The organism is uncultured Butyricimonas sp., from assembly GCF_959596855.1.
GTDB classification, from domain to species: domain Bacteria; phylum Bacteroidota; class Bacteroidia; order Bacteroidales; family Marinifilaceae; genus Butyricimonas; species Butyricimonas muris.
The window spans coordinates 1-57,671 of the sequence record NZ_CAUFYA010000032.1; the positions used below are offsets into that span (position 1 = coordinate 1).

Here is a 57,671-nt window from a genome sequence, read left to right on the forward strand (position 1 = left end):
TGGCTACCGGTTGTTGCTCCGCCGTCAATATATAGGCGAGAACCAGTCCGTCAACCCGTCCTGCAAACTCGAAATCACCGTTCACCATCACCGCCTCGTCCAATTTAACCAACCCTTCCGATCCACTTGCCGCCAAAACGAGGTTTCCCTCGAGAGTTCCTCCCAAGCGTCCCGTGATTTTAAAACCTTCTTGTGCCACGCTCGCCATGAACGTGCAAACTACCAGCAATATAGATAATCCTATTCTTTTCATGATCTTCATTAATGTTATTCGTTTATATTCTTAATTACCCCAGTTCCCAACCACGGGAAAGCAAAAGAATCTTTAGGTTTTCTTTCGTATTGCTCTTTATAATATTCTTTTTCCTCTCTGAAACGACCTGTAATCAAGTCTGTAACCGAAAATGTTATTTGACCAATTCTTTCAGGACGTGAACTAAAATCAAAAAAATCTGAAGCCTTAACTTTTTCTTTCATCAATCGACTGAATGTTTCCTTCAACCATTTTTCAGGCAATAACTCATAAATAGGTTTTGAGATAGTGAAACCTACTGTAAACACCTTCCCTTCTTTATCAAAACTAACTTCTATAAAAAAATCTTTTGATAACAAAACTGAATCTTTCAATCTTCTTTCGATCTCTTTCGTAGATATTTTATCTTTTACTTTTTCAATCCATTTTTTCCGATTCTCTGAAAAGTTTGAAGTTTTATCTGATTCATGCAAAGATCGAATATAACGCAACAATTGTTCCGGTTCATTTTTTATCTTCAAGTCCCAAATATAAACAAGGACATTATCAGGAGTAAGATAATACCCTCCCTGCGTAATCCAAAACTCTTGAGCATGTAATACAGAAATAAAACAATAAAAACTGAAAAATAAAATCACCTTTTTCATAGTTAAATACCTAAAAATAAATATCATTCCTGCGGTTTATTTTCACGCATTAAACCAAATCCTCCCCCACCACTATTGTGACATTCAAATTCGCCTCGTATATGACCATTAACCAAATCGTTAACTGGAATCGTTATCATCGCTGACCTTTCTCGATAGCTACCAAAATCATAAAAATCCGAAACATTGATTTTCTCCTTCATCAATCGGTTAAAAATATCTTTCAACCAATTTTCAGGCAAAAGCTCATAAATGACTTTATCAATCACGAAAGACACCGTCAACATATTTCCTTCATGATCAAAATGGACTCCAATTAAAAATATTTTTGCCCAAATAACCGAATCCTGTAAGATTCTTTCAAGTTCTTCCGAGAGTATCTTACCCTTGATATCAATTATCCATTCCTCCCTGTTTTTTTTAAAATCAGGAACTCTATCCATTGGTCCACAGATCCGAGTGAAACGATTAAAAAGATTGGTATCTTTGTTAATTTTCGAATCTGTAATGACAAACATCATACTATCCGCATTACGGTAATGTACATATTTACATAGATCAAACTCTTGGGCTTGTACGTAAAAAAAAGAAACTAAAAAAACAACGAATAAAATTATCCTTTTCATAACTCGAATATTTAAAATCAGAAACTAAACAATGGTATCAATTGAGGATAAAACAAAAGATCAAAACTCGTATACAGATATTCTGAATTATCCCACCCTTGAACCCACTCATTAAATGATTCTAGAGCTTTATTTTGTAAATTCCTCATACTAAGACAAAATAACCATGCATTATATGAATCTAAATGACTGGCACGTGGACGAAATTTATACATTTCATGGTTCTGCTCACAAGCTCTATATTCCAAAATATCCCGAAAAACCCGAACCTCGAACTCCACGTTTTTACGTGCTTTTTGCATAGCGGAATAACCGTAAAGTATATCTTGAGCGGCATGCAAGATTTCCTCCAGAAGCCTTTCCGGTTCGATACAATATTCATACTTGAAAGAAATCGTATAAGAATCATATGATGCATCGCCAACAATACTCGAGTCCATTTTAAACATGATGGGACCCCGCATCCCCATGATATACTCGATAACTTTTTCCAACTCGGGGTATCTCGCTTCCAAGTAGTACAAACTTTGTAATAAAAGGAAACGTTGTCCATCATTTAGCGAGGAACCAGAAGCAATAATTCGGGCTATTCTGCCATCTGCCTCGTGAAGTGCAGCAATCTCCTCACCTTCAATATCCATAAAGGGCTCTTCTAATAGAGATTCTTGACAACCAAGAAAAAAAATGACAGGCAAACTTATTCCTAATAGCAGAGGCTTTTTCATCGTTCATTAGTATTAAATTGCCATTCAGTAAAACACAGACACCCTAGCTATACTCATGGGAACTAATGTTACCAAAGTGTCTGTCATATACCTTCTGTCAATTATCCATATTCGTTTTTTTGAATATTTATCAAGAAATTCTTTCTCGTCTTCTTGTCGCATACGAGGAAACTTTTCGTCTAAATCAATAGGCTTAATTTGAGATAAGAATTTTCTCGATAACGTTACTATTTTCATGTCATCACGGAATATTATCTTCATTTGTTCGTCTGCATGACCTTGTTTTAATTGATAATGAGAAAAGCAAAAACTTATTCCTTTAGATTTTGACTCTACCTCATAGAGTATAAGAGATGAAATTACACCTGTCGTGTCAACCGTGTTCTCATATCGATAGATTCCCTCTGATGTTGCTATAGAGTCAGATGTTAAAATGACAAATACATCATTCTCCACATCAGGCATTTTCACGCTATCTTGCTGCTCGTTAATGAATGAATGAAAGTTTTCTTTATTCATATCCGTATTCTCTGCTTTTGCTGTAATAATGCCAACGACACAAAAACAAATGCCCAGCAGTAAAATAAACTTTTTCATGACTCTATAATTTAATTATTACAATTCAATTCCAATCATTCAAACAGCATATTTATCATACACATAACCAAACGAGGCATTAACGAAGCTTGATAATCACAATCTCTATACCCACCCCACTCATTAATCCAAGCATGAAACTGGAAAGTATCAGAATTCACCATCAATCGCCCTTCTATGGATGATTTAACTATTTCTTTCATAAACTTATCATAATTTTCACCAGCTTCTCCGGCAGGTCTACCGAAATATTCTCTCGGATCATCCAGCGTACTTTTTCTACTAAACACGTTCAATATATCCAAAACAATAGCAACCTCATACTCGTGATTCCGCATTCCAACTTCTGAATCCATATCATACCCCAACACAAACTGCTGCACGACATGTAACAATTCATGTTGAAAATAAAATAATTCTCTCTTTATATAATCTTCGTTGAAAAAAATCGTACCTTGCCGATAGTATGCTCCAGAATTTTTATCTAATGTTTTATCGATTCCAATCATGACCTTTACTTGTCTTAGTCTAAATTCATCCCAGATTTTATACCATACCGGAGAAGAAGCTGGTAGATAAATATTAAAAGAATGTGCTAAATGATTCATTTCTTCTGTTGTAAGGGCTCGTTTGTTTTCCCACGGGAATATAGATCCACTATAAGGGATATAGAATTGACTAAACACGTAATCTCCGGGAGCCCTCGATCCGATAAATTCCGATTCCTCGTGCAAAAATAATTCGTGTTCTTTCTGACATCCCCACAATACCACAATTCCTATACACAACATCAATATTTTTTTCATGGTTCAAAATTCAAATTAATCCTTTTTGAATTAAATCACAAATATTAAATTCAATAGAAACAGTCGTATCCGGTTTTTCTAAAGGGAAATATTCCGTCAAGAACGGTATTTTCTCTTTCTTCACGTTCTGATAAAGGTTCTTCACCTGCCGAACCGTCAATTGCTCGTATATTTCAGTCGTAATCATAAAACGAACACTCACAATATCACCTTCTGCATTTGCGTGACAGGTAACAAAAAATGAATCGTAGTATTCCGCATGCTTTTTTTGCATGAATTTTTTAACCATATTCACTACCTCATTCGGAACAAATTGCTTTACCCATTGGGCCGCCCATGTTTCTGTCTTTTGCTCAAATTCTTGGCTTTGTTCTTCTGCTGTTTTCCCTTGAGTAGCGTACATTCTGAAAATATCTTCACCACTACGACACGTATCACAAATCACAACAAAACCTCCACAAGATTCTTTATAAAGCTCCGGCTTACAATCCTTAAATTCAAACATCCCATCAATATATACTTCTAAAGGATACAAGGTAACAGTATCTTGATACTTGGAATGAATCGATTTTCGATAAAGGTTTTTCATCTCTATCACGCATTTCTTATCTTGTTCCGATTCTTGCGCATAAGCTCCAACGACACAAAAACAAAAGCTTAATAATAAGGTGAGTTTTCTCATAGTTTCATCGTTTAAATATCAAACATTAGGTAGAAGAGAAGATTCTGTCAAAAGCCCAAAAGGCTTTTGACATATCTTCATGAATTCAAAACGTGGAATTAACTCTAATACAAACCGATTTCAGCGACTCTCGAGGCGAAATACTGACCGAAAGTACCGGCGTTGATACGCACTTGCACGTACCGGTATGAACCATTTTTTACTTCATCCGTGAAATCAACATCATTGATTTCACCTTTCGTCTTACCGATCGTGGACTCCTCCAGATAAGTAGCAATCTTCCAGCTCATCTGGTCATTTGACACGTAAATTTTAATCATCTCCGGTGCTAGAGAAATCGCATCTTCATTATCGCTATAATTCGCCTGCACGAAACGAAGACCATTGATCCGCTTGCTCTCTTTCAAATCAAAAGTCAATTCATAAGTAAGATAACTTGACGTGTACATAGGATTCCAATTCGTGTTATAATTCCCGTCGATCAGGTTTTCCAAACGAGAGGGAATATTTTCATCATCTGCAGGATACATGTCGACTTTTGCATCACTTAAATCAATCATATTTCTTACTGGAATTTCAGTCACTCCTTTCTCCACCAGTAAGTTATCATCAAGTCCTTGGAAATGCTTGTTATACCGTTCTACGGTCAACCCGTTCAATTCCTTCAACACTTTTAAAGCAAAATTAGAAGCAGCTTTTTCGCTAATAGCACTTTGCCCGTAAACGGTATCGACAGCGGCCTCCGCGGAACTGAAATACCGCCTTTCGCCCAAGACAACCTTATTGAGGTTGGGGAAATTCAATAGATCGATAAATGAAGTCAAACTCCAATCCAAGTACAACGTTTCCCGTTGCTCTATCCATTCAACGGGGATCTCTTCGAAACCGAATTGACGTTTTAATTCTCGTTTAAAATCAGCCTCAAATGTCTTCACCGTAGAGAAAACGTAAGGCTCAAAATCAATCACATCCTGACAGCCGATCAGTTCTCCATTACGATACAATGTCAAGGGTTCATTAGCATCGATCTCGTCCGGGAGCAAATGGAAAAGCTTATCAACCAATTCTTTATTCAATACCAGATTTCCGGCCGAACCGTCTTTCTTCGTGTATTTCAACGAGGCTGACCGCATATTGTCTTGCCAGCCTAAGAAAGAAAGAACTAAACGATCGCGAATAATATAGATCTTGGAAATAATCCTGTTAAAAGATCTAATATCTTCATGATCGTACGTGTAAGGACGCCCATAGACAATAACAGGAATAGAAGTTTTACCATCGGCAGCCACGCTGCTAATGGCAATTTCGTAGTTCCCATCCTCCAATTCTTCGCCATTCAATTGCTTGATATTATACTCCGCTACTCCACGCTCCAAAAAAACGGAATCTTTCACCTCGTCCAATGCCCATTTCACCTTAACTTTTTCAATACAAGGATCCGTATTATTTTGCCAAGTCACAATGATGCGTTTCCACCCCGGGGTAACCAACGGATCGGTACATTTCCCCAGATAACGGATCTCTCCTTCGCCCGCGTATTCCTTATAGGTATCTTCCAAACTTTCGTTATCGCATGCTACAGCAAATGCCGACACGCAGAGCAATATCTTGATATATTTATTCATTCTCATAACTATTATTCTTTTTCCGTGTAAATTTCCAACTCATGAAATTGCACATAATTATAAGGATTGTGATTATTTATATTCCCCCCGGAATACGGATATTTAAACACCTCATCAATCACCATTTTCACGTATCTATATCCATCCCCCTGTTCTATGGCAGGAATGATCACTTCCATAAATACCTCGGGTGAAGCTTGTACCTGCTGTATCGTACGAGGTGGATAAATATCTCTAGCGGGATAAGTCCATCTCTCTTTCTCCGGAAGATTCTTGTCCTCTTTGAACGAGCCTAATTTTACCCAACCCTCTTTACAATCTATTGTCTCGAATGTGGATGCAACTTGTCCATCATCTTTCAATCCGTAGATAGTTACCTCGCATGGCAATTCATTGCCATTGTCTCCATAACAAAGATTCATTCCCCCCTCTGTACTAGAATCCTCCCAATAACCACGTCTCCCCAAGTATTCGCTATGATATACAGCATATAATCGCACACTACTTAATACGCGATTTTGCTTCAAATCCATATACATGGGTACCGCATCTTCTCCCGCAGAATTAGGACCGGCTATGAACGAACAGGCTTTGCCTCGGTTCTCCTCCAAAGCGAGAATTTCCCCCTTCTTATCTCCATCAAACAAATATTCTGACCCCAGCTTGTGCTTTTCGTGTACAATCACTCGATCACAGAAAAACGTGAAATTATCCGGATTCAGTTTGCCCGACACAAGGGATTTCACGTTCGGCCATACTTTTTCATCCACGATATAACCCCTGAAATCCTCCGCACGGACAACGATGGTAGGATCCTTGATGTCTTGTTGCATCTTGTAATTAATGATCTCATTTCCATCCGTTTCTTCCAACAAGAAGCTGCTAACTAATATAGTATCCGGCAATTGACTTTGCGGATCGATCCCAAGGTAAAATACATGAGCCATACCCGTTGCATTTGCCGGGTTATTAAACCGTAAAGAAAAACCTTCCCAATTTGCAAAAATTTCAGCACTTTTCAAAAAAGTCACGGGAGCAGAATCTTCCGTGGAAAAAGTCACGTCAAAAGATTGAGATTTTCGATCATTATAAAAGCACAGGTTGACTTGTGCCGAAACGTTCTCCTTTTTCTCGTTGAAACCGACCAACTGCAACGAATCGCAAGTTGTCCCGCCAACCCGGAGCATCTCCTGTCCCCAAGCATCGTTGTAGCGTACTTCTAAACCGACGATTTCAGGATCAGCCGGAAGTTTATAGCGCATCACGGCACCTCCCGGCACGGGTGTGAACGAAAATGCCTCTGACGGCTGCAAATCGACATGCACTATTCCGGACTCATCGTCATTACAGCCCAAAAGTCCCAATATTAGTAACGAAATGAATAATAAATTCTTCATAGTCAATTAATTTTACATCATTAATCTACAATTTAAAATTGTAAATTCACAATTATTTTATCACCACCCGGGATTTTGTACAATACCGGATACCAAAATCTCTTCTGCCCGTATAGGGGTAAAATAATCTTTCGGAACTTCAAACTTGCGTTTCTTCCACACGACGATAGGTTGCCCCCCCTGAGTTTGACAATAAAAACCTTCTCGGGTAGGGGAAAGTACATTCCATCCGTACTGCGGAACATTCAATTCCTTCTCTGCTGTCATCCAACGGCGCACGTTCCAATAACGACGACCTTCAAAAGCGAATTCGATATTCCATTCTTGTTGGATGATATCGCGTAATCCCGCTTGCGTGCCCACTTTGTCCGGGTTTTTCGCATAAGTATTCCAAGCATCGCGTACCTTGGGTATACCAGCCCGTTCGCGCACTTCATCCAAATAATTATATACCTTTTCGCTCGGTCCGTCGCATTCGTTCCATGCTTCTGCGGCGGCCAAATAAAGTTCTGCCAAACGAAATATATATGCAGGAGCCACAACACTAGACATATTATTTATATATGTACTGGTTTGAATCTCGGAACTAATCCATTTTTTTATCCAGTAACCGGTAACATTTTGTGCGCTTGTCTCATCCAAACGCTTAAACCTAGAACCGGTTTCTTCCCCTTGTCGATTTTTCATGGGTAAAGCTTTATATTGAGCTGAACCGTATGAAGCGACTTTCCGGTACCATAACATACGATCACCCGCAATCATAGCATAGAATCGCGGTTCACGATGACGGTGCAAACTTAAAACCTCTTCATCTAGAGGAAGAACATTCCGATATTTTTCATCCACCTCTTTCGTGAAAGCATATTGAGAGGCCAACCATTGGCTATCCTCGTCGATGGGTAGTCCATGATCCGTGTAAAACATCTCGACCATTTTCATCGGTGCTCCCAAACATCCGTAACTATTCCAACAGTAGTATTCGGTATATTGGGCATCTGAAGCAAAATAACCATAAAAAGGATATTGCATATCAGAATTCTGTGTATTTACCATATATATCGCTTCCTTACAATCATATCCATCCCCGATCCACGTACGTTCAATATTTTTCATCGTGTTTAATAACGGGGATGGACGATCTCCGCTTCCGGATACTAAATTTTTACCAGCCATATCGCAAAACATAATCGCCGAATCACAAGCTAGAGCCGCTCTTCGCCATTTTTCCTTGTCATAATCGGGGAATAACTGTTCATCGGCTTTATTCTTGAAGTTTTTCATCGACACGTTACCATTGAACAAAGGAGAAGCGGCATACAACAATGTCAAAGCTTTCAAGGTCGCCGCGGCTTCCCGATTGAAAAACAGAACATGTTCGTCCTCTTTCTGGTTCATTTGCGGTAAAACCGGTATAACTTCATCACACAATTTCACGATAGCTTCCACGCATTCATCTATCGGACGCCGTGTCTTTTTCATCGTTTCGATACTTGCATTCGGAAGAATATTCTCATCAATAAGGATAATCGGACCGTAACGACGCAATAAATCGAAATAATAGAAAGCTTTCACCGCTTTCACTTCTGCCGACCAAATCTTCTTTTCTTCATCTGTCATATTATAAACATGATCGATGTTTTCCAAAAAGATATTACAATAACGAATGGCCGCGTAATGTCCCGATCTGTGCCAAACGTTACCGTAAGGAGATTGTGCCATCTGCAAACCGTCACCTATTTTCAACATATCCGCATAGCCATAAGTAAATGTTGCGTTGCGGGCATTATCACCGCCACAAAATTCATCCGCACCGAAAAAAGCCGGATTATTACGTCTGCTTGCCACATCAGCCTCCAATGCGGCATAACATGTCTTGAGCCATTCTAAAGCATCTTCTCTTTTCTCGAAATTGGTCTCAATCGTTTCAATGTCATTTTCCGGAACGACATCTAGATATCCCTCACACCCAGCAAGAAAAACCGATGTAACGAATAATAAGCCATGTAATAAATATTTCTTTATCATACTTGTTTTAGATTTAGAAACTAACATTCAATCCCACGGAATAAGTCCTTTGAATAGGATAATTAAACCCGTTTTCACCCAATTCCACGTCCCAAACCTTGAAATCGGTAATACAGAAGGGGTTATTCGTGCTAAACGTCAGTTTTGCCGTATGTAATTTTAACGCGTCCAACCATTTCCGGGGTAAATTGTAAGCCAAAGATATCGCCGTGCAACGCAGAAAACGACATTCACGCATGAAATAAGTGCTCTTTCGTACTTCGGCATTCTCTTGGTCATACCAATTTTCCATGGGATTGTGCTCCGCTATTGAATTAGGAGAAAGTCTCGGCCAGAATGTTTTTTTACGCATGTTGTCCTCCGACCAGTGATCGTCGGCAATGGCCTTTAACATGGCATGGTTATTGACAAAGGGACTCAGTGCCACGGGATCCATGAAAAACGTACGTTTCCCCGAGCCTTGGAATGAAAAACTGAATTCCACGTTTTTATAATTCAAGAAACCGCTGAAACCGTATACCAACCGGGGATTTTCGGGATAACCGATAAACACGGCATCGTTCACGTCAATCACGTTATCCCCGTTAATATCGCGGTATTTGATATCCCCCGGCATCACATCGCCATCCTGCCGCGGGGAATTATTGATCTCGGCTTGATCCCTGAAAAGTCCCTCGGCAATGTATCCCATTGCCTGACTGATATCCTTACCGGGTTTACGTTGCCATTCCGGTTTGTCTCCGGCCTCCTCAATCGCCTTATAAGTAACTTTATTGTAAGTCAACGTACCGTTCAAGATAAACCAAAGATCGTTGTTGAATGAATGTTGAATCTTCCCGGAAAGATCTACTCCGCGGGAACGAGTTTTACCAACATTGTCCAAAGGAGGGACCTCGATACCCATATGTGCGGGGATAATCGTACGTTGCGATATGATGTTGTGCCGTATTTCCTGATATATATCTGCCTGCAATTCCACGATACCATTGAAAAACTGTGTTTCGATACCAAAATTGGTCGTTTCGGCTATTTCCCATTTGATATTCTCGTTAGGATAAGCTTCTACTATTTTACGATAAAAAGCTTGCTGTGGATTTCGTATCCAATCTCCGGATGTTTGTAATTGCGTTTTTCCTATTTTAGGTATATACACATAACGGGGAGTAGATATGACTCCATCGTTACCGACCCTACCATACGAAAGGCGAAATTTCAGGTAAGGTAATATTTTAGAAAGAGGGCGCATCCAATCTTCACTGGAAACCACCCAAGCTCCCCCGAAAGAAGGGAAGAAGCCCATGCGATTGTTCTCCGCAAAACGTTCCGATCCATTGTACGCCCCGCTGGCTTCGATAAAATAACGGTCTTTATATCCATAAGAAGCACGGAATGAATAATTCAAGTTACGCTGGGGTTGCCCTTCCAACACGGCCTCTATCGGATTGAACGTACGTTCGTACATTTGAAATACCCCGGTCAATGAAGTTTGGTGGTCTCCCCATGCAGCACTATGATAAAGGCGTCCCTCGTAAGTTATCCGCGTATCAGTTGTAGAGTTTTTGGACCCCACATCTAGGGTTCTCTTGCTTCGCATATTTCCATCGTTGGGATTGGGTACCAAAACGTGCTTGCCGGTCTCTTGATTATAATCACTCATGTAATAGTAATAAGGTCTTGTTGAAAAACCTTGATCATACAATCCACTTTGTACCAGAGATGCGCTCAGCCTCAACTCCAACCCCTTGAGCAATGCGGATAAATTTTGAATATACTCCACTTTATTAATCGTAGAATAACGGGTTCGTTCAACGTATCCTTGTTGCACCAAAGCATAGGGGTTTAAATTCGTCTGATAACCATCAGTACCAGCCGATGTTGTACCGAATCGGATGTGAGGCCAATTATATTTATCGTCTGCCGGATAAGTTGGGGCAAAATCCACCGGCGAAGCGTTAAAGGCAAGAGAATAGGCCGTTTTTGTATCTACCATGGGTCCATGATACCGATCTAATGTAGCCGAGGCATTAACCAGAAGTTTGATCCCGGCATGCAAATTTATATTCAAATTCGTGCGGAACGTGAATTGATTGTTCGTGATGTTGCAGTCAAACTGGTTCAAACGATCCGTCTTCAACAAACCTTGGTCGCGATTGTAGTTAACGGAAGAGTAATATTGGACAACTTTCGAACCGCCGCGAATAGTAAGTCCCGCATGATGATTGATATTCCTGTTCTTGAACAACACATCGTACCAATCATTTGCAGGATATACCCACGAGGGATACTTCCCAGAAGCCGTCCGGTTGATACGCTCCACGCTATATTTAGGAGTCCCGGAATTGGAACGATTCATGATAGCCTGATTGTAATACTTCATGTAATCAATAGGATTTACCACATCGATCTCTTTTGTAGGTTCACTAACTACCATCTCGTAACGGGCTGTCGTGTACACGTCCCCCTCTTCACCTTTCTTAGTTGTTACCAAAATAACCCCATTCGCCCCGCGAGCACCATACATGGCTGTAGCTGAAGCATCTTTCATCACACTAAAACTTTCGATATCTTCTGGGGCAATGCGAGCCAAATCCAATTTGGAACTTTCCACTCCGTCCAACAAAATCAATGGATCCGTATTTGCGTTAGAATTAAAAGAGGTGATACCGCGGATGTAAAATTTTGTATTCATCTCATCCTCCGTCAATGCCGCTGGTAGCCCACTTGTTTTCCAGCCGATAATACCCGCAATCTTTCCTACCATTCCAGCGGTAAGGTCACTACTGGATGTCTTCAAATCCATGGGACGAACCGTCGTGATAGAACCTACCACGCTCTCTTTCTTCTGCGTACCGAAAGCCACAACTGTTACCTCTTCCAAGTTTTCTTCCGTGGGATTCAAGGATATATTAACTCGCGTTTTTCCCTTGATTTCAATGGTTTCCGTTTTATACCCGATAAAAGAAACTTGCAAAATATCTCTGGGCCCGGCTGCTATCGTGAAACGTCCGTCAGCATCAGAAACCACACCATGCGTTGACCCGTGAAGAACAATAGTTGCCCCGGGGAGAGGGTTACCTTTCTCGTCAAATACCCTACCATTTACGGAAAGCACTGCTGCCTGCTTAACTTCTTTCTTTTTAATAATAACAGTTTCTTTCTCGATAACGTATTCCAACCCTCTCGGAGACAATAAAGAATCCAAAGCCTGTCTAAGCTGAACATTCTTTAGCTGAATGGTCACGGAATTAAAATTACGCAACTCATCGGAGTTAAAAAGAAAATTGTACTTCGTCTGTACCCGCAGTTCTTCAATTGCTTTAACCAATGAAACATTCACGAGCTCCAAGTTCACCCGGGGTTCCGTTTGAGCCTGCGACACGTAAACAGAGGAGCAACATATCAATAGGCAAAGCCCCCATTTCAATATCTTCTCCTCCCAACGGGGAACAAGTCCCCAAATTTTTCGTCGATTTTCTCTCATAAAAATTAATATTAATGTGACATTTATAAAATGCGATATCCCAAGCGAAAAAAACGGACCAACGTCTCCTTCGCCACAATCGCTGTTAATCATTGTAATTGAATTGTTTTTTATACTAAAAACTTTTTTCTAAGGATCCCGAATTACTTTTTGTCGATTTTTTTTCATAGTTTTGTGTTATTAATGTGACTGTTGAAATATACAGAGACTTTTACACGAGAGGTGGACCAACATCTCTCGTTGTCTTTTACTGCTTTTTAATGATTACTTTTCCCCCAACTATTTCATAAGTTACCTCCCCCATTCTGGAAATTACTTGTAAAGCTTCTTCCAAAGTTTTAGCCCGATCCATATAAATATGAAATTTCATATCCTGCAATTCCAAAGCATCGTACTCGATCTCAGTATCGTACCAGCGGGATAATGCTCTCACGATTTGCTCTAGGGAAGCATCCTTGAAAACAAACTCCCCGTTTTTCCATGCCAACACGGACATCATATCCGCCTCACGCACGGAAAGCATGCGATCCACGGAAGAAATCTCGCATAGTTCACCGGGATGCAAAACCACAGAATCCCGACCGGAAGAAATCTCCACTTTCCCCGAAACCAAGGTAGCAAAAGTATTTTGTCCCAAGTACGCTTGCACGTTAAACCGAGTTCCCAACACCTTCACTTTTCCCCCTTGAAATTCCACGAGGAAAGGGCGGTTTTCATCCCGGGCAACATCGAAATAGGCCTCTCCGCTTAAAAATATTTTTCGTTCCGTTCCCACAAACGTGTTCGGGAATCGCATGCGAGTTTCCGAATTCAAGATCACGGTTGTCCCATCGACAAGAGTCAAGGTGTATTCCCCACCACGGGGCACAATAATTTCATTGTATTCCACCACGGGCTCCGATAAAGTGTCAACAAATTGTTTCTGTCCCTGCACTGAACTTGTCGCTTTCACCTCGAAGCCGGGAACATCTGCTTGTATAGTTTCAGATGAAGACAACTCGTGAGAACTGCCGTCCGGTAAAATTAACTTCACCCCCTTGGCATGAGCAACCTCCAAAGGTTGTACCCGCTTCAACACATTCTCCTCTTTTAGCGTTTCCCACCACAATATCAATCCTGCAACAGCTGTCACACATGCAGCCACAGAAATCCAACGTCGCAAAACAACCATCCGACGCTTCTTCCGGGACTGAGACACTCGTTGCCACATTCGCGCCACTCGTCGGGATTCCTCCCCGATTCCTAACACCTTACCCCTGTAATACTCTTCCGCATCCTTCAGAAACCGTTTCCTTTCCTCCGCTCCTTCCATCCAGACTCTCACGTCTTCCCGCTCTTCCTCGGAAGCCTTACCCGAAACTACCCGTCTGATTTTATCTATTTCCATGATTTTTCATTGTCTTTATTATTAAGACAACGTTAGGGAAAAATGGGGGACAAAAAATAATTGAAAATTGAAAGTTGAAAATTGAAAATTACTTTACACGATTGATAACAAACAAGTTAATTAGATAATATTTTTTCTATTATTAAAAAACGGATTAATAGATATTCCCTATTTCTTTTCGGAGTACTTGTATAATCTCGTCTGGAATTTCGTTTTCACGAGCTATTGACGGGAAATCAGCTATCACGGCACGTACTCTCTCTATCAACTCTTTGGGGTTTCGGATATCATTTCGGGCAGCTACTTCCAACAAGTCCGCAATAGTTATCTTGTCATCCTTTCCATTAACAAATAATGAATGCCTATTCACATACGCCGGAGCCGATGTATCAACCGCAAAGGTAAGATCGTAAGCCGGGGATAATCGCCACGTTCCGGTATTATCCATACAAAACGAGAAATTTTTGGAGTGATCATCGACATTTCGGGCTAGAACATTAAAAACCAAACGCAAGAATTGCTGTTCACTATCTTTATAAGGCAACCGTAATCGACGAATCACCTCGAACAAATCATCATAATCATCAGCCCCCGGGGCCATTGCCGCCAACGTTTGGGTATGAATACGTTCATTCCCCACACGATCGAAACGTTGCGTGAGAAAATGCGTTACTCCCTCGTATTGTCGAAGCATAGAAGGCATCATCTCTATTCCCGCTATCACAGCCATCCTGTAATAAACATATTCCATTCGAGCAAATGGAAACGAAGAGCCGTCATCATATTTAAGAATATAATGGATAAAACCTTCCGGCACTTCAGTTTGTCCTGATTTTACCTCGGCTGTCCGTGGGTTAACCGCCACGATTGCTTTAGGACGTTTTCCCCCGGGAGAGGTTCCAAGTTTTACCAACTCCTGCCACAATACAGAACATTCTGATGTCAAAGTAATCTTTTCCCTTGACGATAGTACTTCTCGTGCAAAATCATAAAGTTTTTGCACATCTACATCAAAAGCTTTATCACTTCCCAAATCCTGCGCCGGTTCAAATTCCAATGCCCCCATAGCACGAGAACCAATAAAAGAAAGCTGATCCACGGGTGTCACATCCGAACTACGAATGCCATTATCCCGCATCCATGCCTTAAAAATAGAATTTCCCCAATGGTCAGGCAAAGCATCAGCCAACAGAGGTGGAAGTCCCTGATAAAGTTTATCTGTATTTCCCGGCCAAACCATATTACGACGAGTACGTTCACTTGTTAACGGCATGGTCAGCGGAGCTAACTCCCTACCGTCTGCAACATAAGCGTCATCATACTGAAAAAACGCACGACGACTTTTTTTGTCCCACGAAACATACCCGACGGTACGTCCCCAGAGTATCACTTTGACTACATTCATTTTCATTGCTTATGCCTTTTTTGTGCTCTTTCAAAAAGTGCTTTCGGACTCTCCGGCAAATCGGGCAACAATGCCTCCATTTGCTCTAACTGTTCAATAGCACGCATCATGGAGATAAATATTGTCAGTGACAATCCCACCCCCGTACCCTTTTCAAAAGAACTGATCGTAAACACGCTAATCCCGGTCTTTTCAGCCAAAACCTTCTGCGTGTATCCCATTCGCTTCCTGTATTCCTGAAATCTTCGCCCTAGCGAAGCTGCTATCTCCCGATTACTATATGCATAAATATCCTTCTCCATAAAAACTCGAACTTTCCACAAATATAGATATTTCTTTATTTAATAGCAAATATCGGACAAAAATATAGATATTTCTATTCTATCTTGACAAGTTCACTTACCGCATATAGAGGCAAATTAACTAACCATTTTTCTTTCCGGTAATCAGACTGGTACATAAACTCGGCGGAGTTTTCGTACAAATATACACTTTTTCGGCGGAGTTTCTGTATGCAAATATAAATCACAAAAATCAAGAATCGCTAAATCACAGAATAGACGCACGTCTCGCGCAGTCCCCAATCATAAATCTAAAATCATAAATCTAAAATTAAATCGTTCCCTTCAAGATCATAAACGCATAGAGTAACGGCAAGGATTCCCGGATAAATTTGTAAGCTCGTTTCACGTGGGTATGGACGGATGTTTCCGAGATATCAAGTTCACGAGCGATCTCTTTGTAACTCATGTTCCGGAATATCTTTAGTTCCAATACTTTTTGTTGTTGGTCGGGTAATTTTTGCAGGCACTCTTGAACTTTCTCGAACAAGGCGCTGTTATCCTCGTACTCCAGCGTACCGACGTATATCAATGCTTCCGTCAGTTTCGTCCGGTTAGAATCTTCCACTTGGAGATGTTTATAATAATTCAGACAAGAATTTTTCACGGAAGAATAAAGATAACTGCTGATATTGGTTTCATCCGGCAGAGAAGCAGCCATTGACCACAGGTGCATAAAAGTATCCTGCACGATATCTTCTGCCGTATCTGCATTCATGGTATAGGCTAAAGCGAACCTGTATAATTTGGGACTCATCTCCCGAAATACCTGTTCGAAAACCTCACTTGAATTGTCCTTCAATCCTTTAACCCAATCCTCTTCTGCTATGTCACGCCCGTCATACCTCATTATTGGAATAAATATTTTTCCAAAAATAGAGAAAGTTTCCCTTTCACCAAAATCTTTGACACGAAAACACCCGAGAAAGCAAAAAAGTCCGTAAGGTTTATCACGATATTATAAACTTTACGGACTTTATAGTTTAATGAACTTTATCTTATTTCCCCTTCCTTCGGATCAGCACCAGTATTCCCAGCAAAAGAAGCAATGCCGGCAATACCCACTTCAACACGATTTGCAAGGTTCCCCCGGCATCCATACCCAAGTTCAACTTATTATCAATAGGATCGGGACGGGTAGTATCCACCGGTAATTCCTCGTAAGACAGCCAGTCGAACATCGACATAATCAAGTCCCCGTTCGCCGACGATATCCCCCGGCGGGTTGTGGACAGTTCGCCCATGCTGAAACAATCGGCATCACCGAGCACGATAATCCGTTGTTGTTTCCCGGCATGCTCCCGTTCCAATCCGACCATCGTCGTTTTCACCCCGGCACGCTCTCCCGCTTTCGGGTTCAGGCGTGCCGTGTCATTCACGAAATCGATCGTTTCCAATTCATTCCAAGCGGCAGAATCCCGCCCTTGAAACAAAGGCATTACACGGAAACCCTTCTCCGCTTTCTGCTCGATAGCCAAGGCTCCCGGCATCACCAGAGACGCAGGACGGCGTCCCATGTTCGTGTTCACGTACAGACTCTTCCATAGGCGGGATATCTCTTGAGCCTCCTCCGTTGCCCGGCAAAGAAACAAATGCGGGGGATATTCGTCAATCTGTTGTTGCACCAGAATACCCGGTTCAAAACTCAATCCTAAATACTCCATCAAAGGAGTCAAATGGGAATAACTCTTCGGTTTTCCGGCGATCACCAGATTCCTCCCGCTTTCCACGTAACGATACAAAGTTTTCAACTCTTCGTTCGTGAAAGGTTCCAAAGGTTCCGCCACAACAAGCACGTCCAAACTATCCAACACCCCCGGGTTACGCTTCAAATTCACGTCAGTCACGTCAAACCCTTGATTCAGTAACGACTTCCGGTACATTTTCTCGGCAACCATATAAGAATAATCCCGATTCTTATCCCCGACAATCGAACGGGCGCCATGATCCGACAAGAAACCCACTTGAGGCAACTTCATCGCGATTCGTTTCAACGCCGCGGAAATCTCCGTTTCACCCGGAAGACGATTCATGTCGGCATATACCCGTAGAAAAGTTTTTTGCCCGTTATCCCGTTCGATCAAAGCCACGAAACGATACCCCTCGTCACTTAAATCTATATTTCTTAGCGCCTCTTCTCTAGCCAGTTCCTCCGGGGAAAGATATTTTCCCAACCGGGTTCCCTGCAATTTAGCCGCATCCTTAGCCGCCCCGTACAAAGTCTTTTCCGGGTATCTCTTTTTAAAAGCCTCGGTCGTCGTGTCCGTGTAATAATAAAAGACATAATCGAGTTTGGTTTCCGGTTTGAAACGGATATACCGCTCGTAACGGGCTATATCACTATTGATACCTTTCGTCGTTATGCTGTGAATGCTCCCGAACAGATTCACGTAAGTCGTTATCTTCAATCCGCCGTCCAACTGTGCCACGATATCCTGACTCGCTTGTGTTAAAGTATTGCTCTTCGTGTGTGTCGAATCATGATACCACTTCATCGTCGGACGGGAAGTCAGATACCCCAAGAAAACCGCCGCGAGAAACACCCCGAGATAACGCGCGGCTTTCCCTGCAAAAGAACAGCTCTCCCGCCGCAACTGCAATTTCAATATTGCGAAACACAGGAACATCACGCTCATAAGCACGAAATACAAAATATCTTCACTGCAAATCAATCCCTTGATAAACGTGCTCGCCCTACCGCCAAGCGACAACCAATACGTGATTTCCCGCACGAAGGTAAATTCCTGCCAGATACCGGAAACCAGATTCAACAAGGTCAGCAAGGCAAACATTCCTATTGCCGCCACGATCGGGTAAGTAGTCAACGTCGACATGAAAAGCCCGATAGCCGCGTAAAGCCCGAACAAAAAATACAATCCCAACAAACCCGCCAACACCGCCGACCAATCGAACGACTCCACGAGGCATCCGGCTATCAGCACGTAAACCAACAGGAATGCCATCATCAACAAACCGTACAGCATGATGCCCAAGTATTTTCCAAGCACGATATGCCTGCCCGTGATCGGGGCTGAAAAAAGCAACTTGATAGATCCCCTGTTAAATTCCTGACTAATCAACCCCATCGTCAACAAAGGCATCAATAAATATAGGAACTGACTCACTCTCGACCACAATCCCCCCATGGGGGTATAAAATATCACCCGGGATATCGCGTACAATCCCCTGCTTCCCAATTCTTGCCGCCTTGCCAGCATCTCCATCATATCGGCAAATCCCATACCTGTCATAAACACGAAAAGCACGAGTAAAAGCCACGCTACCGGCGAATAAAAAAGATTTGACAACTCCAAACGGGCTATCCTGTATATTGCTCTCATAATTTTTCCTCCATATTAAATTATTTCCCTGACAATTTAGCGAACACGGCTTCCATCGAGCTTTTCTCGACCTTAATTTCCGTCATTTCCCATCCCCGTGCCACACTCTCCCGGATAATCAGCTTTATCGTATCCCGATCCCCGTCATACGTCAGGCGGACACCATGACTTCCCACGCTTTCCGCCCGTCTGATGCCGGGCATCGCCATCAATTCATCCGGCAAAGGGGGCAAATCGAAAGTGGCGTAAAGCGTGTTCGGCTCGATATAACTATCAAATTCATCCACGCTGCCGGAAAAAACAACCCGCCCGTGTTCAATCATCTTGATCGTGGAACAAGTAGCCTGCACCTCCGACAAGATATGCGTCGAGAGCATCACGGTACGCTCCTCGGCAATATCCCGGATCAACTGGCGCACTTCCAGTATCTGATTCGGGTCCAACCCGTTCGTGGGCTCGTCCAGCACCACGAACTTCGGATCGTGCAGAATAGCCTGCGCGATACCCACGCGTTGCTGGTAACCGCCCGAAAGATTACGCAACAAGCGGTCTTTCATGTGCGTGATCCCGCAACGTTCCTCCGCTTCCCCGATAGCCGTCTTGATCTTTTTCCTGTCCATCCAGTGAATCTCCGCGCAAAAACGAAGATACTCGTCCACCGTCAAATCGGGATAGAGGGGTGGTTTTTGTGGTAAAAAACCGATATATTTCCGGGCAGCCACCGGGTGTTTCAACGTATCAATCCCGTTAATAAATACCTTCCCTTGAGTCTGTTTCAACACACCGCAAATAATATTCATCGTTGTCGACTTCCCCGCCCCGTTCGAGCCCAGCAAACCCACTACACCGGAGCCGTCGATCTCGAAACTGATGTCCTCGATCGCCCACTGTGTCGTGTAACGATGATACAAATGTTCAACTTTTACAATTGGATTTTCCATACATACGATTTTAATTCATAACTTTGATCAAGCGTCTCTTTCACGAGCCTTGCTTTTTTATAACACTTCAAAAACAAAAAAGTACCGACTTATAATTCAAAAAAGCTGCCCGTTTCCGGACAGCCTTCCATCTTGTGTTGTTGTTCAAGATGATTTATAGAAAAGCACGCACATTTTTATCACTCGTAACGGATAGCGTCTATCGGGTTCAGCCGGGATGCCTTGCGGGCGGGATACCAACCGAAGAAAACACCCGTGAACGTGCAGACAAGAAACGATATCACCACCGAGTACAGTAACACGGATATCGGCCATCCCAATAGGGAACGAAGTGCCAATGAAACACCGATTCCCAACCCCACGCCGATAATCCCGCCAGACACGCTGATAATAATCGACTCAATTAAGAATTGGAACAAGATATGCCGCCCCTTGGCACCGATAGACATTCGTAAACCGATTTCCCTCGTGCGCTCGGTGACGGAAACGTACATGATGTTCATGATTCCGATGCCACCGACAAGCAAAGAGATACCACCGATACAAGCCAAGAGTATCGTCAACACCTTCGTCGCCATCGTCAACACTTTACTCATCTCTTCCAGCGAACGAACCGTGAAATCATCTTCCTGCCCCGCGGGAATACGATGCGTCTGCCGCAACACTCCCGTGATCTCTTGCATCATCTTGCCCGTGTACTTCTCGTCTATAACCGAAACGTAAATACCGTGCATGTAAGGGATTGCCAACAATCTTTTCTGTATTGTCGTGAAAGGAGCCAAGATGATATCATCTTGATCCCGCCCCATGGAATTATAACCTTTAGGAGCCAAAACTCCAACAACACGAAAAGGCACTTTATCAAAACGGATCACCTGCCCGAGAGGGTCTTCCCCGTTCTTGAAAAGATTGTCCACGATTGTCTGCCCCACCACACACACTTTAGCGGCATTCTTCATGTCCTGATCGCTGAACATCTCCCCCCGGTTGACCGTCAAGCGGCAGATGTCCATGTAGTCCTCGTTAATACCGTATACCGTGGTCGGGGCATTATTCGGGCCGAAAATGGCTTGCCCCGACTTCGACACGTAAGGGGAACAACTCTCCATGTAGGGGACTTCCGAAACGATGGCCTGATAATCCTCCAACTTCAAGGTCTGGACAAGTACCCCGTTCTGCCGGATTCCCCCGACCATGGCATTCGTGGGATTGACCACCACCATGTTAGCCCCAAGTTCCTCGATCTGTTTCTCTATCGTGTACTTCGAACCCTCGCCAATGGCAAGCATCGAGATCACCGAACTGACACCGATAATGATACCCAACATCGTCAGGAACCCTCGCAATTTATTATTACTCAAAGCCCGAAGGGCTATTACTATCAAATTACCGTAATTCATTTATTCATTTTAGATTTATGATTTATGATTTCAGATTTATGATTATCATCCTCCCTAACTAACGCTTTTATTAATCATAAATCGTAATTCATAAATCGTAAATTAATTAATTTCTTTAGGTAACGCCTCCAGCATTTGCCGGGCGGAACCAATTCTGGAGTTTTTCTTATCCTCGACAACCCGACCGTCACGGAGTAATATGTTGCGACTACTGAACTCCGCTATTTCCGGGTTATGCGTCACGAAAATGATCGTTCTCCCCTCGGCGTGCAGCCGCTGGAAGAGTGCCAAAATCTCGTAAGAAGTGCGAGTATCTAGGTTACCCGTCGCCTCGTCCGCCAGCAAGATTACGGGATCGTTCACCATAGCTCGAGCGATTGCCACCCGCTGTTGCTGTCCCCCGGACATCTGGTTGGAACGATGATTCACCCGGTTCTCCAGGCCTACCGCTTTCAAGGCATCCAACGCTTTTTCCCGCCTAACTCGCTTGGATACAGATGGGTTATACAACAAGGGCAACTCCACGTTTTCCAAGGCTGTCGTCTTGGGTAACAGGTTGTAGGACTGGAAAATAAAGCCTATCTTCAAATTCCGGTAGGAAGCCCTGTCATTTTTCCCCATCTCCCGCACGGGCTTCCCGTCCAAGTAATACTCCCCCGACGTGGGAATATCCAGACAACCCAGCATATTCAACAGGGTTGACTTTCCCGAACCGCTCGTGCCCATGATGGTCACGAACTCTCCCGGTTGGATAGAAAAAGAAACATCACGCAAAGCGTGTACCGTTTCCGAACCCACCATGAAATCACGGCAAAGATTCTCTATTCTGATTATATCTTTCACTTGTGTATTCATAACGTGAATTAAATGATATATCTACTTTAATGAGGTCTTGCCCCGGTCATGTTAGGCATCAAGGGATTTCCACCCGGTTTTGTCTTTATGGATTCAGTCACTTTAGCGGGCAGATGTATCCCGGTAATCACCTTCTCCCCGGCTTGGACACCTTCCAATACTTCCGTGTAAATCCCATCCGAGATACCGGTACGCACGTTTTTATTTTTCAATCCCTCGACGGTCTGTATCCAAACGGATTTCGTTTCTTTCATCCCCGGTTGTACCTTTGTCTTTTCGGGGGCAACAGACTCCCCATCCTCATTCTCGGGCTGGAAGCGTAGGGCACGCAAGGGAATCATCAAAACATTCGTCTTCTCGTGCGTCAACACCGTGATACTCGCCGTCAAACCCGGTTTCAACTTCAAATCAGGATTCGGTGCGTCAATCACCACCTCGTAAGTAACCACGTTCGATGTCACGATCGGTTCCAAACGCACCTGCGTCACGGAACCCTCGAAATGCTCGTCCGGGAAGGCGTCTACCGTGAATATCACCTTCTGTCCCACTTTCACCTGACCGATATCAGCCTCGTCCACGTCGGCAATAACCCGCATTTTTCTCAAATCATTCGCGATAACGAATAATTTCGGCGTGTTGAACATTGCCGCCACGGTCTGTCCCTCGTCCACGGCTCGGGAAATAACAACCCCGTCTATCGGCGAGTATATCATGCAATAATTCAGGTTCGTCTTCGCTTTCAATAAATCAGAACGGGAGCGTTCCAACGCTCGGCGAGCTTTCTCGTACTGGTATTCGGAGGTTTCGAAATCCGAATCACTCACCAAATTCTTGGCGTGCAATCCTGCCACGCGCTCGTGATTTTTCTTCTGGTAATCGTACTCGTTCTGATTGGAATAGTGCGTTGCCAACTGTGACTCGTACTCCGATTCCAGCACGGTTTTATCCAGTTCAGCGATAAGCTGACCCTTTTTCACCTCTGAATTATAATCCACTAGAATACGGGCTATCGTCCCGGAAACCTGTGTTCCGACCTCAACCTGCGTGATCGGTTCTATGGTGCCCGTCGCCGTGATCGTGTTACGAATATCCCCTTTCTTAACCTCGAACACCTCGTACTTCACGGTTTCTTTCTCTTTCGGGCGAAAGGAGAAAAACAAGAGTATGACTCCCACAACAATAATTATTGCAATAACTATCTTTTTCATCTTCAATTATTTTTATCAAATTATATATCTATCGGTTCATTCCTGTAAAAATTCAATAGCTTAAACGCGAGGACTGCTTGGTATTTCGCTTGAATCTGTTCCTGCAAGGCTGACAGGTAGTTATTTTTCTCCACCAGCAAATCAACTGGGTTCTTCATTCCGGCATCAAATTCCTCTTGCACCTGCCGATAACTCGTGTAAGCCGATTTTACCCGTTGATTGGCTGCCGAATAGCGACTTTGGGCTGCCACGACATCCTGATGTAATGATTCCACAGTTTGCAACAGATCTTTTCGGGTATTACGTTCGGCTAGCCGGGATTGCTCGGTTTGAAGCCTAGCTTTTGAAACATTTAAACGAGCTTTCTTCCGGTTCGTGATCGGAATACTGATATTAATCCCGACATTTTCATTCAAGCGATCATCCATTTGTGAAAAATAAGACCCCGAACTCTTGGAATCATGATTCGTGGAGACGGAAGCCGTGAGCGAGATACTTGGCAAGTAATCTCCCTTGGCGATTTTTTCACCCAGAATTGCCGATTCAACGTTCAACCGGCTACTTTTCATTTCAGGCATAACCCGCAATGCCTCCCGGTAGACCTCATCTAACCCAGGAATAGCAACGAACACATTTCTCTCGTCCAATTCCGGGAACACAACATCGAAATCGTCTTCCGGTCCGAGTTCCAAAAGTTGTTTCAATTGTAACTTGGAAAAAGCCAAATCATTTTCGGATTGTATCACCCGGTATTGATCGTTGCTATATTGAGATTCCATTTGGGCGAAATCGCTTGTGCTGATAGAACCCGCGTCAAGCAAGGCTTTCGACCGTGCCAATTGCTCTCCGGAACTTTCCAACGTCTGCCTGTCGGTTTTTAAAGTTTCATTCGCGTACAGAATTTGCAAATATGCCTTTGTCACCGCTATTTCAATATCATTTTGGGCAACAAGTACATCTTGCGTCATGGCTTTTTCAACCAATTCCTGCTGCTGGATGGAACGGGAGAGTTTGCCTCCCTGGTAAAGTGCCATATTTCCGTTCAAGGAATAGCTACCCGTGTAGGAACTTGACTTTTGGTGTCCCCACCCCTGGGTACTCGAAAAATCAAGTGATGGTAACCGCTGGGCTTTCTCCCTTGACAAGTCAACTGAAGTATTTTCCAAAGATACTCTGGCGTATTCTACTTGAAGATTATGTTCTCTGGCATGTTCAATACATACCCGCAAAGACCATGGCTTCTGTTGTGCCATCCCGTCTATCGCACTCAAATTTATGATACATATGCACACCAAAGACATAAGGTTTCCCCACTTCACGTTTCCCGAACGTGAATAAACATCATTTAATTTTCTCATAAATAAATTCTTGCAGTTTATCTTACTCTCGAACGAATGATTTCCACGATTCGCTCGTTATTAATAATAATCATCCCGTGCTTGTCACTCGTTATCCCATTTTCTAAACGGTACGTGTAAGTCGGCACCTTGTCTTTCATCACGGTTGGGAGATACGCGAAAGTCACGTTATCACACGTCTTCCCCAATTCTTGACCGACCTCAATGATGTGCGTGGAGATCATGAAAGAACAAGCCCGACGATTTGCCAAAGCCCGTGTCACTGCCAGCGTGGCGTCGAAAGCGTCTTTCACGTTCGTACCCTTGAACAACTCGTCGAAGATCACGACCAATCGTTTTGACAAACTCACCTCCACTGCCACTTTTTTCACCCGTAAAACCTCGGCGTAAAAATGGCTGTATCCCAAGTTAATGTTGTCCGGCACGTTGATCGAGGTATATATCCCGTCCTGTACCGTGAACTCCATACTTTTCGCCGCCACGGGGAATCCCATGTGAGCCATGTAAACAGCTATGCCGAAAGATTTCATCAACGTGGATTTACCTGCCATGTTCGCTCCCGTCAGGAAAAAGATATTCCTGCTTTTCGTGATTTCCAGATCGTTAGACACAGCACCCGGCAAAGCGGGATGAAACAAACCCCGTATCCCCATGGAAACCTCACTATCCGCGTAAGCCACCGGGAAACAAAATTCCCGCTCCCGGGCGACCCGCCCGACCACAGTATTCAAGTCTATTTCATAAAATAATTTCACGAAATCAACGAGTTTCCTGTTTAAATCACAACGCAATATCTTGTCAAACTTGAACATCTCGCTCAAACTTAGCTTTTCTCCCCGAAAACTCAACACGCGGGCAAGCGCCTTATCCCGCAACAGGGAATGTCCCCACTTGATTCTCTCTTCCAAAGGGTTTCCCGTGATTGTCTTGACAACTTCGTCTAAATAACCCTGGGCTTTTTGCAAGAAAAACAACGTGGTTATCACTTGTTCATGCCATTGATTTATAACGGTATCATTTCCTATTAATTCCAGCGTTTTCGCCCTTAATAGAACCGCCAGATTAAATACCCAATGTTTACCGCTGGCGCCCGACAAATATTGCTCCACGATATCACACTCTCTCGTTTCGCCGGGAAAAGCAATATCATGCTCTTTGAAATACCGGAAGATTTGGGTTCGTCGGTTAATCTCCGCGGTATCCGTCAAAGGATTGAGAAACATCCTTTCCAGCAGGCGTTCACCCCCGCGTGTTACCGTATCACAAAAAATACTGTAAACCGAATTATTCTTGTACCGCCCCAAGATATTCAAATCCTCCAATGTCTGCTTGTCTGTCTCGAAACTCATAACGTGCCCCCTTCCCCGTTTATTATTTCTATTATCTTCTCGTTGTTGATAATGATCATCCCGTGACGATCATTCGTGATTCCCTCTGTCAATTGATACGTGTATCTCGGCACACTTCCTTCCATCACCGTCGGCAAGTAAACGAAACGAATGTTTTTACAACGCTCCTTTAAGACCTGCCCCACTTCAATGATATGAGTCGAAATCATGAACAAACAATCCGGTATCCCGGCAAACGCTTCCGTCACCGCCAACGTGGCATCATAAGCATCTTTCACGTTCGTGCCCCGGAAAAGTTCGTCAAACACGACGACCAGATTTTCCGTCTGGCACAAGTGCTGTGCCACTTTCTTGACACGCAACACCTCGGCATAAAAATGACTGTACCCCATGCTCAGGTTGTCCGGCAAGTTAATGGTCGTAAACATCCCGTTACGCACGGAAAACACCATCTCCTCCGCCGGCACGGGAAATCCCGCGTGAGCCAGAAACAAGGCTATCGTGAAAGACTTCATGAAGGTTGATTTACCCGCCATATTCGCTCCCGTGAGAAATATGACATTGCTGTTCTTGTCCACATTAATGGTGTTCCCCACGGGTTTCTTCAGGAACGGGTGAAAAACGCCTTTCATCTTCAACACGTTTTCCCCCGCCGGCAAAGCTTTGGCAAACACGAAATTCCGTTCTCTGGCAACTTCACCCACGGTAATATACACGTCCATCAAGTATATATTGTACATCATCTTGAACAATTTACCCCGCTCTTCAAACCGGAACACCTTATCGTATTTTACCGCTTGCTCGTAATTTACCTTCTTCTTCCCTTTCTCCTGTCGATACCAACTCCATTTCTCATTGGCGAGCAATGTTTTCAGTTCGTCATTGGCTTTCTTGACATTCTGATCACTCGCTTCACCCCCGGAATCCAAAAAGTCATTCAAGGTATTCAACATTTCCAGACATCCCACGATTCCATTGTGTATCCATGTATAATCCGTGTCGGAACCCATAATGTTTTTTACCTTCCGTCCCAACGTATTGTCCTGTGCCATCAACTGAGTCCTACTGTCCGTGTTATTCAAGTAAAATTCAATAGCGTCAAATATCGCCCCCCGAAAAGGAAAGGGCATCCGGCTATCCATGTAATAGGCAATAGCCTTACTCCGGCTTTCAATGGCATCTATTTCAGAAAGAGGATACTGGAACATCTCTTCCAACAACCGAGCACCCCCGCGAGAGTGAGTCCGGTTGAAAATCTCATAAACAGACTGGTTCTTACCCGTGCCGAATATAGCCAAATCCGTCAATGTTTGCTTATCTATTTTGAAACTCATGATTCAATTTATGATTTTAGATTTTAGATTTACGATTCAATCATCCGGCCTTCCGAAATCATAAATCGTAAATCATAAATCACTTAATTACTTGGATCTCCTTCTAATCCACAACACGATTCCGGCACCGGCAAGCAACAACGGGATAATCCATTTGAATCCCCAGTTCATCACGTAGAACCCGTATCTTCCGATGTCTACCCGGTTATCTTTAGTACCCGGTCTTCTCACGTCAATAGGTAATTCATTATTACTCAACCAATGGAACGTACCCAAGTCCATAATGAAGTTCGTCTGGGAACGACCTTCGGTGATTTCCCCGTTAGAAATACAATCGGCATCTCCCAAGATCATAACACGTTGTTCTTTACCGTTCACCATACGGGTTAATGCCATTCCCGTACAATAATCCTTAGCAACCTCACCTTTCGCCGGATTAAGTGTCAAACGCTCCTCCACGTAATCCAAAGACTCCATTTCGTTCCACACGGCATATGAACGATTCTCTTTCCTCTGAATATTCAATGTATCGCTTACCAACACGGGAGTTACTTTGAAACCCCGGTCAGCCACTTGCTCTAACCCGGCAGCCGTCGGTAACATGACTCCATTAGCCAACCCGAAATAGTAACTAAACTCTCTCGCCATGGGAGTAATCATACAATTCAATATATCCGGTTGTAACCATTCCAAACGATATTGAACCAACGTACCTTTCAATAGTTTCACGCCAAAATACTTGTTCAACAGGGGATTCATCACGTCCCGTCTTCTCGGCTCGCCCAAAATATACAAGTTACCTCCTCTTTCGATATATTTCGCCAAAACCTGTTCCTCGTTCTCGGTAAAGGGTTCACGCATATCAGCAATTGTTACAATATTCACATCGGATGGAATACCATTCTCTAAATCAATTTCTACCGTTTCAAAACCTTGGTTTACTAATGCCTGACGGAAATCTTTCTTGTAAGCGAAAAAGTGATAACCGCGAGTTTTCGTGTCATGAATGGAACGCATACCGTAACCTTTCACGAAACCGATCTTCGGAACTTCCAACGTCATCCGTTTCATGGCAGCAGACATCTCCGCCTCTCCGGGGAAAGGTTGCATCGGGTCATCATACGTACGCAACCAAGCTCTTTCACCACTTTCACGCACCAATTCCCAAGCAAACGTTCTCTCTCCCTCCAAATTCGCTATCTTCCGAATTTTTTCCGGACTCAATACCCGGTGAACGGTATCCAATTGGAATAACTCGCACATTTTCTTAGCCGCTTGGTGTACGGTTTGATTCTTGCTCGCCAATCTTTCGGCAAAGGTTTCCCCGTATACCCCGTCAGCCGGGGTGATCGTGTCGTAATAATACACCACTTTCAATTTCATCTCCGGTTTAAACCGTTCGTACAGTTTAAATTGTTCCCGATTACGTTGAATAAAATCGGGGAAAGCGAACATCTGATAATTCGGTCCCAAGATATTCACGTAAGCCGTAATCGTTAAGCCACCATCCAATTTAGACACGATATCTTGGCTATGCGGCGTCAACGTGTTCCATTTCGTGGAGGAAGCATCGTAATACCCCATCAATTTCGGGCGGGAAGAAAAATATCCTATCGTACAAGCAATCAAGATGACCGCCATATATCTACCGAAAGAAACCTGCCAACGCACTTTCTGACGCACCGCGTTCAAACGTACCACCGTTAGAAACAAGAATAAAGCCGTCACAACCGGGAAATACAACACATCCTCCGAGCAAAGCATACCCATAATAAAAGTAGAAGCCCGCCCGTTGATACTCAACCAATAAGTCACGTCCCGAATGATGTCATACTCCTGCCACCAGCCGCCTACCATGCTCAACAGCATCAAGATGATAAACGTCCCGATAGCTGCCACGAACTGGTAAGAAGTCAAACTGGACACGAAAATACCCACCGCCACGTACGTGCAAGTCAACAAGAACAATCCCAACAAACCGACCAACACTACCGGCAACTCAAAATTCTCCACGGTAAATGCCGCGTAAACCACGTAAAGCAACAGTATCCCGCACATCAAAGCGGCATAAATCACCATTGACAAAAACTTACCCAAGATAATTTGCGAATTACGTATCGGCGACGAATACAACAATTTGATAGATCCGCTACTCAACTCCCGACTGATCAACCCCATCGTCAACAACGGAATATAATAATACAAATAATTTTGCACGATACCCCAAATCCCGTTCGCGAACAAAGACATGGAAGCCATCATCGTTCTCCCGCTCCCGTATTCATTCCCTTTCATAAACCACTCGTATCTTCCGGTGAAGTACATAGCGGTCTGCAAAGTAAATATCACCAACAGGAACCATGCCACCGGAGAGCAAAAAAGCATCCGCAACTCCGCCTTCGCTATTCTATATATCAATTTCATAATCTCATTTTTTTATAGTCACATACCTTAAATTCATACATCAGTGCGCTTGTTTCGACAATGCCGCGAAAATATCGTCCAGCGAACTCTTCTCCGGTCGAATTTCCATCAATCGCCAGCGATTGCGGGAACTGGCTTCTATCAAGCGTTCCAACACGCCTTCCGCTTCCTCGAACGAGATGCGGAAACGTTGTCCTCCTAGCTCCTCTACGCCAGTCACACCCTCCACCTGCATCAACACCTCGGGAGCCGGGGCGTCCGCCAATTGTAGAAATATAGTACTCGGCACGATATAATTATCAAACTGGTCTACCGTCCCGGAGAACACCAACTTCCCTTGCTCGATCATCAACAGGTAGTCGCATATCGCGTGTACTTCCCTCAAAATATGCGTGGAGAGAATCACCGTCCGCTCTTTCGCAATATCCTGTATCAAGCGACGAATATCCAAAATCTGATTCGGGTCCAACCCGTTTGTCGGCTCGTCAAACACCACCAAGGCAGGCTTATGCACGATAGCCTGTGCAATCCCCACCCGTTGCTGGTATCCCCCGGAAAGATTCTTGATCAACCGACTACGGAAATGCATAATAGAGCAACGCTCCATCACCTCCTCCACCGCCGATTTAATCTCTTTATCCGGCATCCGGCGCAAATAAGCCGAATGCGTCAAGTACTCCTCCACTGTCATGTCCGTGTACAAGGGTGCTTGCTGAGGCAAGAACCCGATATGTTTCTTCGCCTCCAAAGGTTCCAAACGCGTATCCGCACCATGAATAAGCACATTTCCTTCCGTTTGCTTCAACACCCCGCATATAATATTCATCACGGTCGATTTCCCCGCCCCGTTAGAGCCTAACAAACCGTATATACCTCTCTTCGGGATCTCGAAACTAATATCTTTGACAGCCCATTGCACACTGTAACGATGTGACAAATGTTCCACTTTTACGATAGCTTCTTCCATAAATATCTTTTATTTCTTTTTTATCATACCAAAATTTTCACACTCGCTTATCTTCCTCTCCGCCGGAACCAAATAAACACCCCGCATCCCAGCAGCAAGATCGGTAACCCGAATTTAAACCCGGCTTTAAATATCCTGTACCAAGCCATAGATATCGACACGGTTGAATCCTTCGTGTCCGGACGCCGCGTATCCAAGGGTACCTCACCGTATGACATCCAAAGAGCGCATCCCGCCAGCAAATTACCATTGGCAGCAGAAACCCCTCTCGTAATTACAAACTCGTTATTCGACAAACAATCGGCATCTCCCGTCACCATAATCCGTTGTTCCTTGTTTCCCACCTGACGGGTCAGCCCCACCGCAGTATTAAACACTTTGGACACCTCTCCCACTGCCGGATTAAATTTCACCGTGTCATCCACGAAATCGGTGGTTTCCAATTCTGTCCACACCGGACCGATCGTATCCGTTTTCAAGAAAGCTTCCACTTTGAACCCCTTATCCTCCACTTGCTCGATCCCCGCACAATTCTCGTGGGCAATCCGATAAGTAGATTTCATCTGGTACATCAAATCTTTCACCCGTTGGGTCGGAACCGTTGCCAAAAGGTTTGCCGTCGGTAAAGTTCCCTTGAACCGAACATCCGGTCCCACCAACAAAGGTGTCAATTCCAACCCGAAAAACTTACCCAACACCTTGTTTTGAGCCTCGCGGTGACTGGGTTCACCCATAAACATCAGGTTTCCACCCCGTTCAATATATTTCCCCAATACACTCTCCTCTTCCGGAGTCAACTCCGTGCGCATATCCGCGATCCACAATATATTAATATCTTTTGGTATATCTTTATCCAAGGTTATCTCCACCATATCAAATCCCTGGTTTACCAAGGAACCGCTATTCCATCTATGCGTCAACAAGTATCCCATGTCATACGGCACATCCCCGTACATACTTCTCTCCCGATGTCCCGTCACGAAACCGATCTTGGGCACATCCATAACCATACGTTTCAACGCCACGGCAGTCGCACCCTCTTCCAACAATCCTCTACCCGTGAAATCATGTAACCACTCTCTTTGTCCGTTCTCGCGGACTGCTTCCCGTATAAACTTATATCCTTGTGACGCCAAATCCGCCATCTTATCCACCTCAGCTCTCGACAACAACATCGTACTGTCCATCTCGTACACCTCGCACAATCGCCGGGCTTGCTGCCAAGCGGAAGGACGTCCCGGCATCCCCTCGTTCGGATCCGCATAATAATACACGACTTTCAACTCTGTTTCCGGCTTGAAACGTGTAAAGTGACGAGAAGCCTCTCGATTCTTCATGATAAAATGAGGATAAGCGTAAGTACCGTATCTCGAGTCAAGCACGTTCACGTAAGAAGTAATCGTCAATCCCCCATCCAATTTCCCCACGATCTCTTGAGCCACGGGAGTCAACGTGTTTTTTTTCGTGGAAGTCGTATCCGCGTAAGCTAACAATGCCGGACGTGACGAAATAAAAGCCACTAGGCAAACCAAAGCAATCACCGCGAGATTTTTGTAAAGCGTAATCGTGAATTTCTGTTTCTGGCGAATAGCATGCAAACGAATAATCGTCAACATCAGGAACAAAGCAATCACTGTCAAGAAATAAATCAAATCCTCGCTACAAAGCATACCACTAATAAAAGTATTCACACGTCCGTTCATCCCCAACCAATAGGTAATTTCCCGCACAAGGTCATACTGCTGTCCCCAGCCGCTCACCATACCCAACAACATCAACACGATAAACGTACCTACCGCTGAAATCACCTGATAAGAAGTCAAACTGGAAACAAATATACCCACCGCCATATAGGTACAGGTCAACAAAAATATTCCCAACAACCCGGTCAATATCCATGCCCACTCGAAGTTATCGATCGTGCACCAAGCAAACACGACATACACGAACAATATCAAGGTCAACAAAAACGCATACGCCACCATCGCCAAAAACTTTCCTAACACGATATGCGTGTTGCTGATCGGTGAAGAATACAATAATTTTATCGAACCGCTACTCAACTCCTTACTGATTACCCCCATCGTCAACAAGGGGATATACAAGTACAGGATTTTCACCACGCTCGGCCACAAACCCGATCCGCCGCCATGTCCCATAACAAATAAACGATAAGAACACCAATAAGTCCTCCCCGAATTTTCCACGTCAAGCACGAATCCCTCGAGCATACCCGTGTAAAAGAACACCGTCTGAAAAATAAAACACAATAACAATAACCAAGCGATAGGCGAATAAAAAAGCATCTGTAATTCCGTCTTCGCTATTTTATATATGGCTCTCATAATAAATCTCTTTAACGTTTAGCAATTAATTTCCCTTCTCGGTCAACTTGGCAAATATCGTATCCAGCGAATTTTTCTCCTGCCGAATCTCCTGCATCCGCCAATGCTGTTCGGTGCTCAGATCCACTAGGCGTTCGATCACCTCCTGCGCATCGGTAAAACGCACCCGGAATTGTTGTCCGCCTAAGTCCTCCACCCCGGTCACTCCTTCCACTTGTCCCAACACCTCGGCAGTAGGCGCATTAGCAAAGTGAACATATATCGTATTCGGCACGATGTAATTGTCAAACTCGTCCACGGTACCGGAAAAAACCAATTTCCCGTGATCCATCATCAATATATGGTCACAAGTAGCCTGCACCTCCGACAGGATATGCGTGGAGAGAATCACCGTGCGTTCTTCCGCAATACTCTTGATCAAACGACGAATTTCCACGATCTGGTTCGGGTCCAAACCGTTGGTTGGCTCGTCAAACACTACTAAGTCCGGCTTATGCACGATAGCCTGCGCAATACCTACCCGCTGCTGGTATCCTCCGGACAGATTCTTTAACAACCGCTTACGGAAGTGAGTGATGGCACAACGTTCCATAACCTCTTCCACCGCCTTCTTAATCTCCCGAGGTGCCATCCAACGCAAATCCGCCGCATGTGTCAAATACTCCTCTACCGTTAAATCCTGATATAAAGGAGGTTTCTGCGGCAAAAAACCGATATGCCGCTTGGCGGCAATCGTGTCCCGCTTCGTGTTCACACCCGCAATTATCACATCTCCCTCAGTCTGCTTCAACACCCCGCACATGATATTCATCACGGTCGATTTCCCCGCCCCGTTTGCACCCAGCAACCCGTAAATCCCGTGCTTGGGAATCTCAAAACTTACATCTCTCGCTGCCCACTGGATACTATACCGATGTGACAAACGTTCTACTTTTACGATAATCTCTTCCATAACACCGTTATATTTTTACATACAATACTCCCTAAAAGCATCGCCCGTCCCATCAAAAGACGGGCGATGCATCACATAAATGATCACTAAAAAATTAAACTAACATCAATCGTTTCCTTCTTCTCCCTCGGGTTCGAAACGCTCCGGGAAACGGATGCGGTCCAGATTTACACCGAAACTCTCGATATACTCAACCATAATCTCGTATTTTTGACGTACTTTATCAAATCCTCTTCGCGGATTTAACAAACCACGATAATCCATGTACGGCTGATTATCCCAAGATTTCCAATAAGCCTCCTCTTGTTCCAATTCTGCCAATGAATAACTCATTACCAAATTCAAATAAAACATAAAATCGTACTCTTTCATTTGATCCACCGAATAAATACTTTTTGCCGTTTGGATATTCAAATATCCTTGTGCAAAACAGTTCATCTTGGAAGCCGCATCAAAATCATTTGGATCAGAAGGATACATATTGCTATACGCCACATATTTAGAAACAGCAGCAAAGTCATCTTGAACAGTCATAATAGCCTTATTATACAATATATTCAAGAAAATCTTATGAAGTCCCCGCATAAATTCTGTTTTCACACCTTCCGTGATTTCAAAATCTTTTCTCGCTCCATTCAAAGCAATATAGTCGTATCCCCTATATACCATTAGTTCAATTGAATCACCACGTTCCATAATTCCCTCTAAACGATTATTATACCAACTTCCCTGCCACAACTCTGAGCACAAGAAAACTTTCAAAGGCATAGCTTCTTTTAATAAATCTCCCGAATAATAATCCAAGAAAAATTCTTGAAACATACCCAACACCGGAGCAACATAATCAGGATCGGCTTTCTTTGCTGTCAAATAACCTCCTAAATTAGGTTCAACTTGTTCTTCCCACCCGGTATTTGCCCAGTATAAATCCTTAACATCGTACTCATAAACTGTATAAAAACCATAGTCCTTAAACCATTGCACAATATCATCATCATATTCATGAGTTCCTTGCGGCAAAGAATACATCATCTCATTTCCCTCCGTGGGCACAATATCATCTTCATTATAACATCCTGTCCACAATGCCACACAAAAAAAGATAAATAATAAATATCTGAATTTCATAGTCATGTATTATTTGTTATTACCATTAACTATTTCTGTCAAGTTCGGATTTCTTCTCAACACCTCTCCGGGAATAGGTAACACGTACCGTGAATCATTTTTCTGCAAAACATATTTTGTTTCATGTCCGTTATCATTATCCAAGAAAATATGAGTAATCTCGGGCATACCCAAACGACGCAAGTCAAACCAACGATGATTCCCTTCATAACACAATTCCCGACGTCTCTCCCTTAAACAAAATTCCAACAATTCATCTGCATTAGTAAAATCAGCCATCGTCATATCCACATATCCTGCGCTTAAACGATTTCGACGCAATTCATTCAAATCGTTCAACGCCAAATAAGCATCTTCCTCATTATGTGTCTCTATATATTTACGGATATAAGCTTCTGCCCGATTCAAATACACTTCTGCCGTACGAATCCCGCCATTCACCCAATATGTTCCATTCACACCTTTTTTGGAGTTAACATAAATACCAGCATAGTCCCCCCACGTCGGTTTTACAAAATAAGCGAACGTATTAGACGTTACAATTCTCAAATCAGAAAGACCTTCCTTTATGTCATACAACACGTAAAGATCCAACAACTCTTCCGAGGGTGAACAAGGATACAAAGCCATGGTATCTTCATCTTTTTCAACACAACACCATAAGAGTTCCATAGGAGTTCTTGAATCATAAACACCACTTGAATAAGATGTTGCAGATTTCATCTCAAATAATTGAGGATGGATATCCAATACAGAATCAGCATAACAAATAACCTCATCCCACTTATTCATGTGAAGACAAACCCTTGACAAGAGTGCCCACCCTACCGGATAACGTAAACGCAACACATCATTGGATTGGGCTTCTTGCCCCTCTTTCATCAAACGTGTTCCCGTTTCCAAATCTTCCAATATTTGCTCGTAACACTCGGCAACAGAATTACGTTTAAATTTCTCATCTGTAACACCGGTATTCAATTTTAATGGTACTCCTGAATTTATAGTCGGATCACCATAATTATAGGGAACACCAAAAAAATTCACCAATATATAGTAATACAATCCGCGCAAAACATAACTTTCACCTTTAATATGAGCTTTTTTTACATCACTTCCTGCCATTTGGTCTATATACTCCAGTACCAAATTACAACCCATGATCCGTTCATACGGAACTTTCCAAAAAGAAATATCATTACCTCCCCCATCTTCATTAAACATGAGAAGGTCCCACCTAAAACGCCACATTTCATTCTCTTTCTGTGCTTGATAACCTGCTTCGACAATGTTACTTCTCACATTATCCGTGAATATTTCCGTTTTCCGATTCATCAAAGCTCCCATTTCCTCGGTCGGATAAGCACCGGATTCTAATATTTTTTCCATATCCGACACCGTCGAAGGACGAACTTCACTCTGACTCTGTTCCTCCAAAAAATCATCACACTGAATAAAACAAAGCGCCAGGAATAGTAAAAACAATTTTGATTTCATATTCGTATTCCTTTATTAATTAAAAACTTACACTAATTCCCAATGACATAGTTCTTTGCAAGGGTTGTCCCCCCAATGCTACTTCCGGATTGCGTCCCTTGAAATCTTTACTTCTAATTTGGAAAGGATTATTCAACGAGAACGACATACCGAGATGTTGTAATGTACCCGGTAACAATCTTTCCGGCAATGAATAAGAAAGCGATATACTGCCGCAACGCAAAAACCAAGCATCTACCACACGTGCCGTTGATTTAGCATACAAATCATAAGGATTATACTCCAAATCCACCACCTTTATATATCTGGCAGTAGTAATCATATTCGGTAACGCAGGCACATTAGTAATTTTCTCATCACCCGGCTTCCTCCAACGTTTCACCCACTCGGTAGACATATTTTCATACTCGCTCGGGATACTTTGCGTCATTTTTCCCATCGGAGCCAAAAAAGTTTGATTACCTACACTTAAATACAAACCACTGGACAACGACAATGTCTTGTAACGAATAGAAAAAGAAACTCCGCAATTAAAATCCGGTTCCATTTTCCCGGCGTAATCCATATAGAGCGTGGCATCCGTCTTTGCCTCTTCCAATTCCGCCCCCGTCAAATCAAACATTGGTCCCCCGTGTTCGGGATTCAAACCGGCAAAACGCATTGCCCAGAAACTGGATACTGCATACCCCTTTTTACTCAAATTACCGCTTGCGGCTTCTGTCCACTCGTGCGTTGGTTCAATACTTGATTCCAATTTATTATACACTTTCCCCATGTTAAAACCCAAAGAAACGATAAAATCTTTCCCTTTCACCGGAGTAAATCCAAAACTGGCATCCCAACCGGAATTAGACATCTCGCCACCATTAATAGGCCGAGTCGCCACTCCGTTTTCATACGGAACCTCCAAACTCGTCACCATGTCGGTTGTCTTCTTGTAATACCCATCAAACGAGAATGAAATTTTATTATCGAACAAACTACCACTGATACCATAGTTGATGTTCTGCGTTTTTTCCCACTTCAACTTCGGCGCAGGCAAATCCTTTACAGTCAAAGTATAATCATAAGTTTTCGGATCTTTACCAATTGTCGCAATCAAATACGGACTTACACTCTCCACCACATTTCCCTGATACCCGTAGGAGAAACGGAAATTCAGACCACGCACAAAATTCTGGTTCTGCATCCAAGGCTCCATTTCCATATTCCAGCGAAAGCCCAATGCCCACACGGGTTGAAAACGGGCACTTTTATCCTGCCCGAAACGGTTGGAAGCATCCCCGCGAGCACTCACATTAAACGCAAATCGGTCATCAAACATATACCCCAAAGTCACATAATAGGACATTGTATTCGATTTACTATCACTAATAGACGGAGTTGTTCGATATAAATCACTAACATTTGTTGTTCCTGATTGGAAAGGAGGTATATTTACGATCACCTTTCCTCTATCCGGCATATACCCGTAAGTTGTTTCCGAAGAACCTTTTCCCCGGGAGCTTCTCAACTCATAACCAAGAGCTGCCGTAACAGAGTGTTTACCATTGAACACCTTCACGAAATCCAATTGATTACGCCAACTCCATCCCACAGACCCACTCATGGATTGGGTCAATTCTCCTCCATGTGGAAGTTTAGAAACCTCATATTTTTCATCACCTTTACCAAATTCTTCAAAATTATACCCCCGAATATTGGCTATATAATTTGTTTGCTCCGTACGCCAAGTCTCTCCATCCATACGAGAGTTACTATACGATCCGGACATAGAGTATGACAAGGACTCCAAAATCTGCCAACGCAAACTCAAACTAGCATTCAAAGAAGCTAATCTATTTTCGTTTCCGCTATGTTTCAATTCATTCTCCATGTTAAACAAAAATCCGTTATCCTTATGTTCATAGAAAGATAACTCCCCATTGGCATCTTTATGCGGAATAGCCCTACTGGTCTTGGAAGCATACGTAAAAGGGTCCTCTCCCATGAAAGCTGTTGTTTCCGACACACTACCGGCAAGTGAGGTTGACAACGAAATCTTCTCCCACAGACGGGCAGATACACTCACGTTACCCGTGTATTGAGTTTGACCGTTTCCTTTCGCTGTATTGTTATTATCACTCACACCGAAAGAAGCATGATATGTTGCCTGTTCCGTTCCCCCTGAAATACTTATCGTGTGATTGTGACTGATGGCATTTCTAAAAAATATTTTAAACCAATCCGTATTATTCTTTTCCAACTGTTTGGCCGCAGCAGTAAACTCTTCCAAAGTAATCTCCCTGTTTCGATAAGCTTTCGCCAACGCTGAATACCCGATATTCTGGTTCCCAGACAAAGGAATATTGGTTTCGTAAGCCTCACGGGAAACATCCACGCGTTGTTGCGAGTTCATCAACTCCATTTTATTATAATTCATCCTCGGAGAATACGACATACCTCCAGAATAATTAATAGACATTCGTCCCACTTTCCCCTTCTTAGTGGTAATCACAATTACCCCATTTGCAGCCTTCGTTCCGTAAATAGCCGTAGCAATAGCATCTTTCAACACCGTGATTGATTCAATATCTTTCGGGTTCAACCAAGAAATAGCACCTCCCACGAAATCGTTGATCATATCCGTGTTACTCGGATCCAAATTATTGAAATCATTCGTCTTGAACGGAAGAGGATCCTCTTGAATGATTCCATCTACCACCCACACAGGTTCAGCGTTACCCAACAACGTGGAAGTTCCCCGCACGCGTACTCTCTGGCGGGTCCCCGTCAAACCGCTACGATTGATTACCATCATTCCCGGAACTTTACCTTGCAAAGCCGATTCCAAAGTCCGCGTACCGTCCAACACCAAGTCATCCATATTCACCTTACTGATAGACCCCGCCGATGCTTTCTCTTTAAGCACCTGATACCCAGTAACGACCACCTCATCCAGCGCCGCCACGTCCTCTTCCAAACTCACGCGCAACATATCCTTCGCCCCTGAGAAAGCCACCTGTTTCGTCTTGTAACCGATAGAAGAAAACTCCAGAGTCCCCTTCTCCACCGGCAACGAAATCGTGTACTTACCCTCGCTGTCTGTGGCAACACCCACTGTTGTTCCCACTAACTTTACGGTAGCGCCCGGTATCGGTGCTTTGTTTATGTCCTGCACTTCACCCTTGATCACCGTCGCTTTCACCTCCTTCGTCACGGGACGCTTGTAAATAATAATGGTTTCATCCACCTGTTTCCAAGTCAACTCCGTTTTTTTTAAACACTCGTCAAGAATCTCCCCTACCGTTTTCTGTTTCACGTCAAAGCTAATCTTGGTATAAGCCTTCACGTCGTCAAGCTGGTAAGCGAAAGTCAGGTTACTTACCTCCCTCAACTTTTCAATTACCCGATCCAAAGACACGTTCTGCATCTTCAAATCAAATCGTTTCTCCTGTGCCTGTGCGTTCCCCGGGACACTCGACAAGAAGACAAAACCTAATAACAGGTACAAAAACCTGTGAACAAATGCAAGAGGGAATTTAATTACTCCTTTCTTGCAGGTGTAACCGTTTTTTTTCATAATTTTGAATTGAATTTTAAAATAACAACTAGTTCTCGCTCCGCGAGAATATAGAGAACGGGAAGTTTCGCGAGAACTTCCCGCTTTTCTATTCATTACGTCTTACTTCGATCACGTCATCTTTTTTAACAAAACAAATCTTTTTCGTGTTTTCTAGAATCTCCAGCACGCTGTCGATATCCTCGTAACGTTTCGTTTCCACGGAAAAAAGCATACTCCCGAGATCCCGGTCGTTAAAACGAACTGTCACGTCATACCAATCACTCAAAGCCCTCATGATCTCGAATAACGAACGCTCCTTGAAATAAAACCGGTCGTTCAACCATGCCGTATTGACATCCACATCCGCCTCCTGCACGCGGATACCTTTATCACCCGTGGCAATCACCCCCTCCTGCCCCGGGAGCAACACCACCGAATCCCGTGAATCACTCAAACACACGGAACCGCTGACCAACGTCGTACGACTCGGTTGTTCATTGTAACAGGAAATATTGAATTGCGTCCCCAATACCGTAACGCTATTATCCGCGAAATGAACGACAAAAGGTCTTGTATTGTCCGGGACAACCTCGAAATACGCCTCCCCCTCTATCCACACTTCCCGGGTCGATCCGGTAAAAGGCACCCGATAACGAAGAACGGTATTCGTGTTCATCCGCACGTGGCTACCGTCGCCGAGCACCAACGAGAATTCCGCCTGCCGCGGCACCCGTATCGTGTGCCACACGGGTTCCTCCACGGCACCCGTATCCGTTGCGTAAGTTAACTCCTTCCCTTTCTGTTTCACGGCTACCTCGTTTTGACGTTGCAAACAATCGATCCCCGCGGAATCCAAAACATACTCTTTGTCACTCACGGAAATCGTCGGTAAATTACTCGCCACGGGCACAATCATCAAAGGTTTTACTTGCTTCTGAGTCGGGAAATACAGCCACAACGCCACCGTCAATGCCGCCACCACGCAAGCCGCAACTGCCGAATACCTCAACACGAGGCGACGTCCCCGTCCCTTGGACAAATACCTCTTCCGGAAAACTTCCCATTCCTCTTGCCCCGCCGGCTCCCAACATACACGGGGAAGATTTACCTCTATATCATCATAAAGTTCCTGTAAAGGCAATTCCTTCCCCGGGGCACGAACCTCTCCCTCTTCCCGGCTCACCTTCTCCTCCGCCAGACGCTTCGCGAATTGCCTCGCCAAATCTATTCGTTTTTCTATTTCACGCTTCATCGCACTTGTTTTAATACACATCATACGAAGAAGTCGAAAAAACGGGTGAATGGAAAATATAATTTAGATGAATATTTTCAACAGCACGGATACAATATACTGGTTACTAATCATTTCTCTCAACTTCTCGTAAGCATTTTTTTTCAAAGTCTTTACCGTGTTGATCGAAACACTTAACTCGTCGGCAATCTCTTGCAGTGAATACCCCTGCAACGTGAGTGTGGCAATCTGCCGGGAACGTTCGGGCAACTTATTCACGGCCCCGCGCACGATCCGGTAAGTTTCATTACGCGTCACCTCGTCCAGAAAAAACTCCTCACCGTAAACCTCGTCCTTCAATTCCTGAAACTTACTCTCGATCACTTTTTGCAATCGCAAATGATCCAAACATTTATTCCGTGCCGACGTGTACAAAAAAGAAAGGATCTCCTTCTCCGAGAAAACCGGATTAAAATGATTCCAAAGCGAGAAAAACGAATCTTGGGCTACATCCCGTGCCAACTCCTCATCCTTTAGATAGGAGCTACAAAAATCCCGTATAGCTTGAAAATATTCAAGATATATCGTTTCAAATCGCTTTTGATTTTCAGATGTAACCATTACTCCTATCACCCGTATTACGTGACTTAACACGACAAAGGTATATATTTTCATCAATAACGCATCAAACAAAAAAGAAATTATAACTTTGAGTTTCAAAAAATATACTCGTGAACTATGATCGAAAAATTAGCCATCTATTTTATATTCTTACTCGTTATTCCGGACATCTATATTTACAAGCTATATATCAAACGGCATATCGCCAACCGACGTACCCGATTGCTGTGGTTCGTGCCGTCGGTTATCTTGATGCTTGGTCTTCTATGGATATTACTGTTTTCACGAGGCGGACACGGCGGACAATCTTTTATCGGGATTTTCACGATCACGTACCTTGCCATCGTGCTGCCAAAAGTGATTTTTTCCATTTGTTCGCTACTCGACCTGCCGACAAGATACACGCTGAAATTACAGTCCCATCCCTTCGCGTGGTTGGGTGTTGTCGCAGGAACCGCCACGATGTTGGTCATTTTGTACGGCACGTTTTTGGGACGGAAACAATTCGAGGTAAAACAGATCGTTTTCACGTCTCCCGATCTCCCCGCAGCTTTCGACGGCTACCGGGTGGCACAGGTTTCGGATATACACACCGGAAGCTGGCACGATAACCGGGAGGCGTTGCGAGAAGCAGTCGATCTCGTCAACGCCCAACGGGCAGACATCATCGTGTTCACGGGTGACCTTGTAAATAACGAGGCAGCGGAGATCGATCCTTTCGAGGATATTCTCTCCCGCCTGCAAGCCCCCGACGGGGTGTATTCCGTACTCGGGAATCATGATTACAGCCCGTACCGTCATTGGGCGAGCAAGAAAGCTCGTGAAAAGAACCTGCAAGACATCAAGGAACGACAAGCCGCCATGGGGTGGTATCTACTTGACAATAAACACGTGATGCTGCACCGTGGTACGGATAGCATTGCCTTGATCGGTGTCGGGGACGATGGCGGACGTACTCTCGACCGATACAGCGATCTCCCTCTCGCCATGCGAGGCTCGGAACAAACCGCTTTCAAGCTGTTGTTGAGTCATACCCCCACGCACTGGCGTCGGGAAGTGCTCGACACGGACATCGATCTCACGCTTTCCGGGCACACGCACGCCATGCAATTCGCCCTCGGTCGCCTCTCTCCCTCCTCCCTCATGTACCCCGAATGGAGCGGACTATACATGGAAGGTTCGCAAGGTCTGTACGTCAACGTCGGGCTGGGATTCATCGGACTTATGCCCTTACGTTTCGGTGCATGGCCGGAAATCACGGTTGTCATATTAAAAATCAAATAATATTGTAGGTTTTTCTACAATATTATTTGATTTTTCTATCTTAAACATTTTCATTACCATTGAAACCAAACCTCATCACCAAACACTTTCTCAAAATAATCTATTTGCGGCCCCAAAATCATATTTACAAATGTGTTTCTATCAGGTGCTTGAACATAATCAACATAGTCTCTCGGCTCTAAATTTGTTTTTGTACTAATATAATTATCTATCAAAAATATTGCCCTAGTCCAATTTTGCATAAGTTCCCGTGCATGCTGCAGTGCAAAAGCACGATTAATTTGATAGGCATTAATTTGCTGACGCTGTATCTCTTTAATCCAATTTATTCCTCTTGCAGAAAATAAATCAGACGGATAAAATGCAAGAACTAACATTAATTGATCCATTAAATTTATATCATGTACAATAATAGGATTCACGTATGAAGCAATATTATTAATAGCTATATTTTTAAAAGTACTACTTTGGAGTTCTATTGTCGGAGAACGCTGTAAATAATTTGATAAATTCTGTTGCGTTTGCCTATGAAAAGAAGTCATTTTGTCCAATAAAGCAGGATTAAACTCAGCATTATACATAAATTCATAAGAATAAAAATCGGCATATCTATAAAAATCGGGAACACTCCTATCGGGATATCTTCTTTTAAAATCATTTATCCGTCCAATGTAATAATCATCTGTACCAATATATGAACTTAACATATCAGGCAAAGATATTTGAGGCTCTTCCACTGGCTCCATAATTCTTCCTGCAACCCTAATTATCATTACAGGATCTGAAAAATAATCACCATAAAATTGGAAAGTAACTGATACAGAAAATGGTTGTGTTATAGAATAAAAACAATCATCTATTTCAATGATATAGATCAGATCAAAATTAACATCTCCAATAAAAAATTGTGGCACTGTAGAAGCAATATATGCTTGTACATTAGATACCTTACTGTTTTGCAAACCATTCACATAAACAATTGCACTGGAATTTCCTATCATATAGTAGTGTGTAAAATCAATTGCTATTCCAATTTCTGTATCTAATGAACTTACATTTATATTAGGACTTTCCACCCTAAGACGACCAAAGTATTCATCACGAGAAACGAACGGACGAACTTCAATGTAATTAGAAGTAGCAATAGAAAAATTATTTTTCATACCATCCCAAATTTTCACTTCTCGTTTAAAATCCTCCAGTGAAATAGATTTCAATTCACCAACCATATCAACATTAATCTTTTCTGCTTTAACATTATACTTTTCACAAAGTTCAAAAAACAAGATTTTTTCCGAAACTCTATTATCATCATTAAAGTTCTCTTTTTCGCAACTAATAATAACAAACATTAGAAAAAAGAACAAATACATTTTTTTCATAATCACATTATTTAAATTATACAATCTCTTTCTTTATGAACTAATCATATATAATTTATTAATCCATCAGAATTATTCTTTTGTAAAATCAATTATTATTCATAATTTATATATTTACAAATATAAAGAAAGAATTTTGATTCCCCGCCCTACTTGTCCCAAAAAACGATTAAAACGATATCCGACTCACGAGATATTTGCTCTTGTACCACTCCTCCTGTAAAACGGCAAACCTCTTTACCTAGCTCTCTAATCACATTCTGTAACACTCCCATAATCTTTTGTAATTTTTAATTGTATTCCAAAAGTACATCCCGGAACGCCTTTTACCAACCAAATTATCCGAATGCCCCGATTTATCATCTGAATCCCCGGAAAAATTATCTAAACAAAACTTCCCTTGAAAGGTCACCTCACAAGAACGATTAACTACTCTTATCTTCTATATCCCTTCATTCTATTGCACCTTCTTCTTGCGCTTTAATTCCCAAAACAGGAAACACCCGAACACCTCTTCCCGGTAAAGTGGACTCACGGGCAACACCCGATCTGCAATGCAGATCGCCTTACCTATAAATCCCTCCACTTCCCGAAGATTCACGATATAACTCCGGTGAATCCGGCGGAACATATCCCTCGGCAACCAAGGTTCCACCACTAAAAGAGGATGGGTAATCGAAAGCCGGGGCTTATCCCGACGATAAATATAACTATAACACCCCGAAGCCTCCACGTACAAGACTTCCGAGTAAAAACACTTCTCCATACGTTCTCCCTGACGTACAAAAAAACAATCTCCCACGAGACGTTGCGATTGATCATTTATTTCTTTCATAACTTCCTAATTTTATATCTCGTGAAATGACCTTTTCACCTGCAAACGCCCCATGTGGCGAAACTCTAAAAAACAAAAAGGGTATAACAAAAGCATTTACAACTTTCGTTATACCCTCTGACGGGAAAAACATCAACTTAAAAGTTACTTCAGAATCACATCCTTTCTCCGGCTACAAATTTTTCCGGATTTGCTTCACGACTCCCACGACTCTCTCGATATTAAGATCAATCCCTTCTATACACATCTCGTGTATATACCCTATTCTTCACATCATCCAATTCCATATCATATCGATTGGCAATAATAGCCGTACTACGTTCTTTAAAGAGATTCAAATCATTAACGACTTCTGAACCAAAGAATGTAGTGTTATCCGGCAACGCTGGTTCATAAACAATTACAGTAGCTCCCTTTGCTTTCACTCGTTTCATTATTCCTTGAATAGAAGACTGCCTAAAATTATCTGAATTAGACTTCATCGTCAATCGATACACACCTATTGTAACAGGATGTTCTCGCACGCTACTCCATTCATTTTCTTTCCCGTAAGCATAATAGCCCGCCAAACGAAGAACCTGATCCGCTATAAAATCTTTCCTTGTCCGGTTACTTTCCACGATCGCTTCTATCAAATTTTCGGGTACATCCGCATAATTAGCGAGTAATTGTTTTGTATCTTTCGGTAAGCAATAACCTCCATAACCAAAAGAGGGATTATTATAATGATTTCCGATACGAGGATCCAAACACACACCATTTATGATCGATTGAGTATCCAACCCCTTCATTTCCGCGTACGTATCCAACTCATTAAAATAAGAAACACGCAAAGCGAGATATGTATTCGCAAATAATTTTACGGCCTCAGCTTCTGTCAATCCCATAAACAAGGTATCTATATTTTCTTTTATAGCCCCTTCTTGCAACAACTCAGCAAAAACATGAGCCGCATCCACCAATTCCGGCTCAGACAAATCCGTACCCACGATGATCCGGCTTGGATACAAATTATCATACAAGGCCTTAGACTCCCGCAAAAACTCCGGACTAAAAAGAATACGCTTCGTATTAAATCTCTCACACGCAGTAATCGTATAACCGACCGGTATCGTACTTTTAATAACCATAAATGCATTTGGATTATAACGAAGCACCTGTTCTATCACAGCTTCGACAGCGGATGTATCAAAGAAATTCCGCTGACTATCATAATTTGTCGGAGCCGCTATCACCACAAAATCGGCATCTTTATAAGCCATTTCCGCATCTAGCGTAGCTTTCAAATTCAATTTATGATTAGCCAGATACTCTTCTATGTAATCATCTTGAATGGGTGATTTTTTATCATTGATTAAATCCACCTTCTCCGGAACAATATCCACGGCAACCACCTCATGATGTTGTGACAACAAAGTGGCGATTGATAAACCGACGTAGCCGGTACCGGCTACTGCTATTTTGTATTGTTTGTTCATTTTAAGAATTCATTTAGAATATATTTTTTAACATTTTAAGATTAAATCCTTTTATTTTCATACAATAAAGACCCGCAGGAACACCAAAAATCAAAGTTCCAATTGCAATTTGCAAAAGCATTAAAAAAAATGAAGATATATCTAAGTTACCCATATAACTTATTACAATATACATCACAACGCCAAAGCAGCAAAACACCAATCCATCTTTCAAATATATCGCAAATGGTATTTCTCTTCGTATCAAGGCGAATTGGACTAAGCAAACAGACAACTCAGCCCCCAAAGTTCCCATAACAGCACCAGTACCACTATACTTAGGTATTAATAAAAAATTAAGTAGCAAACTAACAATAGCACCTGTGGTTAAAGAGATGATATAGACCTTATCCCTCCCTTTAGGTATAATATATTGGGTTCTCAATACTCCTGCCCATCCTTTAAAGATAATAATCGGACAAAGTAGCACTATAAATAAACCACATCGAGTAAATTCGGCACCGTAAAACCAAGGAGCAAAAATAGGGGCTACACCTGCTAATCCAAACGCCATTAATGCACTCATAAACATAGCAAACAGCATAACCTTATCCATAAGATTTCTCGTGGTATACCGATCATTCTTAGCATATAAATTGGCCATTCTTGGCATTACGACGGAGTTCAATGCCAAAATTAAAGTATTAGGTATTTGGGTAATCCGCTCCGCATAAGTATAGAAACCGACTTCTTCTTCTGTACTGAGCCCTCCAAGCATTAATCTTGCCATAAGATGATATATACTAACAGCAATTACAGGAAAAAACAAAATAAGATTTGGTTTAAGATGCTTCAATATCCCCTCTAACGTAGGCATCTTAAATCCAATACGCTTTAGTACAAATGGCCATACAGCAAATGCAGCAATTAAGTTTCCCACAGAAAGAATACCTGTATAAACAGCCAAATCAGATCGCTCTCTCACAAACAAGAAAATAGCAAATACCATTCCTAGACGCACCAACACACTACGAATAGTTGTAAATTTAAATTTCTCCAAGCCAAAACAGAGCCAATTAATATCAAAAACACCGGATATTACATAGAAAAACTGCATATAGTATATAAGTCTATCTTCTTTCACACAATATATACAGTAAAAAACATACGCTACAGAGACTAATATTCCTATAAAAAATTGAAAAGTGAAAATCTCCCAAAATATTTTTTTCAATACATCAGAATTATCTCTAACAGCCGCAATAGTCCTATTCCCATAGTTCATTACACCTAACATCGCAAAAAGATAAAAGTAATTTGCAAATGCTTGTGTATAAGAATAAACACCTATATCATGAGCTCCCAATACTCTTGATATATACGGAGCAGTAATAAATGGAAGTATTATTATCAATATTTGATAAGTAACGTTATATATTAGATTTTTCTTTATTCCTCCCATAAAAAATTCGATTCACCAACAGCAAATAAACATATCAAATATGATTTACACTTATATCTGAACCTAAACAATCACATTCTCCCATCTTTTTCAGACATTTTAATTCGCACTTTATGAAATAAAAGCAAAAGCCAAACAACTGACAAAGCCCTAGTCGAAAGTCCTGTATATATTCTAGCAACAGAAAACACAATAAACTGCATTAATATCAAATAAATAACAAGACTTCTTATATCTCCATTTTGTTTCCAGTATTTATAGGATTTCATACATAAATATCCAAAAACAAAAGAGCCTAAAGCGATTCCAAAATATCCAAAATCAATATAGAAATAATAAAATAATGTTACATACGCATTCATTGTAATGTGAGGAGATAAAGGCATAAAAACTTCTAATGAATTCTTAACAAACTGAGCATCAACAAAAGCATCAGGATAAGATAATATATGTAAGTAATTAAGAACAAAAAACATAGGATATAAAAAGCCATTTAATGACATAGCACCATAAGTCCTTATTGACGATGTTACCTCATCCAGATGAAGAGTCAACAAAGGCATGCATCCGGTTATATACGCATACATATTTGTAAAGATATCAGCTTCTGTATCCCGCATCAGAGTAATCCTATATATAATAACACAAAGAAGGATTATAATAAGAATCCCATATTTCATCATCCGTTTTACTTTCCTTGACAAACTATACTTTTTCCTATATAGTAAAACTATGAACAATATATATAAAACAGAAAAAGCCCATACAGCTCTTGAAACAGTAGATATAGAATAACATATCATTGCAATCATAGAAAGAATCATAAACTTCTTATTTCTAGCACCAATTAGCAATTCCGCAAATAAAGTAGGAACAATCAAATACATTAATGGGGCAATTATACAATCATGTATAAACATTGACACGTTTCCTCCTTTCAAAGTTCCTACACCTCCTTCTCCTGAAGTTGACATTAACCGAATCTCCCACCAAGAAAAACCTCCCGACAATAATTTAAGAATAAATAATATTCGAAATAAACTAAACACAATTATAGCAATTGATGCTATATTCATTCGAGCATAGTCTATTTCATATACTCGACCTATTCTATTTTTACTAGATCGTAAATTATCTGCAAACAAAGAACCAATAAAAAAAGAAACAACACCAATTAGTACAAAAACATATGCTTTTGTACTAATATCAATCAAATTATACAATTGCAAGGAAGCCAAATAAACAACCAAAGCCCACTCGAATAAAAATACAGAAGCAGGATTCCACAAATTCCTTTTTTTCCTCCAGAAAAATACACCTCCTACGAGAGAGAGAATGATAATTATTATTGGCAACATATTTACTTTATATCAAATAGTAAAACGACTATCAATTAACTTATATAAATTCAATATTTGTCTTACAACTCTATTTATTGAATAATCTTCTATAGCTCGAATAACCCCTTGTTCTATCATCTGTTGTACATTATCTTTATGCAACATAGCATATTCTATTTGATCAGCCAAGCTTTCCGGATTCCCTTCCTCATACAACAAGCCGTTATAACCATCCTTAACGATCTCCACAGTCCCTCCTGTATTAGCCCCAATGACCAACATTCTAGCCAACATATTCTCTACAGTAACTCGTCCAAAAGCCTCCTTTTTCGAACATGTCAAGCCTATATCACATTGTCTTCGTAACTCTCTCAAATCGTCATGATGTTCTAGAATGCAAACTTTTTGTTCAAGTCCATGCTCTTTTACATACGATTTCACGTATTCCAAATACTCCTTAGTTTCCCCTTGTCCAACCAAAGTCAATGAAACATTATCAATACCACGCTGTATTAACAACTCTACAGCCTTAATGGCATCCATTTGACCTTTTTGGACAGAGATTCTTCCTGCTAAGAGAATTCGAGTTATCGGAGTTTCAAATCTTGATACATCCTCAAGTTTATATTTTTCAACAGGAACTCCATTATATACAAGATCCATTTTGCGTCCTAAAAGAGGCTCAAATTTAGTCTGTACGTCTTTTGATATTGCAATAACAGAAGAAGCCTTTGAAACCAACCGATACACATATTTTTCACGAAACAACTTCTTACCCAAATCCGCTTCCATGAATTGGCGAATATGCCAAATATACGGAATCTTCAACTTCTGTGCGATCTCGGCACCAATACCACTGTCAAGTCCATTTATATGAATAATGTCAACATTTTCCGCTTTAAGCACCTTTTCTATTTTTCTTTTATGTATAGAATTGCAGATACTTTTCACAAAGAACTTCATTTGTGTCATCGGAGTCCTCCTGTTCAAATCCATCCTCATTCCATACAAGGGGGCGACTATAAATTTGATCCTCCCTTCCGCAATCCGATCCTCTAAATTTCTCGTATTTGCTAGAATTACGACAACTTCTATCCCTTGGCTCAACATTTCATCAATGATATTATACATTGAAAGAGTTGCCCCATCGCTATTGGTAATGCTATAATGCGCAAAAAAACAAACTTTCATAATATGTTCTTAATTTTTTTCAAAGCACACATACTCATCCAAGATGTCTATAGTCATCTCCTTCTTATCGGTAAAGATATTGTATATTTTCGTACAATCTTTCGTCAACAAATCCCGTTCACTAGCAATAACACACTTATCATACAACACATTAACAGGATACACGCTTAAATTTCCTCTTCCAGATTCTACGATCTTTAATATAGAGAATGTCACTTTACAAAGTGACATATTCCCTTTATCAAAATAGAAATGCAACAACACCGAATATTCCGGTAAATTTTCCCTTACTAAATAGAGAGAACTAGGAGATATACTAAAATTACCCAATGAATAAGCGACAAGGCTGCCTTTATCCACGAATTTTTGAACGACATGTGGATGATTACCGACTACAGCATCCGCTCCCGCACGAACTATTAAATCCACAATATACTCCGTATATGCTCCAACTTCAACATTAAACAAACCACCAGAATGTAAACAAACAAAAACATAGTCAGTATCACGCTTTGCCTCCTCAACATCGGATTTAAGATGTTCTAAATATCTCGGATAAATATCACCTTCTACCAAATCATCTGATTTAGCAGTATTTTTTAACATGCCAAGTCTCTTCTTGATTCGCATTCGTTGATCCAGAGTCGTTATTTTTCGTATGTATCGTGAGAGTTTACTACGAATACCAGGTGTATTTAATGTCTTTTCAAATTTCAGCCACTCACGCTTCTGGGATTTTAAAATATTAACATAAAACTCATCATCTTCTTTAAAGATAATCCCATTCTCTACGACATTTGTTCCATACGTATAAGCAATTAGAGCAATCTTCTTATCACCTATCTCCAAAAGTTCATAAGGAGTTCTTTGTTCTTTGCTCCTATAAGTTCCAAAATGCTTTATTCCATATTTATCCAGTAATTCTAATGTTCCGATCAGTCCCTCGATTCCGCGATCAAGACAATGATTATTTGCCGTACTCACATAATTAATTCCCGCATCCTTCATTGCATACACGAAACTATCCGGCGTATTAAAAGAATACACGTCATGTGTATATCCGGCCTTCTCTCCTGCAAATACAGTTTCCAAATTACCAATAACAATATCAGATTCCGATAATTTATCTTTCACACCACGAAAAACAAATTCGAAATCATACATTTTACCATGTTTCGAAGCTTTCAGTAAAGGAAGCTCACACATTATATCTCCTGTAAAACTTATTTTATAATAATCTTTCATCGTATTACATTAATACATACTCATTCTGTATCAAATTCTTGAGAATAGATTGCCCTGTGATTCTTTTGTAAATTATCTTCACATCTTCCTCCAATTGAATACGCTTATTCTTTTCCAATTCATCATATAACTTATTTATTGGATAAACTACTAACATCTTATTCGAATCTTCTACCGCTTTTAAGATAGAGAATGTTATCGCTCTTGTATTTACGTTATCTCGATCTTTTGAAAAATAAACATGAAAAGCCATTGAATATTCAGGCAAGGCGTCATGAATTATATAATCAGCACTCGGAGATTGATTAAAACTTCCCAAAGAATAAGCAATACTTTTCCCATTTTCTCTTTTAACTTTCTGAATAACATGCGGATGATTTCCAATCAGCATATCAGCACCATGCTCTAGGACAAAATCACCAATGAACTTACTATATGCACCCGGAATTTCATTAAATTGCCCTCCAAAATGCGAACAGACAATCACATAATCAGCATTATCTCTTGCGATTTTCAGATCTTCTACCAATAACTTCAAATATTTATTATCAGTATCACCATCTACGATAACATCACCCCTTGGCTTTAAGAATACTTTTCCCTGCTTCAGTTTCAGCCTTGCCACAATTCTATTTATAGTTCTCCTATATCTTGCGTTAATAAGTTTGAACAAAAATCTCTTAGCCCATCTTCTCTTACCAACAAAAGTAAATTCACTTTGTTTCTTAAGCAAATTCACATAAAAATCATTTCGATCATTTAGAACAATTCCCGTATTTGAAGCATTAGTTGAATAGGTGTTCGATATTAATGCTACTACAATATCATTCAAATATAAATACAAAACTCGATTTGAAGCATCCTCATATTTAAAAGTACCCGTATGTAAAACTTTATTTTTATCTAACTCATCTATTGTACGAACAAGCCCTTCAATCCCTTGATCTAAACAATGATTATTAGCCATCGTAACACAATTGATCCCCCCTTTCACCATTGCTTGAATCAATTCATCAGGAGAGTTACATAACATATACTGATTTTGAAATCCATTTTTATCACCTCCACATACAGTCTCAAAATTGCCTACTACATAATCGGAATCCGCAAATAAACTTTTAACTTTTCCAAAAACAGGAGAAAAATCATAACTACCTGAATTCATATCATATGCAGCATTCAGCAAAGGTCTATCACAAGTAATATCTCCGATAAAAGTAATTTTATTCATGATAAATTCAAATCATTCTTTACAACTCTCTATTTCAAGTAACAAAGGCTCATACAATGGCCATTTTCCAATCTGATCCTCAATTTGTGTCACATCAGGATCAGCTCCCGGATTACCCTCTATCAAAACGATTTCCCCACTGTTTTTTACCGTTACATCCCATCCTATGTATCTGACTTCAGGATGAACCTTTGCAGCTTTCTTTACTGTACCCATAATTTCAGTCCATTTAGGAATTTGAAATCCTACTATAGTTTTTCTTGAATCCGGATGCACTGTATACCGATTCCATTTGCGGTCTACCCCTACCGTATTAACAATGCCAGTTTCTACATCTATCAACGAGGCAATCCCATCATGATGGAAATTATCGGCAAATTTTCCCTTTCTACTTAACCGTAAAACCGCAGCCATAATTCGAACCGACTCATCCGCACAAATCAATGTTACAACACGAACAGTATTCACTGCACTATTATTAAATGCTGCCAACTCGTCATTTTGCTCCAGCACTTCTTCTAATAAGAGCTTATCTTTCTTACACGTATCATAGAAAATATCCAAGTTGCTTACATCTGCCAAATGGACAAGATTAATTCCTTTTCCGAACATTCCATCGGGAGATTTACAGAAAAGCATGGGATTCCTTTTACAGAAAGAATAGAACACTTCTTTTGAACAAGCCTTTGTATCCAACCAATCCCGACCTAAATAGTCTTTAAATTCTTGATTAAACAATGGTTTCAGATCAAAAAACATTCTTGATTTCGGATCATTACATATTTTAATAATTCTCAATAATTTACCATGTGTAATAAATTGATTCCTCTCAATTCTTCTTTTAAAATAAAAGCGATACTGAACATAGTCAATCAATTCTATGTTATATCTCACTTTTTCCCACAAAAAATCAAAGACTATTCTAATCCGTTCTAAAATATTCGCATTAGGAAGAACCTCATTATCAATATCACGAAATAAGCGAATAAATTTCTGTAAAATACTTTCTTTCATAATTCTTCTCCGGATCTGCAGTCCACCAGTATTTTCTTTATATTCTCCCGTCCCAACTTCTCCGGAGTCCTCCCTTCTGCACGCAGGTTACGCCCCAAAGCGGCACTCGCTATTTCTATCAAACTTGAAACAATAGGAGTTGCAACATGAAGTGATTTGCCTAAAGCCTCTAACATCACCAATCCCTGAGGTACATCTTCCGAAATATATCTGGAATCGACCTTTGTTGGTCCCTTCGCACGTGTATCCATCTCCGCATAGTCCAAGAAAACCTCTTTCGCATCTATATTATCATCCAGAGAGTTCCGGTATTTACAAGCCTCCACATAACTTAACCTAGCAAAACCCAATTTTTCCAAAACATTCATCTTTTCCGCATCCATTGCCTCCAAAATTCGCCATGTAGCGGGATTATCTCGCGTATACGCCTCGTGATACATACAAAAATCACCACGAGATTTTTCAATACGCGGTATACTCATAACAGAGCCCACGGTATGTACAACCAAATTAGGATTATGGAGTGCAGCCTCTACCACGGAATCCAAATAAACGAATCGCTCTTGCAACTTATCCAACTTTTCTATCGCTTTCTCCTTTCTCGACGCAGGATAAATCCCAATCGGGTTCCTTACATTACGAAAACCGACTTTAAATTGTCCCGGTTCCATAATACGACCATCAACAAAAGAACTTTGAGCTTCTGCCACGATGATCGGTTTATCTTGACAATATTTAAGCACATATGCCGTAGATAGATAGCCGGGATTGATCAAAAGAATTTGATCTTTTTGTAAGTACGGTGCTATCTTCTCAATTAATTGTTCATGAAAATTTGTCTGAATATATATAATTACGATTTCAGCGTCTTGCAGTTCCTTCAAATCCCTCGTAACTCGGTGAATATATGCAGTAGATACTTTCCCAAACTCATTCAAAGTCATTTCTCCGCGATGCGTTTGTAAATACTCAAAATTATCATCATGCATCGCGTGAGATGTCTTGATCAAAGTAATCTCATGTCCTTTCAATGTTAAATCAGCCGCAATCGCACATCCTGCGTTTCCTGCTCCTAAAATAGCGATTTTCATTTTTAATTTCTTACCTAAATTATTATATATTCATCTAATTCTGTGCGTATTTCAACGTCTTCTTCACAAAGACCTCCTCCAACACACGCTCTGTCAAATCTCCGAAAGTTGGACCACAAGTGATTTGATTTGATCCCGGACAAACATTGTATTCGATGAAAACAGGCTCTCCACTCACATTCACTGAAAAATCCCAACCGATCAGCTTGAAATGAGCCAATTTCAAATGTTGCTCTTTCACCATAGCTATGATTTTATCATAAGAAGGCACAACAACATCCGCAAAGCGAATACCGTGTTGATTTTCCGTAACCCACTCGGCTTTTCGATTAACACCTTTCTCTGTCAATCGTCCATCGGCCTGAATCGGACAAGCAAATCCTCCCGCACCAATATTATCAACCTTATGTCCGCTTGCCCCCATTCGTAAAATAGAAGATAAAATATAAACCGTACCTTCAAACAAAAACGACACAACGCGAATCGTGTTCAAAGAAGAGGGATTCAACGCAGCTAACACCGAATGCTGCTTTACAGACTCTTGAACAATAAAGTTCGCCTTTAACCCGTTCATAGCCGATAAAAATGACTTTTGCTCCACAGCCCGCGAGTCAAAGAAACTTATCAATCTTCCCTCTCCGCTATCTATTGACGGCTTAATCAAAAACTCTCCTTGATACGCCATACATTTCTCTACCGCCTGTTCTTTAGTAATTATATGCATATCCGCATCATAAAAGACTCCGGCTATATTTTTCACGATCGTTTCAGGTCGAATCAAATCTTTGAAAAAAACATCATGCAAACATTTATCTTCACCAAAACGTCGAAATTGTGAATTACTGAAATAAGGAACTATAACCCCATACCATAAATCATCCGGAATATAACGCGGATCCGGCTCATGAGTTCTATCCCAAAAAATCTGATACCACATCTTAGCCGGTTTCAATCCATATTTTTTCCAAAAAGGAACAACAATCTCATTATATTCTTTGGTACACTTATATCCGCCATTCATCCGCTTTAAACGAACCTTGGCTTTCTTCCGATACTCGTGTTTCCGATAAATAGATTCTATCTCAAAATTCAGGTTATCCCATTTTCTACGTATGCCACTTCTCATATCTACTCCATTTTTCTATCTTATCGAATCATCACCTCATTATATTTCATCATATGAATGCCCTCTGCATAATCCCCGATGTTCACCGGGTTCGATTTACCTTTCAAATTATTCACAATCAATTTTATATGATCACAACCACATTCATAAGCATGGGGATAGCCGCCCCCGAACCGGGGATTTACCTCTGATATATAATAGCTTCCTCCTATCTCGAAAATATCAATATCTATTTGCCCTCTATATCCGGCCTCTTTCACAAACCTCTCTATCAAACGAAATAGTTTTTCATCTTTAAAAGAAACTGCCTTATCTGTTTCACCTGCCCTCATGACTATTTTTCTTTTCGTGAAAATAGAAACAACTTCACCACTCAACATATCAATATAAACATCTGCCCCTATTTCCTGACCATCCAAAAATTCTTGAATCATCAGATTATCAGCATGGGCAAAAAGCATATCGACGGTTTCTTTATCGTGCACTTTACTTATAGCAATGGAGGCGCTACCTCTAACAGGTTT

General features: G+C 41.7%; 45 protein-coding genes (1 of these 45 running past the window's edge). 1 reads left to right on the top strand and 44 read right to left on the bottom strand.

Annotated elements, in window-relative coordinates; translation table 11 throughout:
- From Q5866_RS13670 to Q5866_RS13825, 32 genes are all read right to left on the bottom strand, one after another.
- The coding region (locus Q5866_RS13670; RefSeq protein ID WP_303180792.1) for a DUF4369 domain-containing protein at positions 1-253 on the bottom strand (253 nt) is incomplete at its 3' end.
- Between the two features lie 14 nt (positions 254-267).
- Positions 268-900 carry a hypothetical protein gene (locus Q5866_RS13675; RefSeq protein ID WP_303180793.1) on the bottom strand — a complete coding sequence of 211 codons (633 nt, stop codon included), beginning with the start codon at positions 898-900 and terminating at the stop codon, positions 268-270.
- Positions 901-923: 23 nt separating this feature from the next.
- Entirely contained in the window at positions 924-1,526 is a 603-nt protein-coding gene (locus tag Q5866_RS13680; RefSeq protein ID WP_303180795.1) for a hypothetical protein, read from the bottom strand.
- A 17-nt stretch (positions 1,527-1,543) separates the two neighbouring features.
- Positions 1,544-2,251 carry a hypothetical protein gene (locus tag Q5866_RS13685; RefSeq protein WP_303180797.1) on the bottom strand — a complete coding sequence of 236 codons (708 nt, stop codon included), beginning with the start codon at positions 2,249-2,251 and terminating at the stop codon, positions 1,544-1,546.
- Positions 2,252-2,275: 24 nt separating this feature from the next.
- On the bottom strand, positions 2,276-2,848 hold the full coding sequence (locus Q5866_RS13690) for a hypothetical protein (RefSeq protein WP_303180799.1): 573 nt from the start codon (positions 2,846-2,848) through the stop codon (positions 2,276-2,278).
- Between the two features lie 35 nt (positions 2,849-2,883).
- Positions 2,884-3,654 carry a hypothetical protein gene (locus Q5866_RS13695; protein ID WP_303180800.1) on the bottom strand — a complete coding sequence of 257 codons (771 nt, stop codon included), beginning with the start codon at positions 3,652-3,654 and terminating at the stop codon, positions 2,884-2,886.
- Positions 3,655-3,664: 10 nt separating this feature from the next.
- Positions 3,665-4,336, bottom strand: coding sequence for a hypothetical protein (locus Q5866_RS13700; protein ID WP_303180801.1), 672 nt, complete (start codon positions 4,334-4,336; stop codon positions 3,665-3,667).
- Between the two features lie 104 nt (positions 4,337-4,440).
- Positions 4,441-5,967, bottom strand: coding sequence for a DUF4998 domain-containing protein (locus Q5866_RS13705; RefSeq protein WP_303180802.1), 1,527 nt, complete (start codon positions 5,965-5,967; stop codon positions 4,441-4,443).
- 5 nt (positions 5,968-5,972) lie between these two features.
- A complete protein-coding gene (locus tag Q5866_RS13710; protein WP_303180803.1) occupies positions 5,973-7,358 on the bottom strand; it encodes a DUF4959 domain-containing protein in 1,386 nt (461 codons plus the stop codon).
- 60 nt (positions 7,359-7,418) lie between these two features.
- Complete coding sequence (locus Q5866_RS13715; RefSeq protein ID WP_303180805.1) at positions 7,419-9,383, bottom strand: RagB/SusD family nutrient uptake outer membrane protein; 1,965 nt, start codon at positions 9,381-9,383, stop codon at positions 7,419-7,421.
- Positions 9,384-9,396: 13 nt separating this feature from the next.
- Entirely contained in the window at positions 9,397-12,864 is a 3,468-nt protein-coding gene (locus Q5866_RS13720; protein ID WP_303180806.1) for a TonB-dependent receptor, read from the bottom strand.
- A 247-nt stretch (positions 12,865-13,111) separates the two neighbouring features.
- A complete protein-coding gene (locus tag Q5866_RS13725) occupies positions 13,112-14,251 on the bottom strand; it encodes a FecR family protein (RefSeq protein ID WP_303180807.1) in 1,140 nt (379 codons plus the stop codon).
- Positions 14,252-14,405: 154 nt separating this feature from the next.
- Positions 14,406-15,662 (bottom strand): type II toxin-antitoxin system HipA family toxin, encoded by a 1,257-nt coding sequence (locus Q5866_RS13730; protein ID WP_303180808.1) that lies wholly within the window; start codon positions 15,660-15,662, stop codon positions 14,406-14,408.
- Complete coding sequence (locus tag Q5866_RS13735; protein WP_227217793.1) at positions 15,659-15,958, bottom strand: helix-turn-helix domain-containing protein; 300 nt, start codon at positions 15,956-15,958, stop codon at positions 15,659-15,661. Before Q5866_RS13735 ends, Q5866_RS13730 begins: the two co-directional genes overlap by 4 nt.
- Before the next feature lie 310 nt (positions 15,959-16,268).
- Complete coding sequence (locus Q5866_RS13740) at positions 16,269-16,847, bottom strand: RNA polymerase sigma-70 factor (protein WP_303180809.1); 579 nt, start codon at positions 16,845-16,847, stop codon at positions 16,269-16,271.
- A 148-nt stretch (positions 16,848-16,995) separates the two neighbouring features.
- Positions 16,996-19,338 carry a Gldg family protein gene (locus Q5866_RS13745; RefSeq protein WP_099293359.1) on the bottom strand — a complete coding sequence of 781 codons (2,343 nt, stop codon included), beginning with the start codon at positions 19,336-19,338 and terminating at the stop codon, positions 16,996-16,998.
- Positions 19,339-19,358: 20 nt separating this feature from the next.
- Complete coding sequence (locus Q5866_RS13750; RefSeq protein ID WP_186976488.1) at positions 19,359-20,279, bottom strand: ABC transporter ATP-binding protein; 921 nt, start codon at positions 20,277-20,279, stop codon at positions 19,359-19,361.
- 179 nt (positions 20,280-20,458) lie between these two features.
- Positions 20,459-21,679, bottom strand: coding sequence for an ABC transporter permease (locus Q5866_RS13755; RefSeq protein WP_303180811.1), 1,221 nt, complete (start codon positions 21,677-21,679; stop codon positions 20,459-20,461).
- A 102-nt stretch (positions 21,680-21,781) separates the two neighbouring features.
- A complete protein-coding gene (locus Q5866_RS13760; RefSeq protein ID WP_303180849.1) occupies positions 21,782-22,522 on the bottom strand; it encodes an ABC transporter ATP-binding protein in 741 nt (246 codons plus the stop codon).
- Between the two features lie 38 nt (positions 22,523-22,560).
- Positions 22,561-23,742: an efflux RND transporter periplasmic adaptor subunit gene (locus tag Q5866_RS13765; RefSeq protein WP_303180813.1), complete on the bottom strand. Its 1,182-nt coding sequence runs from the start codon at positions 23,740-23,742 to the stop codon at positions 22,561-22,563.
- A 20-nt stretch (positions 23,743-23,762) separates the two neighbouring features.
- The gene (locus Q5866_RS13770; RefSeq protein ID WP_303180814.1) at positions 23,763-25,100 is read right to left on the bottom strand and encodes a TolC family protein; all 1,338 of its coding nucleotides are present in this window, start codon (positions 25,098-25,100) and stop codon (positions 23,763-23,765) included.
- 17 nt (positions 25,101-25,117) lie between these two features.
- Positions 25,118-26,449, bottom strand: coding sequence for a hypothetical protein (locus tag Q5866_RS13775; RefSeq protein WP_303180816.1), 1,332 nt, complete (start codon positions 26,447-26,449; stop codon positions 25,118-25,120).
- On the bottom strand, positions 26,446-27,783 hold the full coding sequence (locus Q5866_RS13780; RefSeq protein WP_303180818.1) for a DNA mismatch repair protein: 1,338 nt from the start codon (positions 27,781-27,783) through the stop codon (positions 26,446-26,448). The genes Q5866_RS13775 and Q5866_RS13780 overlap by 4 nt, the downstream gene beginning before the upstream one ends.
- Before the next feature lie 87 nt (positions 27,784-27,870).
- Positions 27,871-30,207, bottom strand: a complete 2,337-nt coding sequence (locus Q5866_RS13785) for a Gldg family protein (protein WP_303180819.1) — start codon at positions 30,205-30,207, stop codon at positions 27,871-27,873.
- 40 nt (positions 30,208-30,247) lie between these two features.
- Entirely contained in the window at positions 30,248-31,174 is a 927-nt protein-coding gene (locus Q5866_RS13790; protein ID WP_186976476.1) for an ABC transporter ATP-binding protein, read from the bottom strand.
- A gap of 47 nt (positions 31,175-31,221) precedes the next feature.
- A complete protein-coding gene (locus Q5866_RS13795) occupies positions 31,222-33,519 on the bottom strand; it encodes a Gldg family protein (RefSeq protein WP_303180821.1) in 2,298 nt (765 codons plus the stop codon).
- Positions 33,520-33,544: 25 nt separating this feature from the next.
- On the bottom strand, positions 33,545-34,471 hold the full coding sequence (locus Q5866_RS13800) for an ABC transporter ATP-binding protein (RefSeq protein ID WP_186976471.1): 927 nt from the start codon (positions 34,469-34,471) through the stop codon (positions 33,545-33,547).
- Positions 34,472-34,576: 105 nt separating this feature from the next.
- Positions 34,577-35,599: a hypothetical protein gene (locus tag Q5866_RS13805; RefSeq protein WP_186976469.1), complete on the bottom strand. Its 1,023-nt coding sequence runs from the start codon at positions 35,597-35,599 to the stop codon at positions 34,577-34,579.
- 9 nt (positions 35,600-35,608) lie between these two features.
- Complete coding sequence (locus Q5866_RS13810; RefSeq protein ID WP_186976467.1) at positions 35,609-37,093, bottom strand: RagB/SusD family nutrient uptake outer membrane protein; 1,485 nt, start codon at positions 37,091-37,093, stop codon at positions 35,609-35,611.
- 19 nt (positions 37,094-37,112) lie between these two features.
- A complete protein-coding gene (locus Q5866_RS13815) occupies positions 37,113-40,655 on the bottom strand; it encodes a SusC/RagA family TonB-linked outer membrane protein (RefSeq protein ID WP_303180824.1) in 3,543 nt (1,180 codons plus the stop codon).
- Positions 40,656-40,743: 88 nt separating this feature from the next.
- Positions 40,744-41,889: a FecR family protein gene (locus Q5866_RS13820; protein WP_303180825.1), complete on the bottom strand. Its 1,146-nt coding sequence runs from the start codon at positions 41,887-41,889 to the stop codon at positions 40,744-40,746.
- 63 nt (positions 41,890-41,952) lie between these two features.
- Entirely contained in the window at positions 41,953-42,543 is a 591-nt protein-coding gene (locus tag Q5866_RS13825) for an RNA polymerase sigma factor (RefSeq protein ID WP_141560989.1), read from the bottom strand.
- Positions 42,544-42,606: 63 nt separating this feature from the next.
- Here Q5866_RS13825 and Q5866_RS13830 point away from each other — a divergent pair, with 63 nt between their 5' ends.
- On the top strand, positions 42,607-43,773 hold the full coding sequence (locus tag Q5866_RS13830; protein ID WP_303180826.1) for a metallophosphoesterase: 1,167 nt from the start codon (positions 42,607-42,609) through the stop codon (positions 43,771-43,773).
- Between the two features lie 53 nt (positions 43,774-43,826).
- Here the strand turns inward: Q5866_RS13830 and Q5866_RS13835 are convergent, their stop codons facing one another.
- The 12 genes from Q5866_RS13835 to Q5866_RS13890 form a co-directional block, all read right to left on the bottom strand.
- Entirely contained in the window at positions 43,827-45,155 is a 1,329-nt protein-coding gene (locus Q5866_RS13835) for a hypothetical protein (protein WP_303180827.1), read from the bottom strand.
- A gap of 457 nt (positions 45,156-45,612) precedes the next feature.
- Positions 45,613-45,990, bottom strand: a complete 378-nt coding sequence (locus Q5866_RS13840) for a LytTR family DNA-binding domain-containing protein (RefSeq protein ID WP_303180828.1) — start codon at positions 45,988-45,990, stop codon at positions 45,613-45,615.
- A gap of 227 nt (positions 45,991-46,217) precedes the next feature.
- A complete protein-coding gene (locus Q5866_RS13845) occupies positions 46,218-47,468 on the bottom strand; it encodes a nucleotide sugar dehydrogenase (protein ID WP_303180829.1) in 1,251 nt (416 codons plus the stop codon).
- 13 nt (positions 47,469-47,481) lie between these two features.
- Positions 47,482-48,909 (bottom strand): flippase, encoded by a 1,428-nt coding sequence (locus Q5866_RS13850; RefSeq protein ID WP_303180831.1) that lies wholly within the window; start codon positions 48,907-48,909, stop codon positions 47,482-47,484.
- Between the two features lie 71 nt (positions 48,910-48,980).
- Positions 48,981-50,267, bottom strand: a complete 1,287-nt coding sequence (locus Q5866_RS13855) for an O-antigen polymerase (RefSeq protein ID WP_303180833.1) — start codon at positions 50,265-50,267, stop codon at positions 48,981-48,983.
- 12 nt (positions 50,268-50,279) lie between these two features.
- Positions 50,280-51,440 (bottom strand): glycosyltransferase family 4 protein, encoded by a 1,161-nt coding sequence (locus Q5866_RS13860; RefSeq protein WP_303180835.1) that lies wholly within the window; start codon positions 51,438-51,440, stop codon positions 50,280-50,282.
- A gap of 9 nt (positions 51,441-51,449) precedes the next feature.
- Entirely contained in the window at positions 51,450-52,685 is a 1,236-nt protein-coding gene (locus tag Q5866_RS13865) for a CapA family protein (protein WP_303180837.1), read from the bottom strand.
- A gap of 4 nt (positions 52,686-52,689) precedes the next feature.
- Positions 52,690-53,916 carry a CapA family protein gene (locus Q5866_RS13870; protein WP_303180839.1) on the bottom strand — a complete coding sequence of 409 codons (1,227 nt, stop codon included), beginning with the start codon at positions 53,914-53,916 and terminating at the stop codon, positions 52,690-52,692.
- 12 nt (positions 53,917-53,928) lie between these two features.
- On the bottom strand, positions 53,929-54,930 hold the full coding sequence (locus Q5866_RS13875) for a sugar-transfer associated ATP-grasp domain-containing protein (protein ID WP_303180840.1): 1,002 nt from the start codon (positions 54,928-54,930) through the stop codon (positions 53,929-53,931).
- On the bottom strand, positions 54,927-56,021 hold the full coding sequence (locus Q5866_RS13880; RefSeq protein WP_303180841.1) for an NAD/NADP-dependent octopine/nopaline dehydrogenase family protein: 1,095 nt from the start codon (positions 56,019-56,021) through the stop codon (positions 54,927-54,929). Before Q5866_RS13880 ends, Q5866_RS13875 begins: the two co-directional genes overlap by 4 nt.
- Positions 56,022-56,055: 34 nt before the next feature.
- On the bottom strand, positions 56,056-57,147 hold the full coding sequence (locus Q5866_RS13885; RefSeq protein ID WP_292266467.1) for a sugar-transfer associated ATP-grasp domain-containing protein: 1,092 nt from the start codon (positions 57,145-57,147) through the stop codon (positions 56,056-56,058).
- A gap of 20 nt (positions 57,148-57,167) precedes the next feature.
- A protein-coding gene (locus tag Q5866_RS13890; protein ID WP_303180843.1) for an ATP-grasp domain-containing protein crosses the window boundary here: on the bottom strand, positions 57,168-57,671 show its 3' portion. The gene runs 474 nt beyond the window's last position; only the last 504 of its 978 coding nucleotides appear in the window; its start codon lies beyond the right edge, outside the window; the stop codon is at positions 57,168-57,170.

Coding starts and splice junctions, on each gene's coding strand:
- Q5866_RS13860 (WP_303180835.1), bottom strand. CDS start 51,440: ATGAAAGTTTGTTTTTTTGCGCATTATAGCATTACCAATAGCGATGGG.
- Q5866_RS13730 (WP_303180808.1), bottom strand. CDS start 15,662: ATGAAAATGAATGTAGTCAAAGTGATACTCTGGGGACGTACCGTCGGG.
- Q5866_RS13865 (WP_303180837.1), bottom strand. CDS start 52,685: ATGAAAGATTATTATAAAATAAGTTTTACAGGAGATATAATGTGTGAG.
- Q5866_RS13735 (WP_227217793.1), bottom strand. CDS start 15,958: ATGGAGAAGGATATTTATGCATATAGTAATCGGGAGATAGCAGCTTCG.
- Q5866_RS13745 (WP_099293359.1), bottom strand. CDS start 19,338: ATGAGAGCAATATACAGGATAGCCCGTTTGGAGTTGTCAAATCTTTTT.
- Q5866_RS13880 (WP_303180841.1), bottom strand. CDS start 56,021: ATGAAAATCGCTATTTTAGGAGCAGGAAACGCAGGATGTGCGATTGCG.
- Q5866_RS13785 (WP_303180819.1), bottom strand. CDS start 30,207: ATGAAATTGATATATAGAATAGCGAAGGCGGAGTTGCGGATGCTTTTT.
- Q5866_RS13820 (WP_303180825.1), bottom strand. CDS start 41,889: ATGAAGCGTGAAATAGAAAAACGAATAGATTTGGCGAGGCAATTCGCG.
- Q5866_RS13780 (WP_303180818.1), bottom strand. CDS start 27,783: ATGAGTTTCAAAATAGATAAGCAAACATTGACGGATTTGGCTATATTC.
- Q5866_RS13690 (WP_303180799.1), bottom strand. CDS start 2,848: ATGAAAAAGTTTATTTTACTGCTGGGCATTTGTTTTTGTGTCGTTGGC.
- Q5866_RS13695 (WP_303180800.1), bottom strand. CDS start 3,654: ATGAAAAAAATATTGATGTTGTGTATAGGAATTGTGGTATTGTGGGGA.
- Q5866_RS13825 (WP_141560989.1), bottom strand. CDS start 42,543: ATGAAAATATATACCTTTGTCGTGTTAAGTCACGTAATACGGGTGATA.
- Q5866_RS13750 (WP_186976488.1), bottom strand. CDS start 20,279: ATGGAAAATCCAATTGTAAAAGTTGAACATTTGTATCATCGTTACACG.
- Q5866_RS13885 (WP_292266467.1), bottom strand. CDS start 57,147: ATGAGAAGTGGCATACGTAGAAAATGGGATAACCTGAATTTTGAGATA.
- Q5866_RS13855 (WP_303180833.1), bottom strand. CDS start 50,267: ATGTTGCCAATAATAATTATCATTCTCTCTCTCGTAGGAGGTGTATTT.
- Q5866_RS13725 (WP_303180807.1), bottom strand. CDS start 14,251: ATGGAAATAGATAAAATCAGACGGGTAGTTTCGGGTAAGGCTTCCGAG.
- Q5866_RS13845 (WP_303180829.1), bottom strand. CDS start 47,468: ATGAACAAACAATACAAAATAGCAGTAGCCGGTACCGGCTACGTCGGT.
- Q5866_RS13815 (WP_303180824.1), bottom strand. CDS start 40,655: ATGAAAAAAAACGGTTACACCTGCAAGAAAGGAGTAATTAAATTCCCT.
- Q5866_RS13850 (WP_303180831.1), bottom strand. CDS start 48,909: ATGGGAGGAATAAAGAAAAATCTAATATATAACGTTACTTATCAAATA.
- Q5866_RS13800 (WP_186976471.1), bottom strand. CDS start 34,471: ATGGAAGAGATTATCGTAAAAGTAGAACGTTTGTCACATCGGTATAGT.
- Q5866_RS13835 (WP_303180827.1), bottom strand. CDS start 45,155: ATGAAAAAAATGTATTTGTTCTTTTTTCTAATGTTTGTTATTATTAGT.
- Q5866_RS13875 (WP_303180840.1), bottom strand. CDS start 54,930: ATGAAAGAAAGTATTTTACAGAAATTTATTCGCTTATTTCGTGATATT.
- Q5866_RS13675 (WP_303180793.1), bottom strand. CDS start 900: ATGAAAAAGGTGATTTTATTTTTCAGTTTTTATTGTTTTATTTCTGTA.
- Q5866_RS13765 (WP_303180813.1), bottom strand. CDS start 23,742: ATGAAAAAGATAGTTATTGCAATAATTATTGTTGTGGGAGTCATACTC.
- Q5866_RS13720 (WP_303180806.1), bottom strand. CDS start 12,864: ATGAGAGAAAATCGACGAAAAATTTGGGGACTTGTTCCCCGTTGGGAG.
- Q5866_RS13705 (WP_303180802.1), bottom strand. CDS start 5,967: ATGAGAATGAATAAATATATCAAGATATTGCTCTGCGTGTCGGCATTT.
- Q5866_RS13795 (WP_303180821.1), bottom strand. CDS start 33,519: ATGAGAGCCATATATAAAATAGCGAAGACGGAATTACAGATGCTTTTT.
- Q5866_RS13840 (WP_303180828.1), bottom strand. CDS start 45,990: ATGAAAGAAATAAATGATCAATCGCAACGTCTCGTGGGAGATTGTTTT.
- Q5866_RS13775 (WP_303180816.1), bottom strand. CDS start 26,449: ATGAGTTTCGAGACAGACAAGCAGACATTGGAGGATTTGAATATCTTG.
- Q5866_RS13805 (WP_186976469.1), bottom strand. CDS start 35,599: ATGAAATTCAGATATTTATTATTTATCTTTTTTTGTGTGGCATTGTGG.
- Q5866_RS13680 (WP_303180795.1), bottom strand. CDS start 1,526: ATGAAAAGGATAATTTTATTCGTTGTTTTTTTAGTTTCTTTTTTTTAC.
- Q5866_RS13715 (WP_303180805.1), bottom strand. CDS start 9,383: ATGATAAAGAAATATTTATTACATGGCTTATTATTCGTTACATCGGTT.
- Q5866_RS13700 (WP_303180801.1), bottom strand. CDS start 4,336: ATGAGAAAACTCACCTTATTATTAAGCTTTTGTTTTTGTGTCGTTGGA.
- Q5866_RS13810 (WP_186976467.1), bottom strand. CDS start 37,093: ATGAAATCAAAATTGTTTTTACTATTCCTGGCGCTTTGTTTTATTCAG.
- Q5866_RS13740 (WP_303180809.1), bottom strand. CDS start 16,847: ATGAGGTATGACGGGCGTGACATAGCAGAAGAGGATTGGGTTAAAGGA.
- Q5866_RS13770 (WP_303180814.1), bottom strand. CDS start 25,100: ATGAGAAAATTAAATGATGTTTATTCACGTTCGGGAAACGTGAAGTGG.
- Q5866_RS13870 (WP_303180839.1), bottom strand. CDS start 53,916: ATGAATAAAATTACTTTTATCGGAGATATTACTTGTGATAGACCTTTG.
- Q5866_RS13790 (WP_186976476.1), bottom strand. CDS start 31,174: ATGGAAGAAGCTATCGTAAAAGTGGAACATTTGTCACATCGTTACAGT.
- Q5866_RS13685 (WP_303180797.1), bottom strand. CDS start 2,251: ATGAAAAAGCCTCTGCTATTAGGAATAAGTTTGCCTGTCATTTTTTTT.
- Q5866_RS13830 (WP_303180826.1), top strand. CDS start 42,607: ATGATCGAAAAATTAGCCATCTATTTTATATTCTTACTCGTTATTCCG.
- Q5866_RS13755 (WP_303180811.1), bottom strand. CDS start 21,679: ATGAATTACGGTAATTTGATAGTAATAGCCCTTCGGGCTTTGAGTAAT.
- Q5866_RS13710 (WP_303180803.1), bottom strand. CDS start 7,358: ATGAAGAATTTATTATTCATTTCGTTACTAATATTGGGACTTTTGGGC.